The sequence below is a fragment of the Enhygromyxa salina genome (genome assembly GCF_000737335.2).
Taxonomy (GTDB): Bacteria; Myxococcota_A; Polyangia; order Nannocystales; family Nannocystaceae; genus Plesiocystis; species Plesiocystis salina_C.
Genome location: NZ_JMCC02000016.1, coordinates 1 through 57,671 on the forward strand (window position 1 = coordinate 1; position 57,671 = coordinate 57,671).

General features: G+C 66.9%; 40 protein-coding genes (1 of these 40 running past the window's edge). 26 read left to right on the forward strand and 14 right to left on the reverse strand.

Going from position 1 to position 57,671, the window contains the following annotated elements; translation table 11 throughout:
• Positions 1–1,064: serine/threonine-protein kinase (locus DB30_RS08150; protein WP_146658283.1), on the reverse strand; the 1,064-nt coding region annotated here is incomplete at its 3' end.
• A 210-nt stretch (positions 1,065–1,274) separates the two neighbouring features.
• Between DB30_RS08150 and DB30_RS43045 the strand changes: the two genes are divergently transcribed.
• Entirely contained in the window at positions 1,275–1,556 is a 282-nt protein-coding gene (locus DB30_RS43045) for a helix-turn-helix domain-containing protein (RefSeq protein ID WP_052547506.1), read from the forward strand.
• A gap of 72 nt (positions 1,557–1,628) precedes the next feature.
• On the opposite strand, the gene DB30_RS08160 is transcribed toward DB30_RS43045, so the two are convergent.
• A complete protein-coding gene (locus tag DB30_RS08160) occupies positions 1,629–2,255 on the reverse strand; it encodes a sigma-70 family RNA polymerase sigma factor (protein ID WP_052547508.1) in 627 nt (208 codons plus the stop codon).
• 244 nt (positions 2,256–2,499) lie between these two features.
• On the opposite strand from DB30_RS08160, the gene DB30_RS08165 reads away from it, so the two are divergent.
• Together DB30_RS08165 and DB30_RS42180 are read left to right on the forward strand one after the other, a co-directional pair.
• Positions 2,500–3,537 carry a serine/threonine-protein kinase gene (locus DB30_RS08165; RefSeq protein WP_052547511.1) on the forward strand — a complete coding sequence of 346 codons (1,038 nt, stop codon included), beginning with the start codon at positions 2,500–2,502 and terminating at the stop codon, positions 3,535–3,537.
• A 29-nt stretch (positions 3,538–3,566) separates the two neighbouring features.
• Positions 3,567–4,289 (forward strand): helix-turn-helix domain-containing protein, encoded by a 723-nt coding sequence (locus DB30_RS42180; RefSeq protein ID WP_052547513.1) that lies wholly within the window; start codon positions 3,567–3,569, stop codon positions 4,287–4,289.
• Between the two features lie 101 nt (positions 4,290–4,390).
• On the opposite strand, the gene DB30_RS08180 is transcribed toward DB30_RS42180, so the two are convergent.
• A complete protein-coding gene (locus DB30_RS08180; RefSeq protein WP_146658284.1) occupies positions 4,391–5,365 on the reverse strand; it encodes a hypothetical protein in 975 nt (324 codons plus the stop codon).
• Between the two features lie 533 nt (positions 5,366–5,898).
• Here DB30_RS08180 and DB30_RS08185 point away from each other — a divergent pair.
• The 7 genes from DB30_RS08185 to DB30_RS08215 all read left to right on the forward strand — a co-directional run bounded on the left by DB30_RS08185 (position 5,899) and on the right by DB30_RS08215 (position 12,608).
• On the forward strand, positions 5,899–7,212 hold the full coding sequence (locus DB30_RS08185; RefSeq protein WP_146658285.1) for a hypothetical protein: 1,314 nt from the start codon (positions 5,899–5,901) through the stop codon (positions 7,210–7,212).
• A gap of 2 nt (positions 7,213–7,214) precedes the next feature.
• Complete coding sequence (locus DB30_RS08190) at positions 7,215–7,958, forward strand: helix-turn-helix transcriptional regulator (RefSeq protein ID WP_146658286.1); 744 nt, start codon at positions 7,215–7,217, stop codon at positions 7,956–7,958.
• Positions 7,959–7,993: 35 nt separating this feature from the next.
• Positions 7,994–8,350 (forward strand): J domain-containing protein, encoded by a 357-nt coding sequence (locus DB30_RS08195; RefSeq protein WP_052547522.1) that lies wholly within the window; start codon positions 7,994–7,996, stop codon positions 8,348–8,350.
• An 89-nt stretch (positions 8,351–8,439) separates the two neighbouring features.
• A complete protein-coding gene (locus DB30_RS08200) occupies positions 8,440–9,015 on the forward strand; it encodes a hypothetical protein (protein WP_052547524.1) in 576 nt (191 codons plus the stop codon).
• Between the two features lie 493 nt (positions 9,016–9,508).
• Positions 9,509–10,015 carry an RNA polymerase sigma factor gene (locus tag DB30_RS43050; protein ID WP_420870646.1) on the forward strand — a complete coding sequence of 169 codons (507 nt, stop codon included), beginning with the start codon at positions 9,509–9,511 and terminating at the stop codon, positions 10,013–10,015.
• A 12-nt stretch (positions 10,016–10,027) separates the two neighbouring features.
• Complete coding sequence (locus DB30_RS08210) at positions 10,028–11,194, forward strand: serine/threonine-protein kinase (protein WP_146658288.1); 1,167 nt, start codon at positions 10,028–10,030, stop codon at positions 11,192–11,194.
• Positions 11,195–11,327: 133 nt separating this feature from the next.
• Entirely contained in the window at positions 11,328–12,608 is a 1,281-nt protein-coding gene (locus DB30_RS08215) for a tyrosine-type recombinase/integrase (protein WP_052547527.1), read from the forward strand.
• A gap of 399 nt (positions 12,609–13,007) precedes the next feature.
• Here the strand turns inward: DB30_RS08215 and DB30_RS08220 are convergent, their stop codons facing one another.
• A complete protein-coding gene (locus tag DB30_RS08220) occupies positions 13,008–14,132 on the reverse strand; it encodes a GNAT family N-acetyltransferase (protein WP_052547530.1) in 1,125 nt (374 codons plus the stop codon).
• Positions 14,119–16,722, reverse strand: coding sequence for a S9 family peptidase (locus DB30_RS08225; RefSeq protein ID WP_146658289.1), 2,604 nt, complete (start codon positions 16,720–16,722; stop codon positions 14,119–14,121). Before DB30_RS08225 ends, DB30_RS08220 begins: the two co-directional genes overlap by 14 nt.
• Positions 16,723–16,782: 60 nt before the next feature.
• Between DB30_RS08225 and DB30_RS08230 the strand changes: the two genes are divergently transcribed.
• Positions 16,783–17,406: a DUF2378 family protein gene (locus tag DB30_RS08230; RefSeq protein WP_052547534.1), complete on the forward strand. Its 624-nt coding sequence runs from the start codon at positions 16,783–16,785 to the stop codon at positions 17,404–17,406.
• Between the two features lie 103 nt (positions 17,407–17,509).
• Here the strand turns inward: DB30_RS08230 and DB30_RS08235 are convergent, their stop codons facing one another.
• The gene (locus tag DB30_RS08235; RefSeq protein WP_052547535.1) at positions 17,510–17,905 is read right to left on the reverse strand and encodes a thioredoxin family protein; all 396 of its coding nucleotides are present in this window, start codon (positions 17,903–17,905) and stop codon (positions 17,510–17,512) included.
• An 88-nt stretch (positions 17,906–17,993) separates the two neighbouring features.
• Between DB30_RS08235 and DB30_RS08240 the strand changes: the two genes are divergently transcribed.
• The gene (locus DB30_RS08240) at positions 17,994–19,733 is read left to right on the forward strand and encodes a S10 family peptidase (protein WP_165703669.1); all 1,740 of its coding nucleotides are present in this window, start codon (positions 17,994–17,996) and stop codon (positions 19,731–19,733) included.
• On the opposite strand, the gene DB30_RS08245 is transcribed toward DB30_RS08240, so the two are convergent.
• The 3 genes from DB30_RS08245 to DB30_RS08255 form a co-directional block, all read right to left on the reverse strand.
• Entirely contained in the window at positions 19,679–20,449 is a 771-nt protein-coding gene (locus DB30_RS08245; protein WP_052547539.1) for a hypothetical protein, read from the reverse strand. The genes DB30_RS08240 and DB30_RS08245 overlap by 55 nt on opposite strands.
• Before the next feature lie 89 nt (positions 20,450–20,538).
• On the reverse strand, positions 20,539–24,456 hold the full coding sequence (locus DB30_RS08250) for a serine/threonine-protein kinase (protein ID WP_052547542.1): 3,918 nt from the start codon (positions 24,454–24,456) through the stop codon (positions 20,539–20,541).
• 37 nt (positions 24,457–24,493) lie between these two features.
• Positions 24,494–25,369 carry a 5'-3' exonuclease gene (locus DB30_RS08255; protein ID WP_052547544.1) on the reverse strand — a complete coding sequence of 292 codons (876 nt, stop codon included), beginning with the start codon at positions 25,367–25,369 and terminating at the stop codon, positions 24,494–24,496.
• 55 nt (positions 25,370–25,424) lie between these two features.
• Here DB30_RS08255 and DB30_RS08260 point away from each other — a divergent pair, with 55 nt between their 5' ends.
• The 9 genes from DB30_RS08260 (at position 25,425) to DB30_RS42720 (ending at position 39,651) form a co-directional block, all read left to right on the forward strand.
• The gene (locus DB30_RS08260; protein WP_052547545.1) at positions 25,425–27,728 is read left to right on the forward strand and encodes a hypothetical protein; all 2,304 of its coding nucleotides are present in this window, start codon (positions 25,425–25,427) and stop codon (positions 27,726–27,728) included.
• Between the two features lie 91 nt (positions 27,729–27,819).
• On the forward strand, positions 27,820–28,962 hold the full coding sequence (locus tag DB30_RS08265) for a ThuA domain-containing protein (RefSeq protein ID WP_052547547.1): 1,143 nt from the start codon (positions 27,820–27,822) through the stop codon (positions 28,960–28,962).
• Between the two features lie 143 nt (positions 28,963–29,105).
• Positions 29,106–30,698: a hypothetical protein gene (locus DB30_RS08270; RefSeq protein WP_146658291.1), complete on the forward strand. Its 1,593-nt coding sequence runs from the start codon at positions 29,106–29,108 to the stop codon at positions 30,696–30,698.
• Between the two features lie 562 nt (positions 30,699–31,260).
• Entirely contained in the window at positions 31,261–32,910 is a 1,650-nt protein-coding gene (locus DB30_RS08275) for a hypothetical protein (RefSeq protein WP_146658292.1), read from the forward strand.
• A 152-nt stretch (positions 32,911–33,062) separates the two neighbouring features.
• Entirely contained in the window at positions 33,063–35,741 is a 2,679-nt protein-coding gene (gene pepN, locus DB30_RS08280; protein WP_052547554.1) for an aminopeptidase N, read from the forward strand.
• 193 nt (positions 35,742–35,934) lie between these two features.
• On the forward strand, positions 35,935–36,879 hold the full coding sequence (locus DB30_RS08285; RefSeq protein ID WP_052547556.1) for a TIGR02996 domain-containing protein: 945 nt from the start codon (positions 35,935–35,937) through the stop codon (positions 36,877–36,879).
• A complete protein-coding gene (locus DB30_RS08290; RefSeq protein ID WP_052547558.1) occupies positions 36,876–38,906 on the forward strand; it encodes a hypothetical protein in 2,031 nt (676 codons plus the stop codon). The genes DB30_RS08285 and DB30_RS08290 overlap by 4 nt, the downstream gene beginning before the upstream one ends.
• 2 nt (positions 38,907–38,908) lie before the next feature.
• On the forward strand, positions 38,909–39,520 hold the full coding sequence (locus tag DB30_RS08295) for an SOS response-associated peptidase (protein WP_052547560.1): 612 nt from the start codon (positions 38,909–38,911) through the stop codon (positions 39,518–39,520).
• Entirely contained in the window at positions 39,517–39,651 is a 135-nt protein-coding gene (locus DB30_RS42720) for a hypothetical protein (protein ID WP_276204342.1), read from the forward strand. Before DB30_RS08295 ends, DB30_RS42720 begins: the two co-directional genes overlap by 4 nt.
• Positions 39,652–39,743: 92 nt before the next feature.
• Here the strand turns inward: DB30_RS42720 and DB30_RS08300 are convergent, their stop codons facing one another.
• The gene (locus DB30_RS08300) at positions 39,744–40,220 is read right to left on the reverse strand and encodes a GNAT family N-acetyltransferase (protein ID WP_052547562.1); all 477 of its coding nucleotides are present in this window, start codon (positions 40,218–40,220) and stop codon (positions 39,744–39,746) included.
• 282 nt (positions 40,221–40,502) lie between these two features.
• On the opposite strand from DB30_RS08300, the gene DB30_RS08305 reads away from it, so the two are divergent.
• From DB30_RS08305 to DB30_RS08315, 3 genes are all read left to right on the forward strand, one after another.
• Complete coding sequence (locus DB30_RS08305) at positions 40,503–46,133, forward strand: protein kinase domain-containing protein (RefSeq protein WP_165703670.1); 5,631 nt, start codon at positions 40,503–40,505, stop codon at positions 46,131–46,133.
• Between the two features lie 364 nt (positions 46,134–46,497).
• On the forward strand, positions 46,498–47,814 hold the full coding sequence (locus DB30_RS08310; protein ID WP_052547566.1) for a cytochrome c peroxidase: 1,317 nt from the start codon (positions 46,498–46,500) through the stop codon (positions 47,812–47,814).
• A 1,026-nt stretch (positions 47,815–48,840) separates the two neighbouring features.
• Positions 48,841–50,142 carry a hypothetical protein gene (locus tag DB30_RS08315; RefSeq protein ID WP_052547570.1) on the forward strand — a complete coding sequence of 434 codons (1,302 nt, stop codon included), beginning with the start codon at positions 48,841–48,843 and terminating at the stop codon, positions 50,140–50,142.
• A 238-nt stretch (positions 50,143–50,380) separates the two neighbouring features.
• Here DB30_RS08315 and DB30_RS08320 read toward each other — a convergent pair whose 3' ends face one another.
• On the reverse strand, positions 50,381–50,935 hold the full coding sequence (locus DB30_RS08320; RefSeq protein ID WP_146658294.1) for a hypothetical protein: 555 nt from the start codon (positions 50,933–50,935) through the stop codon (positions 50,381–50,383).
• 313 nt (positions 50,936–51,248) lie between these two features.
• On the reverse strand, positions 51,249–51,389 hold the full coding sequence (locus DB30_RS08325) for a hypothetical protein (RefSeq protein ID WP_153258255.1): 141 nt from the start codon (positions 51,387–51,389) through the stop codon (positions 51,249–51,251).
• A 413-nt stretch (positions 51,390–51,802) separates the two neighbouring features.
• Between DB30_RS08325 and DB30_RS08330 the strand changes: the two genes are divergently transcribed.
• Entirely contained in the window at positions 51,803–53,194 is a 1,392-nt protein-coding gene (locus DB30_RS08330; protein ID WP_146658295.1) for a Kelch repeat-containing protein, read from the forward strand.
• Positions 53,195–53,390: 196 nt separating this feature from the next.
• Here the strand turns inward: DB30_RS08330 and DB30_RS08335 are convergent, their stop codons facing one another.
• Both DB30_RS08335 and polX read right to left on the reverse strand, forming a co-directional pair.
• Positions 53,391–54,989, reverse strand: coding sequence for a zinc metalloprotease (locus DB30_RS08335; protein ID WP_052547576.1), 1,599 nt, complete (start codon positions 54,987–54,989; stop codon positions 53,391–53,393).
• Between the two features lie 7 nt (positions 54,990–54,996).
• Positions 54,997–57,162, reverse strand: coding sequence for a DNA polymerase/3'-5' exonuclease PolX (polX, locus tag DB30_RS08340; protein ID WP_052547580.1), 2,166 nt, complete (start codon positions 57,160–57,162; stop codon positions 54,997–54,999).
• A gap of 102 nt (positions 57,163–57,264) precedes the next feature.
• Here polX and DB30_RS08345 point away from each other — a divergent pair, with 102 nt between their 5' ends.
• On the forward strand, positions 57,265–57,671 hold the beginning of the coding sequence (locus DB30_RS08345; RefSeq protein WP_052547584.1) for an RAD55 family ATPase. It continues 712 nt past the right edge of the window; the window shows 407 of its 1,119 coding nt (coding positions 1–407); it begins with the start codon at positions 57,265–57,267; its stop codon lies off the right edge, out of view.

The window sequence follows — 57,671 nt, forward strand, 5'->3', positions numbered from 1 at the left end:
AACGCGCCCCGCAGCTCGGCCCGGCGCTCGTCGTTCCAGATCGACTCGAGCTCACTCATGACTTCCTCGCACGCGTCGGCGTGGGCCGGCTGCGCCGACACCAAGAACCCAACCGCCACCGACGCAGCGATCGCCGCGCCACCAACAGCCGCCGCCCACGGCCAGCCCCGCCGCGTCGGCTGGTGCTCGATCTCCAACGCACCCAGCAGTGCCGCCATGTTCGGCCAGCGCTTGCCAGCGTCGGGCGCCAGGCCCCGGGCGAGGATCTTGTCGATCGAGCGCGGCACCCTGTCGGCGCGGTTCGGCTTCGACACCCGCCCACGCTCGCGGTCCGCCATACTGGCGAACGGCGAGTGGCCGTGAAACATCTCGTAGACGATCATGCAGTACGCATACAGATCATCGCGGACATCCAAAAATCCGCGGTCGATCACCGCGGGCGCCATGTACTCCCTGGTGCCCACGCGATCGCCCATGCCCAGCGAGTCGTTGACCAAACAGGCGAGCCCGAGATCGGCCACAAACGGCCGCCCATCGGCATCAAACAGGATGTTGTTGGGCTTGAGGTCACGATGCAGGATCCCCGCGTCATGGATCGCCGCCAGCCCGCGGCCGATCTGCAGCGCCACATCCAACGTGTCCTCCCACGGCCCCAAAAACTCGCGCTCTTCCAGCGTACCGCCCGGCATGTAGGGCATCACGAGCGCGATGAAGTGCAGTTGAAACAGCCCCACGTCGATTACGGAGATGACGTTGGGGTGCTCGACCAGCGCGAGCAACCGGGCCTCACGCAGTGGCGTGTACCTGCGGCCCGCCGCTGCGGCCTCGCAGAGGTCTTCTCGCGCGCTGTCGGTGATCCCCAGCGCTTCGAGCATCTCGGGATTCATCGTGTCGAGCGCCGACAAGTCGAGCGACACTTTGCACGCGACCCGGCGCTGGAGCTGGCGGTCCCATGCCTGCATCACCGTCGCGTGACCCCCGGAACCGATGCCGCCGATCACGAAAAAGCGCTCCTCCGAGAGCCGAGGAAGGTCGTCGAATGACTCCGTCGATGCATCAACCATGCTCCTCCGATGGTAGCAGCCCCGCAAATGTATCGTCTCGGGAGAATTCACCACCGGCCCGCTGCCCGCTTTGGGTGAGCTGCGGTTCCGGGCAGCGGGCCGGCGACCAGGCAGCAAAAGTCTGAGATTTTTCGTCACAAGTATGTGGGGCACCTGACATCGCGGATCGAGGTGGCGCGACCCAGTTCAAGCAAGTTCCGACAGCCAGTCGTGGGGCAGCGTTTGCGCGAGCTTCGGGAGCAGCGCAAGCTGACGCGGGCGGAGCTGTCGGAACTGACAGGGGTGGCGACGAGCGCGATCGTTCGACTCGAGCGGGGCCAGGATGTGCGTCTATCCACGTACTTGCCGGTCCTCGACTATTTCATCACTCGAGCGCCGCAGGGATGGATGATCGGGGAACGCTTCGCGCTTTCGTCCGCGTCGCGCCGTCGCAGGTTGCTCGCGGCGCTCGACCACCTCGGACCAGAAGGTGGTGATCATGACGGGGCGTGAGCATGGTTTGGTGTTGGCTGTGCTCGGACAGCGACCTTTGCTCGAGGGTGAGGGGCGGACAACGGGCACCTGTTATCGAGTCGCGGTCGCTGAGGAGATCGAGCTCGAGGGATCGGATCGAGGTGGCAGTTGACGATGCCGGTCGAGTGTCGCTTGGACAGCCTTTCGGCGCAGACCTTCTCGGTGTCGTTGGGACTCGAGCTGCGCAACGAGCTTCTTGCGGAGACGGGAGACCGAAGCGCGCACGGCCGCGGGCCCGAGATTCAACTCGTCGGCGATCTCTCGATAGGTGTACCCGTACGCTCGCGCTTCGATGATCCGGCGCGCGCTCGCGTCACAGACCTCGAGCAACGCGTCGACCCGCTGCAGCTCGTCACGGGCACGAACCCGCTCGCTCGGGCCCACGGCGCTCAGGCAATGCCGCGCCGACTCGCAGCCAACGACCCTGTTGTTGCGGACGCGCGTCAACTCGCGACGCACGGCGTTGTTGGTGCAGGAGAGCACCCAGAAGAACATGCGCTCAGGCTCGGGTATGTTGCCCGCGCGCAGCTTGGCGAGCATCTCGATCATCGCCGACTGAATGACCCCGTCGAGTTGGCTTCGCTTGCGGAAGAACCTGCGCGCCCATTGGCGGGCGACCCTGACAAAGTGGGACGTCGCCGACGGGTCCCCGTCGAGCAGCTTCTGATGGTCCAGCATCGTGCGGAAGATATCAGCGACTCCCGAGGACCCCTGGCCTTTGGGACAAGTGCGAAACTGACCCGATCAGAGAAACACGCGCGTGCAGCATCCCGTGACGGGGTTGAGGCGATGCTCGAAGTCGCTGATTTCCGTCTACGATCAATTTCCGTCCGGGGCAGCGCCGACGAGAGCCGCCACAGCGCGTGTGAGTGGGCAACGGACGTGCAGCGTAGGGAGTCCCCGCTGTAGGACGCGGTGTTCCATGAACGACGCGGTGGAGGATCGGCGACAGGAGTTTCCGCGAGGCGTGCCGCCGTGGCGATCGTGCCAGGAGCTGTGGTTGATCGGCCCGCCCCGGTCGTGGGGACCGGTGTTCACGGATGCGCGCCGGTTGTGGTCGCCCAAGGTCATGTCGGTCGTCGCTAGCAGGGTGGGTGCTCCGATCACCGACGTCGCAGGCAAGCTGCTCGCGGACAAGGCGAGCGCGCGCGGTCGATACCTGTTGCTCGGCACGATCGCTCGGACGCGAGGCTGCACCGTGTTCGCTGCGGTGGATCAGCTGCTCGCGCGCGAGGTCGCGCTGAAGGTGCATCACGACAGCGACGACGAGACCACGTGGCGGCTGCTGGCGGAGGTTCAGGCGATGACGCGCTTCGACCACCCCAACATTCTGCGTGTGCATGACGTGGGTGATCATGACGGATGGTTGTACTCGGTCATGGATCTGTGTGACTGCGATCTCCTGGCATGGAAGGGTGGCGAGGCGTGGTCGGAGGTGCTTGATCGGTTGCTCGAAGTCGGCCGTGGGTTGTCGCTCGTTCATGCAGCCGGGCTCGTGCACGGCGACGTGAAGCCGGCGAACGTGTTGGTCAAAGATGGGGTCGCCAAGCTCGGCGACTTTGGCCTGGTGACGACGCCCGGGTGGTCCGGGCGCGTGGTTGGGACGCCGGGCTTCATCGCGCCAGAGGTGGCCGATGGGCGGCGTGGGCATGAGGGCGACCTGTTTGCGTTCGCGTGCTGTGCGTGGACTTGCCTGTTCGGGGGTCCGCCGTTTGGCGAGCCGCCACCTGGCGCCGATGTTTCGGCCGCGACCATGGTGCTGGTCGAGCGCGCCCGCGAGGGCCAGTTCAACGAGGGCGAGGCCCCGTCGTCCGTGTCGCCGACCGTGACTGCCACATTGCGGCCGGCGCTGCGATCGGATCCAGCAGAGCGACCGACGCTTGATCAACTGCTCGGACAGCTCTCCGCGCTGCGATCTGCACGCGTGCCCACGCGCTGGCGTTGGTGGCCTCGACGATGACATCCGATCGAACTCGCTTTGGTAAGCACGTGCGTTCGCTTCGAAGGGCGCGGGGCTTCACGCAAGAGATCCTCGCGGAGCGCAGCGGTCTGTCGCCTGACACCGTCCGTCGACTCGAGAATGGTGGACTCTCCCCGAGTCTCGACACGCTGGACAAGCTCGCGCGCGGGTTGAGGCTGCAGATGAGCACGCTGTTTGTCGAGTACGAGCTGGGCGTGCGAGACGTCAGGCGAGAGCTCCTCGACCTCGTGGCGGGCCGGCCTGAATGCGACCACGAGCTGGCCATGCAGCTGCTCGAGATCTTGTTCGAAACGCTCGAGGCTCTATGGACCGACGCCACCAGCGACGAGGGGATGGCAACAACAATGGACAAAGCCGACAATTCGAGTTCGTTCGGGGCTCACGTCAAACGCCTACGCGAGGTTCGGCGCATGACACAAGAGGAGCTGGCCGCTCGGAGCGGGCTCGCGGCCGACACGATCCGACGGCTCGAGCATCAGGACTTCTCGCCGTCGTTGCGGACGCTACGCAAGGTCTGCAAGGGGTTGGGTCTCTCCGTCGCGGCGATGTTCGTTACCTTCGAACTCGAGGGCGTACCCGAGGATGTCGCCCGCATCACGGGTTTGCTGATCGGGCGCTCCGCCGTGGAGTTGGGGCTGCTGGAGCGCGTGCTTGCTGCTCTGATCGAGGAACTCGAGCACCGGGGGTCGAGCGCCCGCGCAGACGAGTCACCATCAGCCAATCCTCGGTAGGCTAGGCTGGAATTTCAACGACTGGCACGCGGCGTCGCAGGTCCGCGTGTCTACCTGTTTGGTTTCGCCGCGACGTTCTCGACGTAAATCGTGGAGCGAGGCTAATCGCAAAATCGAAACGAACCGGAAATGACCGGTGCGTCTGCGCCGATTGTGGCCATGATCGCTGCACTCACGGCCGGAAATTGAGTGTTCACGTCCTCAGGGAGCAACGAGACCCCGGGGGAGTCATCGATGGGCGAGCAGCCAGCAGCGATCTCGCGCAGCTGCGGCGGCGGCTCCAGCTTGCTCGATCCGTCCGGCCAAGCCCGCGGCTCGACGCAGACCCTCCGCGACCGGCTGCGGTCCATGAGCGACATGCGACGAACCGGCGGTAGCCACAGCAGCGCGCCTTCGCTCAGCGGCTCGAGCTGTCCGGCGTTCCACTCGCCTCGGCTGAGCATCTCTCGATACGCGGCCTGGGCCTCGAGGTTGGCCGCGAGCTTGCGCGCGCGCGCCTCGGCCTTGTGAGTCGGCCAGCCCTTGCGGGCGGCGGCATCGAGCGCGGCCTCGTGCAGGACGCTCGAGACGATCCCAGCCTCGCCCACGAGCTCGTCCGCCGCCCGCACGCGATAGAAGTAGCCAGGCGTTGGTATGTCGCAGGTGAAGGCCGTCAGATCCGGCGACATGGCCCGCTCGGTGGCGACCTTGGGGGCGCTTGCGGGCATGGTGGCCGCTGGTCGCGCCTCTGCTCGGGCCTCGTCGACGAGGCCCCGGATGATCTCGGCCAGCTGCCAATGCGACGGGTGCTCGCCAGGCTGATCCACGGTTGGATACGGCGTGCCGCGCCAATGCCAGAGCCAGACCAAGCGACGGTGATCCTCGATGTTCGGCGCCAGGCGAACGAACGCGCGTACGGTCAATCGAAGGTCATCAAACTCTTCGGGCGTCTGCGGCAACCAGACCCCGCGACTCACCGGCTCCTGGATGGGACTTGCCGGCTCCTCGGTCAGGGCCGGCGCTGGGGCTTCTTCTTGGTCCAGCTTGCCGGCGCGCCACCGATACAGCGCGAACGCGCCGACGCCCAAGCCGACCATGACCGCGAGCGCTGTGATCGCTGAGCGGCGACGCGACCCGGGCGTCCCCGTGAGAGGCGCTGACGCCGTCCTCGAACGCATGAAGATCTCGGGCATGGGCGGCAATTTCAGCTGCCAGGCTTTCCACGCCTCGGAGCCCACCGGGGCGATCCCCTCCTCCATGTCCGGACTGGGCGAGGTCGTCACAGCTCACCCCCACCGGTGCCGCCCATGGGCGGCACCGCGAACAGCAGCGACAGGTTCTTTGTTGCGCTTCGCATGAAGTCTTCTCGGTGCCCGACTCTGGATAGGTGGGCGGCTCACGTCAGCCCGTTTAGGGGTTCTCGCCGCGACCTTCTCGACGCCGTGAAACTTGAAATAGCACCGGCAATTCGCGGATCGAGGCTAAATGCAAAGTCGAAACGAATCCGAAATTGTCGTGAGTTCGCCGAGAACCCGACCCATGAATGCTGCATTCATCGCTTGCCGGCAGCGAAGACTGCCGGTATTCGAAGATTCACGCCCTCACGAGGGAATGAGAACGGCTGGTATTCATGGACTGGGAAACTCCGACCCCTTCGCTGCCTGATCTTCTCGACGCGGACGTGCCCGCCGAGTTGATCGACGGGCTCGAGCGCTTGGCGAGCGACGCGAAGCTGCTCGCAATCCGGTTTCGCTGGCGGCCGCACGAGACCGCAGCCACGGGATTCCTAACCAAGAACCGTCTGCGGGGTCTCGAGGGCCACAGCAACGTCGAGATCGCCCGCGCGGTCACGGCCTACGCCACGCACCTGCACGACGGCGGCACCTGCGAGAGCAAGTTCGAGGCCCAGGTTCGCCGCGAACTCGACGAGCCGGACGCGGACGGGCCCAAACGCGAGTACCGCTCGATCACCTTCTACTTGAACACCGACACGGCCGCGGCGGACGACATGAGCGCAGCATTCAACGACAACGACCACCACGACTTCGGCGAGCATGACTACAAGCCCAGCTGGCAACCGCCGCCGCCCTCCGCAGTCCCACCCGCGCCGACTGGCTACGACGACTACGCCGGATACGTGGAGCTGTCGCGGTCGGATCCGACGGCGTTCGCCATGCTCGTGGTCCAGCAATCCAATGATCGCGTGGTCACGATCCTCGAGCGCTTGCTGTTCTCCTCGGTGGGCCGACTCGACGCCGTGTTGGCCAGGCAGCTCTCGGGCTCGCGCTACCTCAACGAGGCGCTAAAGACCCTCACAAAGGGCGCGGGCGACATCGCGGGGCTCGGGGTCACTCTGTTTCATCAGGGCCTCGAGGGCCAAGCCAAGTTCGCCAGCGTGGAGCAGACGGCCGAGCTCGGGAAGGAGCGGACCGAGCTCATGCGCGACGGGATCAAGCAAGGGTCACTGCTGATCCAGGCGGTGCTCATGGCCAACGCGGCCAAGCACCGCGAGGCATCGGCTGCGTCTCGTCCGCGCGACGAGCCGCCGTCGGCTGCGACGGGAGCGCGAGCGCGGCCGCACCCGAGCGCGGACGACAGCGCCGCGAACTCGCCACCGCCACCGCCACCGCCACCACCGCCCGCAGAGCCTGAGGACGACATGAGCGAGGCGGATCGAGACATCGTGGAGCGGGCCCGGCGACTGCTCGGCTTGGTCGGCCCCGACGTTCGGGACCAGCTGCGGAGCGTCACGCCCACGCTCGGCGCCGTGTTCGACGAGCTCGAGGATCGGCCGCTGACCGCGAAGCTCATCCGCGAGGTGATCATGGGCGCGCAGAACAGCGTCGACCGCGACGAACTCGAGAAGGCTGCGGAGCTGTTCGACGGGGGGATTGCTGACGCGTTCGCCGGGTTGGTCATGCGCGTCTACTCGGAGGCCATGTGACCGTGCACTGCAGTCACGAGATCGAAGCCGGCGCTGAGCTCGAACCCGATGCCGAGGCCTGCGGTCGGCAAGCCGATGCCGACCTCGAACGCGTGACCGGGGTCTGCGACCACCAAGCTGGCTCTGAGCTCGAACGGATGACCGAGGAACCCAGCCAGGAGACCGACGGCGCTCGGCTCGAACGCGTGGCCGTGGACTGCAGCCACGAGACCGAAGCCGGCGCCGAGCTCGAGCGCGTCGACTTTCGCGTCGCTAGCGACGAGTCGGCCCGGCGGATCGAGGCCGTGCTCGGTGCGCTTGGGTTCGAACCCGTGCGGGATCTGGCGCAGATCGAGGGCGACCTGTTCGAGGAGATCGCCGACGTCGTCGCCCGCCGCTACCGGCTGTCGAGCCGCGAGCACCAAGCGCTCACGCTGTTGCTGCGTGGGATCTCGCGCGAGCAGATCGCGGTCGAGCTGCGGGTCAGCAAGCCCACGCTGAAGTGGTACCTGTACAACGTCTATCAAAAGCTCGACGTGCACAGCTCCGAAGAGGCGCTGCGCCTCGCGCTGCGGATCGACGGCGACCCACGCTGGCTACGGGATCCTCGGCGGCAACGCGAGGCCCTCGAGCTGCTCGAGACCGCGAGCGTCGAGCTGTTGGCCGCTACCCGCGGACACAGCCGTGAGCGGATCGAGATCGCCAGCGCGCGGTTCGACGAGGTCCTGCGTCGCGCTCGGGCGCTCGTTCACGACACCACTACCTGATCAACCGACGACACCCACGAAGCGAGGAGAGCCCCATGAGCTGCGCCGACCACTACGAGACCCTCGGGATCCACCCAGACGCGACCGCCGACGAGATCCGCCGCGCCTATAAAAAGAAGATCCGCGACGCCCACCCCGACAAGCCTGGCGGCGACACCGAGCAGGCCCGGTTGCTCGATGAAGCTCGACGCACCTTGCTCGACCCGATCGCCCGCGCCGAGTTCGACGCTCGCCGACTTAGCGGGGATCTGATCGATGACGCGATCGGTGCACTCGCGGATGTCGGCGAGCGCGCTGTCGAGCGGCTCGGAGTGACGCTTCAGGCCCGCGGACGCGATCTTGTCGGCATTCTGCGCGGCAAGGCGAGCGACGCGATTCGCCGCCGCAAGTGACGACATCTCTCCAGGCACCCCGCGACTGTCCACGCAACGCTGACGCAGCGCTTGGCATCTGTCCACGAATGAGGCAAGGAACACCACCAATGAGCATCGTTGTTCAATACACCAACACCCTCGATCAACAGCGAGCAGCGGCGCTTCGTGCTGTCGTCGCCGCCAACCCCTCGACGACAGCGGCGCAGCTGAAGGCCCTCGTGGTCGAGTTTCCCGCGCTCGGAGGGGTCGTTCTACGCGACGTGCTGCCCGAGCAGACCGGCGCGGCGAAACCCGCGAAGCAGCGCAAGTCGGCGCGCAAGGTCGGCCGTCCCGCGAAAGCGACGACGGCCGGCCCGCCCGCGAAAGCGACGACGGCCGGCCGGCCCGCGAAAGCGACGAAGCCGGCAGCCGTCGAGCCGGTGGCGACTCCGGCGGCGCCAGCAAAGGCCGCCGGTCGGTCGCGCGCCTGGAACGTGAGGACCGACGAGGGCCGCGCCGAGTTGGACGCGGCCGTGCTCGAGGGGCTGGCCGCGCTCGGGGGCAAGGACGTCCGCGCGGAGGGCCTGCGCAAGCGGCTGGGCGCGACGCCCCACCAACTCCGCACCGCGCTCAACCGTCATATCGGCTCTGGGGCCGTGACCTACACCGGCCAGGCTCGCGGGACTCGCTACTCCCTCGTGTGACCCTGGCCGAGCGGCTGTCGGGTACGGCCTGAGCACGCGAGAGTGCTCGGGCCGCACCAATTTTGGCCACCATCGCGGCCGCAGCTACATGCAGAGCGGGGAGACCAGCACACGCACGACGTTCGAGATGTTTCCACATGGATTGCAAACCGGCCGCTCGCCCGAGGGGCTGCTCGATAGCGCGTCCGAACCGCACGCAACGGATACAGTCCCACTGGCACCCACGACCGCAGGTTCACTCGTCGCCGGGACAGTTGGCCAGAGCCTCAAACGCCTCGGCCCTCGGCGCGTGTGGCTGCGGCCGGATCGCGGCTGCTCCGGCGACTACTGGCTCACTCTTGCAAACCGGCCGGTCGGAATTCGAGTGTGTACGTGGGTAAATTTTCAACACAAGGTGGCAACATTCCACAATGTGGATATGGCAATCTGAGTACCGCGATTCGCTGGGGTGTAGTAGTTGACTCTCTCGACCTCTGCCCTGACACTTCGCCGCGTGACACGAGATGACATCGCCCTGTACCGGTCTTGGGTTGAACAAGGGGATACATCAGCAGGAACTGAGCTCATCGACCGCCATCATCGAACCCTGCTTCGATGGATAGCGACTCGGGTGGAGTCATTGCATACAGCATACGACATTTCGCATGACGTGTGGGTCAGGGTGATGGGGGGCGGGTACTTGGGGCGCGGTGAATTCGCGGGTTGGCTCACTCGGGTGGCTCGCACGGAGGTCGGTCGCCACTATCGAAGGCGGACGCGACGACCCGAGTTGACGCCGGCGGCGAGGACGTCTCCTACGGCACAAGTCAGTCGGCTCGAGGTCCGGCGGGCGCTCGATGAGTTGAGCAACTCGGATCAGCGAGAAGCGATGCGACTACGATATCTCCATGAACTCTCGGCCGCGGAGGTCGCTGAGCAGGTAGGGGCTCGAGAGAAGACGGTTCGCTCTCGAATTCGGCTAGCGACGTCCAAGCTGCGGGCGCGACTGTACCTTCACTAAATAGGATTGAACATGACCAACGAGATGGACGAGATCTTCGTCGCCGTCTCTCGCCACGTCGCGCTTCGACGCTTGGGTGCTCCATCGGAACCCCCAGTGCTTCGCGGTCGATATCAGCTTCATGCCGTCGTCGGCAGTGGCAGTTTCGGTGTTGTGTATCGCGCGTGGGATCGCGTGCTCGAGCGCTTCGTCGCGCTCAAGCGGACCCGCGCGATCGACCTTGGCGAAGCTCGCGCGCTCGCAGCGATCAGGCATCCCAACGTCGTCACCGTCTTCGATGTCTACCAGGAGGAAGATGTGGTCGAGGTGGTGATGGAGTATCTGGACGGGATCAAGCTGCGTCGGTGGGTTCGTCTAAAACGGGACGACAGCAGGGCTCTGCTGTCGCTCCTGGCCAAAACGGCGGATGGCCTGGCCGCGATCCACGACGCCAAGCTGGTTCACGCCGACGTCAAGCCCTCGAACATCATGGTCGTCGGTGGAGAGCCGGTCATCATCGATCTCGGGCTGGCGAGGGCAGGCCGAGGGGGCGCGACGAAATACCTCGCGCCGGAGATCCGCGCTGGGTTGCCACCCGACGCCAAGACAGACCAGTACAGCTTTTGTCTCGTGGCAAAGGAGGTGGTGGGATCCAGGATGGGTCGCCGCGTCGCCCGGGTGCTTCGCCGCGGCCTCGCTGGTGATCCCAGCGAGCGGTGGCAGGACATGCACGAGTTGGCTACGGCACTTCACGCGATCTCGCGTCCACGACGGCGATGGGTCGTGGCGGCGCTTCCGATCGCTGCGTTGCTGCTCTTCTCTCGCGGCCAGATCTCGCGCCCGAGGCCGGACGGGGCGTTCCCCGTGCGCTTCGCCAACATTGGGCGCATCGCGGTCGCTAGTGGGGAGGTTGTCGAACACGCCAGGCATGGAGACGAACGTGCAGTACTCACAGCATGGGAGCGCGGATCCTACGAACTGCAACATTTCCCGCGTATCGCCGGAATGTGGTCTGAACTACTCGCAAGCCATCTGGCCCATGCCCATGGCTCATCTGGGGAAGTCACGACATCGATATTGACCAGTGCCGCCGGGAGCTATGAACGTGCGGGTGTTTTGCGCGGAGCTGCGCGAGCACGAGCAAAGGCTGCGCGAGTACTACAGCAGAATAGCGATGACATCGGTGCATTGCATCAGTAAGCCTGCATGCGAGCAAATCTAGTAGGGAAGTTGTGCAAATAGGGAACAAGACCCGTGGATTGTGCGTGTGGGGTCCGATTGTCTCACCTCATGGAACCCGCGACCCGGAGTGGGTGCGCGGCCACTACAGATCATGGCAACTAACAAACGACGAAACTCCCGAACCAAGAACGGAATCAAGATCAGCGAGGTCGGCAGCCGCCGACGCCTCGAGGTCGACTTCACGGTCAGCGTGGCGGGCGAGCGGGTTCGCTTTCGCCGCTTCTCTCCGTTTGACACCCGCGCCCGCACCCAACAGTGGGCGGAGGCCGAGCGCGCCGCGATACTCGAGCGCGCAGGTGAACCCAAGTCGAGCTCGCCTCGCGTAAATCCAACGGCCCCACGGATCTTCAAGTACTGGGCTGCCCGCTGGCTAGAGGACGCCTCGAACCCCGCCCGGCGGAACGGCGCCAACCGCCGACAGTCGATCGAGAGCAAGGAGGCGGTCTCGCGTGTGCACCTCGTCCCGTTCTTCGGGCGCCGCGCGATCACGAAGGTCAACGAGGACAGCATCGACGAGTACGTGCACAAGAAGATGGTCGACGACGGACTCGCCGAGACCACCGTCGCGCTTCACCTCCGCTACGTGCGGGGGATCCTGAAGTTCGCCAAGCGCAAGGGCAGCGCAGTCGAGCGCGCGCTGCCGCTGCCACCCAACCTCACCCGACCTCGCGTCGAACGTGTCCGGGTCCCTGCTGCTCTGAGCGAGGCCCAGACCGAGACGCTGCTGCTCAGTGTGAGGCCGCGGATCGTGCTCTACGCCTTTTTCACAATTCTTTTTCGCCAGGGCTGTCGCGTTGGCGAGGTCCAAGCGTTGCGCTGGTCGGACATCGACTTCGAGAACGGAACGATCAACATCGCACGCAACTGGGACGGCCAGGAGTTCGGCCCGACCAAGAGCGGCCGACCTCGGCGCGGTCCGCTGCACCCGGAGGTGCGCGAGGCGGTCAGCCGGTTGCCTACCTCCGATGCTTGGGGGCTGCTGTTCCCCTCGTTGAGGGATTCGCAGCGGCCAGCGGACGGCCAGTCACTGCTTCGCAAGCTCCGCGAGCAGGCGAAGAGCCTCGAGCTGCGGGACGAGACCGGCGAGCGGATCCATCTCACCACGAAGGTCGGGCGCCACAGCCTCGGGCGGCAGTGGGCCGAGCGCGGGCTGCCGCTGCGTTCCCTGCAGGATCTGCTTGGGCACGCGAGCTTGGACATGACCGAGATCTACATGCACTGGAGCAGCGCTGAGACCGCCCAGCACCTTCATCAGATCGGCAGCGGCCGCCGCCCACAGGTCGACGAGATCATCCGGCGTCTTCGCGGCGAGGGTGTGGATGACTTCCTTCTCAGGCGCGCAGGTCTGCTAGACTCCGGCGACGAGCAGTGATCGAACCCGCACGTTGCGCCCCGCGGACATGGCAAATCCGGGGGCCAGTGGGCGGTTGGCAGAAACGTGGTTGAAATTGGAGAGGACGCGGAACCGTGGTCAAGGTACGCTCAGAAGTGCCGAATTCGTGGGATAAACATACCAAGTAGGAGTATGCCGGATACAGCTTCGGCCTCCCTCCTAGGCAGGAACGGCCCCAGACGCACCTGACGACGCGACTCCAAACTGATCGGCGCTCTAGCAGCCCGTGGTGCAATGCCTCGCGCCGCCTCGCTTGGCCTTTTCGCCGAGGGCTTTGTCGCCAAAACTTGCAGTGGGCCCACCACAGCGGCGTTTTGGCTTCGCGCCCTCGACGAAAATTCCGGCGCGAGGCGACACGATGCACTACACCACGGGCTGCTACCCAAGCTCGAGCTCGTAGGCGCGATAGGTCATGTAGATCCGCCCGCCAAGCCGCTCGAGCGCCCCTCGCATGCGGCGATTGTTGGCCAGCACCAACGACGCGTCCGCGCCCCGATACCCCCGCCGCACCGCCTCTTCCCAGGTCCGCTTGTACATGGGCGCCCCGATCCCCAGGTGTTGGTATTTTTGCTTGACGCCCAGCACCAGCACCCGCATCGCGGTGATCCGGCTCGCTCCGCGCCACGCGTGCCACCAGCCAAACGGGAACAGCCGACCGTTCATGGGCTTGGTCACCGGGTTGGTGTCTGGCAGGGCGATCGAGGCGGCCACGCACTCGTCGCCAATGTACGCGTAAAAGCACAGCCCAGGATCCAGCAACGGCTTGAGCCGCTTTCCCAGAAACTCGAACTCGGCCTTCGACATGGGCACATGCCCCCAATTGTGGTCCCACGCGTCGTTGAAGATCTCGCGGAACAGCTGCACGCCCCGCTCGTAGTCGGCGGCGTCCATGGTCTCGATCCGCAGCTCGGGGCAGCGCGACATGACCCGCTGGGCCAGGCGATCGATCAGCGGCGGAACCGGCCCGGTCTCGAGCCAATACGCATACCAATCCATGACCCCGCGCAGGCCCAATGCCTCATAGTGCTTGGCGTAGTAGTCGCGATTGTGCGAGTTGGCGACGCTGGGATCCACGTCGAAGCCGTCGACGAGCAGGCCAAAGTCGTGGTTCTGGTTGAAGTTGAACGGCCCGCGGGCGCAGGTCATGCCCTGCTCGCGCAGCCACTTGGTCGCGGCCAAGAACAGCGCGCGGGCGACCTCGAGCTCGTCTACGAACTCGAAGAACCCAAACAGGCCCACACCTGGCTCGCGCAGCTGCAGCTCGGCGTCAACCGTCGCGGCGATGGTTCCAACCGGGGTTCGCCCGCGATAGGCCATGAAGCACTGGACCTTGGCCGTGCGAAAGAACGGGTTCTTGCCCGGATCCAAGAAGGTCTTGCGCTCGGAGATCAGCGGCGGGACCCAGTGCGGATCCCCCCGATAGATCGGCCACCACGCCTTGACGAACCGGCCCGCGTCGCGCGGGAGCTCGATCGCTACAATCGTGAGATCAGCCTGGCTCATTCGCGCGATCCTCCTGCGGGTGCTTCACGTACAGGTCGAACCAGCGAAATGACTCGTAGAGCGTGTGCAGCACCGACTCGCGGGCCCGGTAGCCGTGGGCCTCGTGCGGCAGGATCACCATTCGCGCCACGCCGCCCAAGCCCTGCAGCGCGTGAAACAGGCGCTGGGTCTGGATCGGGTAGGTCCCGGAGTTGTCGTCGATCTCGCCGTGGATCATGAGGATCGGCTCGTTCAGGGTTGCCGCCGAGAACAGCGGAGACACGCGCACGTAGGCATCGGTCGCCTCCCACAAGTCGCGGCGCTCGCTCTGAAACCCAAACGGCGTCAGGCTGCGGTTGTAGGCGCCCGAACGGGCGATCCCGGCCTTGAACAGATCCGTGTGCGCGAGCAAGTTGGCGACCATGAACGCGCCGTAGCTGTGGCCGCCAATCCCAACCCGATCACGATCGGCCACGCCCTGCGCGACCGCGGCATCGATCGCGGCTTTGGCCGAGAGCTCGAGCTGCTCGAGCAAGGTGTCGTTCATGGTCTCGGGGTCGCCCACGACCGGCATCGCCGCGAACAGCACCGCGTAGCCTTGGGTCAAGAACATCGTCGCCGAGACCCCGCCAAGCCGCGTGAACCGGGTTGGCGCGGCCCGGACCTGCCCGGCCGTGTCGGCGTCGACGTACTCGACCGGGTAGGCCCAGATCACCAAGGGCAGGCGCTCGCCGGCCTCGGGGTCGTAGCCTGGTGGCAGGTAGAGCGTGGCCGACAGCGGCACACCATCGGCCCGCCGATAGTCGAGCAGCTGCTTGTGGATCCCGTCGAGCCCAGGGTGCGGGTGGGGCAGCTTGGTCAGCGCCAGCGCCTCGCCGCCAGCGAGCGGCTCTCGAAACCAATCTGGGGGATCGCCGGGGCCCTCGCGCCGCAAGACCGCGGTCGAGGTGTCGCCCGCGAACCCAACAAAGCTTGCCCAGCTGTCGCTCGGCGACTGAAACAGGCGCTCGGGCTTGCTGTCGGGCGCGAGCGCCAGGCGATCCAGGAACGGCCGATCACCTTGGGGGGTCGCCCCCGCGCCGTCCAGGAACATGACGGCTGCCTCGCCCTCGCCCTCGACGCGCACGACCCAGGTGTCGTCGGGCAGGTTGATGCGTACGGGATCCCCCGGGTTGGCGTAGCTGTCGTGGACCGAGCGGTCGAACAACACCCGACCGGGGCTGGCGGGTTCGCCCTCGCGGGGGAGCTCGCGCAGGTGCGTGGTCAGCCACTTGCGATCTCGATCGTACTCATTGACCAGGTACCGGCCCGGCTGCTGCAGCCACGAGGTGCCCGCGTAGCGGTGCGTGAGCCGGGTGAACTCCGTGGCATCGCTGACCGTCTTGCCCGCGAACGGGCCGACCAAGCGCATCAGCCGATCGCGGTGCTCGGCTTTGGCCCGCGGATCGCCGCCATCGAGGGCCTCGACGAAGGTCAGGCTCGCGCCCTCGAGCGGCTGCCACGAGAACCCACGCGGACCGGTCGGCACGCCTTGGATCGGGACCTCTTCCGCAGCAGGTTGGGCGTCCAGCACGATCGGCGCGGCGCCAGGATCGACAAGCGACCACAGCTCGACGCGGTGACCAAACCGGTAGTACGGGACGACCCGCGAGTAGGGCGGGACCAGGCGCTCGACCAGCAGCCAGCGCCCGTCGGGTGAGGGATCGCAGTCGGTGAACACACCTAGCGCATCGTCGCCGCTGCCCAGCTTGGTCACGGCGCCGTCGAGGGTCACGATCGCCAGCTCGCGGCTGAAGTAGTGGGTGAACAACGCGTCGTCGAGCGCGCTCGTCAGCAGATCTTGGTAGGTGCGATTGGTCGCCGCGCGGCCCGAGGTCTCCTCGACCCAAGGACCCTGGGCAACGCTGCCGCCGATCGGCGCGGGGCCGCGCGCTGTCGCTACCAGCGAGACCAACAGACGCTCGCTGCCCGACAGCCAGACCAGGCCGTCGTCCAAGCTGGCGTTGAGCGGCGCGTCTGTCAGCCGCCGGGCCTTGGCGGTGCCCACGTCGGCGACCCACAGCTCGACGTGATCCTGGGCGGTGTGGGTAAACGCGACGTGCTTGGCGTCGGGGGACCAGTCCACGCCGCTCAGCTGCGGCCGATCCGGCAGCCCGGTGACCTCGCGGTGCTCGCCCGTTGCGACGTCGACGAAGCGCAGATGGTTGTAAAAGTTGGTGCGGCGCCGCTCGTTCGTGCGTGGGTTGATGCGCTCACCCGCGAGCGCGAGCATCGGCTCGGCGAGGACTTCGATGCCCGGCTGCGCGGGGTAGTCCGCGAGCATCATCGTGCGGCCATCGCTCGCCAAGCTGACGCTGGGCGTTGGCGCGGCATCGATGATCCTTTGGACATCGGCGTCGGGTTGTTGGTAGCGGACGGCCGGCGCGACGAGGGGCCCAGGCTCGGGCGCGGGGTCGGGCCCGACCTCGGGGGGCGGCGACACGACAGCACGAGCCGAGTTGGATGGGCCTGGGTCTGCGCTTGGGGCTTGGCAACCAAGCACCAACGCCGCGGCGACCACGATCGACCGCCCCGCCATTGCCGCGCGCGGACACTCGTGGAGAGAAGACATGCCCGACCTTAGCGCAACACGCCGCTATCCGGCGGTCGGCGGGCATGCGAAACTGCGTCCATGTTGATCGCCCTCGAGGGGGAACAACCGTTCGTCAAGCCGCGCGCGCACTTCGAGCTGGACCTCGAGGACATCACCGCCCGGATCGTCGGCGTGCCCACGATCAAGGGCATGTTCTTCAACCGCACGCTCGAGCTGGTGGCCGAGCGCGCCGACGAGCGCGACATCATCTGCGCCGCCGGGCTCGACGACGACCGCTTCGTTCCGTTTCGCGACTACCCGTGGGTGAATTTCCTGCGCCTCAACTGCGCCGTCTCCGACGTCATCTACGACGGCAGCCGCAGCGCCGGGCTCCGCCACATTGGCCGCACGCTCTACGCCACCTTCGCCGACAGCTTGCCCGGGCGCGTGACCTTTGGGGTGCTGCGCCACAACGCCGATCGCGTGATGCGACTGGGCGCGAAGGCGTGGAACATGTCGGGCAACCCGGGCGAGGTGTTCGCGGAGTCGGTGGGCGATCGCCACTATCGCTACCACTTCGCGCGAAGCCCCTCCGAGGTCACCGAGACGCTCGGCGTTGGCGTGCTCGAAGGGGCGCTGGCCGAGTGCAATGAGGTCCCGCGCGTGCTGTTTGGCTACGCAGACCCCATGCACACGGTGCTGGACATACGCTGGGGCGACTAGCCGACAGGCGAGCGAAGGGGGCTCCGCCGCCGAAGCGAGGGGGCTTTTTGAGAGCCCCCTCGAAGACATGTGTGGTTCACGAATGTCGCGTCGGTGCGCCGCATTAGCCAAACAAGCGCCCGAGCAGCCCCTTGCTGCGTCGGCGCTTCTTGTTGAGCAGCCACTCTGCCCGGCTGCCCAGGCGCTTGGCGTCCATGCGCCCGACCACGGCGTCGACCACTTCACCGTCGAGCACGAACAAGATCGTGGGCACCGACTGGATCCGAAACGGCGCGGCCAGGAACCCGTGGGTGGCCGTGTTGACCTTGCAAAACCGGACCTCGTCGCTGTCGAACTGCCCGGCGACGGCCGTGAAGTCGTTGGCCATGGCCATGCAGGGGCCGCAGGTGGGGGACCAAAAGTCGATGATGGCTGCGCCACCCTCGTCGCTCATGATCGCCTCGACCTGCTCTTCGGCGTCGAGATCTTCGTACGGCTTGTCGCTTGCGGCCTCGCCCATCGGACGCGGATTCTAGTCGCTGACGTGGCCCCGGCCAAGTCTCGCTAGGGTTGGTCCGGAGATCCTTCGAGGCGCTAGCATGGAGGCGATGGATGTGGTGATCCGAGCATGCGCGCTGGGAACCGTGCTGGTCGTCGGCGCATGCGCGCAACCGTCGGCGACCGACGCCAGCGTGGGCGAGGACTCGAGCGAGTCCGGGACGGACGCCACCGCGACCGGGGCGCTGTCCGATCTTCCAGGCGAGACCGAGACCGAGACCGAGACCGAGACCGGAGCCGACTGCCCGCCACCCCCGTGTGCAGCATGCACCTGCGAAAACGGCGAGCTCAGCTGCGCGTGCCTCGAGCCCGCGGCGGGCTTCATCGAGCTCGAGGGCGTCGACTACGTGCTCGGCCAGGGCCCCAACGCGCTGGCGCTGAGCTCGACGGACTCCCGGCAATTCTGGGCGTTTCAACCCGCGCAGGATCAGCGCCAGCCCGCCCCACTGTTCGTGTTCTTCAACGGCGGGCCGGGGGTCTCGAGCGGCATGCTGTTGGGCCTGAGTACCGGCGAGCGCAGCTTCGATCCCAAGCTGACCGGGCCCGACGCGGCGGTCGTCGACAACCCGCACAGCTGGACCAGCTTCGCCAACCTGCTGTGGATCGACGCCCGTCAGACCGGCTTTTCCTATGGGCTGCTGAGCGATCCAAGCGACGCCTCCGCCCGCGCGCAGGCGATGGACGTGGCCAGCTTCAACAGCTACCGCGACGCGGCGGACTTCGTGCGGACCCTGCTGCGCTTCTTGGCCGCGCACCCAAGCCTGCGCGCCACCGAGGTCGTGCTGGTGGCGGAGAGCTACGGCGGGATCCGAGCCCAGATCATGCTCGACATGCTGCTGTGGGCGAACGCCTACGAGGACGGCACCCGCAAGCTCAGCGACGCAGCCCTGGTCGATGAGATCCAGACCCACCACCTCGAGGTTCACGCCAGCACCGCGGCGGCCGACGTGTCTGCCCAGTTCGGGCGCCAGGTCCTGATTCAACCGGCGCTCACGGGCAGCGTCCAGCAATTCACGGCCGGGGCGATGTTCGAGCAGCCCGACTCGGTGATCGAACAATTCGCGCTCGAGCTCGGGGTCGACTATCCCAGCTGCGCCGAGAAGGGCGGGCCGTGTGATGCGTACGGCAACGCGATCAGCTTCATCGGCAATCAAGGCCGCAGCGCCTACGACTACCGAGCGCCCGCGTCGTGGCTCAATGACGTGTTCAACCTGGTCGCCGCCCGCCTCAACGACGTCGACGCCACGCAGGCGCTGCTGGGGGTCGAGATCACCAACATCGCCGGCATCGCGGCCCGCGATCGACCCCAGGGGTGGCGCTTCGTCAGCGCAGACCCGTACCCAGCCGACGCGGATCTGGGTAATTGGCCCGACCACGGCGGCGCGCTGCAAGCCTGGGATCGCTATTTTCTCAGCTTCAACGCCGAGGCCCTCGGGCAATTTCGCAGCTACGAGGCCCGCTTGCTGAACGTCGATCCGGCCGACGGTCACTTTGGTGAGCTGTTCGTGTCAAACCTGGTGTTTGTCGACACGCTGATCACCGACGCGGCCTACGACGTCGTCATCTATACCCCTGCGATTCCAGCCGCGCTCGAGAGCTACACGGGTCTGGTCGCGGGCGTGATCGTGGATCCCGACGCGCGCGAGTGGACGATCGAGTACCAAGACGGTGTGCTCGGCGATCCGGGGGCGCGGGTCGTCAGCGTGCCAAGCTACGCGGCCTCGCACGCGGTCAGCTACGACGCGCCGGGCAAGCTCCACGCCGACGTCTCGGCGTGGCTGGGGGGCTGAGGGTCGTCCGCGTCGGCCTCGCTGGGGTCCACCGGCGTAGCTGGGCTGCGCGGGCCCCAGACGCTTGGCAGCAGGTCCTCCTCGTCTTCATCCTCGATGCTCGGCAGGCCGTCGAGGCTTGGCTTGACGACGACGCTTGGCGCCGGGACGGGCTCGACGACGACGGCGGGCTTGGGCTGCGCGGGCGCGGCCGGCTTTGCCTGCGCGGGCGCGGCCGGCTTCGGCTGCGCGGTCGAGGTCGAGGTCGGCTGGCGCGGCTCGGGCTCGGACTCGGGCTCGGGCTCCATTTCGTCGGCGAGCAGCGGCGGCGCGGGGGGAGCGTCGAAGATCTGGCGGTCCGGCGAGTCGACGGCGGCACCCAAGGCCGCAACCAGCGTGGTGGTCTCGCGTAGCTCCTGCGCGTCGGCGGCGGGCTCGGGTGCCGGCGCCGCGCTGGCATCCGGCGCCGCGGCCACCTCGAGAAACGCCGTGTCCGGCAGCTCCAGCCGGTTGTCGGGCGATTCGGACCCGGCGCCGACATTCAGCGACAACACGACTCCCGCGGTCACCAGGCCACAGATCGCGGCGCCAAACAGCAGCCACTTGCGCTCACCGGAGTCGCTGCTGCGCTCCCTGATCGGCGGCTCATCATCGAATTCGATGTCACCGCCGGTCCAGCCCGGCTCAATCTCGTGTTCGTGTTCAAACGCGTCGTGGGACACGGCGGAGTCCTCCAAGCCTCGACGCTAGCGTGGGACCCCGGTCGAACCAAAAATTTGGCCTTCCACACCGAGCCCAGTGGACTGGTTCACCGAGGGCAGCGAGCTCACTTGCTCGGTATTCGGTGGGCTGGCGCGAGCAGATCCAGGAAGCGCGCGCGGTTGGGGATGCCCTGCTCGCGCAGGTACGCGTCGCCTAGCGCCTCGAGCTCGGCCGACTCGCGGCCTTTGGTGTGGGCGGCGAGCCGCAGTCGCGCAGCCGCCAGCATCGCGCCCATACCGTTGTCTTCGAAGTGGCTCTGCGCGTCGCGCCAGGATCGGCGCATGCCCTCGCGGTCGCCCAGGATCGAGCACAGCGCGGCCTCGTTGAGCCGGGCCTCGCCGAGCAGCAGGGGATCTTTGATCTTGCGGTGCAGCTTGCATCCGCGCGCGACCTGCCGACGCAGCTCGAGGTCGTTCGGGTTGCGCACGGCCGACCAGATCACCACGCGCGCGCGCGCTTGCTGGATCAACACCGAGATCAACGGCAGCCGACCCATGCCCGAGTCCCGCGCGCTCGCGGCCGCCATCGCGACCTCGGCCAGCGCGCCCTCGGCGTTGCCGCCGTACAGCATGACGTTGGCCGCCGACAGATCCAGGGTCAAGTCCGGGACGGTGTAGCGCGAGGCGTCCCAGCACTCGCGGCCCGCGTCGAGGTGGCGCTTGGCACCGTCGAGATCATCGTAATAGAGCGACACCGTCGCCCCCACACCACACAGCGAAGCGAGCTCGTGCAGGTTGCCGTGCTCGCGGGCGGTGGTGATCCAGCGCGGCAGCTCGCGGCGCAGCTCGCCGAGCTGTCCGCTGTACATGCAGGTCTCGGCGTAGCGGATCGCCGCATACGCGCGGATCCAGTCGGCGCCCGGCGAGGCCTCGATCCGGCGCAGCAAGTGGGCCAAGCGCAGGCGGGCCTTGGGCATGCGCCCGCCGAACCAGTCGATCATCGCCTCCGACAGATCGATCGCGCGATCGAGCTCGACGTCGTCGACCCGCGTTGCGAGCTCGCGGCAATCGATCATCATGCGCCGCGCGGCCTCGCTGCGACCAAGCGCGGCCTGGGCCACGAACTCGTAGGACAACACGATCCCGAGCCGCCGGGGCTCGCCAGCCTCGCGGGCCAGCACCAGCGCCCGCGCGTGCAGGGCCTGCGTCAAGATGATCTCTTGCAGCGACAGCCCGGTCGCAACACTCGAGATCACATCGAGTCGCGTCAGCAGCTGCGCGGGGACCTCGGCCTCGGTTCGCAGCTCGCGGGCGCCGAACAGCGCCCGCCAGCGCAGCCGAGCCCGCTCGCGCACGATCATCCACACCGCCCCCCAAAACCCCCGCGGCATCGGCTCGCCGAGCTCTGTGAACAGCGTGCGGCTGAGGTCCAGCCCCTCGTCGAGGCGGCCCGCGCGAAGCAGCTGCTCGGCCGCGCGCTGGCGCAGCGATCGAGCCTCGTCGGGCTTGGAGACGACCGCGAGCTCCAGCAGGATGTCCGAGGCCGCCGCCCCTCGACCCAGGTTGATCAGCTGGTGGGCCAGGGCCAGGCGCAGGCTCCGACGCTTCGCCGCTGGCGCGGTCGCAGGCAGCAGCTCGAGGGTTCGTTCGTACAGCTCGGCGGCCCGGGCAAACGCCAGCGCCTGGGCGGCCTGGACCGCCGCGCGCTCGCTGTACGCGGCGGCGCGCTCGACCGCGCCGCCACGAGCAAACTGCTCGGCCAGGGTGTCGAGATCGCCGCCGTGCTGCTCGAGCAGCTCCGCGAGCTGGACATGAACCGCGCGCAGCTCGGCCGGCTCGAGCTCGCCAAGCACCACTTCGCGGATCCGACCGTGGGCCGTCTCGACCGCCCAAGTCGAGCGATCGGGGGCCGTGCCCAGCTCCTCGTCGCTGGCGTGGGTCCGCGGACGGGTGAGCAACCCCAGCGCGCACAGCTCGTCGAGGACCGCGTCGAGCGTGGCATTGAGCGCCAGCTGATCGAGCGCGACCACGGGTATCGGCCCACCCGCCGCGGCGACCAACGCCAGCAGCGTGCGCCGATCAGGATCGAGATCGACGATCCGCCGCGCGACGATCTCGTCGAGGTCGAGCTCGCCGGCCCCCTCCCCTTTCGCGTGACCGCCCAGCACGATCTGGCTGAGAAAGAACGGGTTGGCCCCCGCCCGCTCCACGTGGCTGCGCGCGAGCGCGGGGTCGGCCGCCTCGCCCATCAGCTTCATGGTCAGCTCCACCGCGTCTTGCTGCGCGAGCGGCCCAAGCTGCAGGTCACGCACGTCGCGGCCCTCGAGCGCGCTGGCGCCAGTCAGCTCCGCGATCGCTTCGCGCGAGCCGGGCCCGAGCTCGAGGTCGTTGCGAAACCCGAGGAGCACCAACATCGCCGGGGCGTCCGGGGGCCGGATCAACGCGTTGAGCAGCCGCACGCTGTCGATGTCGGCCCACTGAAAGTCGTCGATGCACACGACCAAGGGCCGGCGATCACTGAGCCGCTGCACCAACTCGCGCAACGCCCCGAGCCCCTGCCGACGCAGCTCGGTCGCCTCGCCGGGACCCGAGTACGCGGGCTTGGGCCACACATCGCCGAGCACCGGAAAGATCCGCGTGAGGGGCCCGAGCGCGCGCGGTTGCAAGGCCGCGACCTCGACCTCGGGCATCCGCCGCAGCTGAACCGAGAGCGCGTCGATGATCGCGTCGACGCCCTTGTAGGGCACCGACTCGCGCTCGAGGCAGCGACCGCTCAAGACCAAGGCTTCGTGCTTGCGCCGGACCCGGCCCAAGAACCGATTCAGCAGCGCTGACTTGCCGAACCCGCTCGCGCCAAACACATGGACGGTGACCGCGGCGTTGATCTCTTCGACGTCGCGCAGCGCCGCGCTGAGCTGGCCAAGCTCGCGCTTGCGACCCATGAACGGCGCGCGCGTGCCCAAGCGCAGGTCGCCGCCGACCATCGAGCCCGAGCTGAGCGAGGTGCTGGCGAACACCCCCGAGGCGCCGGCCCCTGCGAGCAGGCTTGCGGCGCCGCCCCGCGGCCCCGACGAGCTGCTAGACGAGCTGCTGCCCGATCCGTGGTCGAGGCCGAGGTCGAGCGCCTCGAAGGTCGTGATCAGCTCGGACCCGGTTGGGCGGCTCTCGGGGTCGCGCGCCAGCAAGCGCATGCACAGCGCGCGCAGGTCGGGCGACAGCTCCGCGACCTTGGTGCGCGGATCGGGGATCTCACCCTCCTGCTTGTGCATCATGACCTCGATCGCCGAGCCGCGAAACGGCAGCTCACCCGTGAGGCACTCGAACAACATCACGCCGATCGCATACAGATCCGAGGCCGGCGTGGTCTTGCCTGCGACCGCCTGCTCGGGCGCCATGTAGGCCGGGGTCCCGAGCGGCGCCCCGTCGCGGGTCACGCCAACGTCGATCCCCGCGAGCTCCGAGACCAGGCCAAAGTCGAGGACGACCACCCTGCCCCCGCGGCTGACGAGCACGTTGGAAGGCTTGACGTCGCGATGCAGGCACTGCGCGAGGTGCAAGTGGTGGATGCCGAAGATCAGCTGGCCCAGCGACCGACCGAGGCGCACGAGGTTGGGCAGCTGGCCGGCCGGCGTGTGACCGCGGACGTACTCCGTGAACGGCACCCCATCGACGAGCTCCATCGTGAAAAATGGCGGGTGCTCGCGGGCGATCACCAGCTCGTGCAGCGTGATCAGGTTGGGGTGGGTGACGTCGGCCAGAGCCCGGAACTCGCGCTTGAACCGGTACAGCGCCGTCGAGCCGGCCTGGGCCAGCACCTTCAACGCGACGCGCTCGCCGGTCGCGAGCGAGCGGGCGGCGAACACCTCACCCATGCCGCCAGCGCCGAGCCGCCGCTCGATCTCGTAGTCGCCCAGGCGGTCGCCAACCCTCACCTCGGCGCCGCGGCGCGACGCGAACACGCTGCCGCTCTCGCCAGCGTCGCCGGTCGAGCCCAAGATGCCCGGCTGCGTCTCCTCGCCGCCAAGCTGTTCATCGAAGGCCACGCCCGGCGGAGTATATCGCCTGTGCGCGGCCGGACGCTCAGATCCAGGCGGGCACGCGCGCGAGCGCGGCGACGTCACCGATCTGCTCGCAGATCTGCGTGAGCGCGTCTTTGTTGGCGCCACGCCAGCGCAGATCATCGAGCTCGCTCTGCTCGAGCGGCACGTCGGTGCGCAAGGTCGTGAGGACTCGAAACAGATTCGCGTCTTCTCGCTGCTCGCGGAGGCTCTTGGCCAGCCCCTTGGCCCCGCGGATCTTGATGCTCCACGCGAGGTCGTGATCTGGGATCGCGCTGACGTGGCCGTAGACCTGCAGCACCGCGGCGGTTGACTTCATGCCCCAGCGCGGGATCCCGGGGATGCCGTCCGCGCTGTCCCCAACGAGCGCGAGCAGGTCGGGGATCGAAGCCGGGGGCACCCCGAACTTCGCTTCGATCCCCGCGGCGTTGTAGATTTCCTTGCGGCGCCGATCGAAGAGCACGACCCGGTCACCGCGAACGCACTGGCCCAGGTCCTTGTCAGGTGAACACAAGAGCACCTGCTCGACCCCCTGCGCATCAGCCCAGCGGGCCGCCGCGGTTGCGAGGGCGTCGTCGGCCTCGAACTCGACCATTGGCCACACGACCAGACCCAGGGCGTCGCACAATTGCTCGGCCAGGGGAAACTGCGCCCACAAGGCCGGGTCCATGCCTTCGCCGGTCTTGTAGCCCGCGTAGAGCTGGTTACGGAACGACTCGATCACGTGATCGAAGGCGATCGCGACGTGGGTCGTGTCTGGCTCGCGGAGCAACGCGAGCATCGATCGCAGCAGCCCTCGGCACGCGCCGACCTCCTGGCCGTCGCGGCCAGTCGCGGGTGGTGCGCCGTAGAAGCTGCGAAACAACTCGTAGGTACCGTCGATCAAGTGCACACGCACCCCGCGACTGTGCCACACACGACGGCCGCACAACCGGTACAATCTGGGTGACCTCGTGGCGAAGCCCGACGACCAGAAACCCTCGAACGTCGATCCCGAGCGGGACGACGGCCACTCGGTATCGGGCGCGAGCGCAGACAAGCCACCGACGCTGCCCGAATTCTCGAGCGACGGTCCGCAGCCGAAGACCTTGCACGGCGTACCCGCGGCCGACCTGCTCGGCGCCGACGCTGGGCTCGACGATCTGTTCGATGTGCCCACGCTCGGCACCAGCGCGAAGTCAGGACCCAAGGTTAAGTCGGCCGGGCCACCGCCGCTGCCGCCGCTGGTGGCTCGCAAGGGGGCGCCTCGACCACCCACGACTGGGCCGCTGCCGGTGATCCCGCCGATCGGCGAGAACAACTCGCAGCGGGGGAGCAGCGCGAGCGCGCCGAGCAAGCCAAGCTCGCCGAACAAGCCGATCTCGCCGATCAAGCCGATCTCGCCGATCAAGCCAGCCGTGAGCGCCAGCTCGTCAACGGCCAGCAGCGCGTTGCCCTCGGCGAACTCGTTGATCGAGAAGATTCGGTTGGCCGCGCAGCGCAAGGCCGAGGCCGAGCAGGGCGACGCAGACGAGCCGAAAGAACCGAAGCTGGCGAAGGCCAGGCCCAAGCTCGCCGCGAAGGTGGCAGCGGTCGCGCCCGCCAGCGACGAGCCCGAGCCCGAGTTCAAGCCCGCGGCTGCGCTCGCGTCCGATCCGGCGGACACGCCGATCGAGGAAGAGGAGGAGGGCGACGAGGAAGACCTCGAAGTCGACGTCGAGGAGGCCGAACTCGTTGATCGGAGCGGCGCCTCGGAGCCCGAGATCGCTGACGAAGTCACCGTCGTTGCCAAGCCAAAGCCCGGCCCTCAGGCCAAGCTCGCGGACGATCCCGACCTCGCCGACGATCCCGACCGCGGCGACGAAGTCACGGTTGTCGCCAAGCCAAAGCCGAAGCTGGCTGACGAAGCCAAGCTCGCCGAACAAGCCAAGCTCGCCGAACAAGCCCAGCTCGCCGAACAAGCCAAGCTCGCTGAACAAGCCGAGCTCGCTGAACAAGCCCAGCTCGCTGAACAAGCCCAGCTCGCTGAACAAGCCGAGCTCGCTGAACAAGCCGAGCTCGCCGAACAAGCCAAGCTCGCCGAACAAGCCAAGCTCGCCGAACAAGCCAAGCTCGCTGACCAGGCCGTCGCCGTCACCCAGCAGTCGACCCGCACCGGGTTGCCGGTCGCGCCGCAAACTGGGTCAGGACCCAAGCGGGCTCCGCCGCCGCCGCAGACCACGTCGACGGTCTCCGACGCACAGCCGCAGATCGGGGTGCCCTACGAGCCGCCAGCGGTGATCCTACGCCCTGAAGAGGGTGCCTGGGATCCCACCCATCCGGCGGAGGCGGCCGCGACCCACCCCGACGAACCGCGCGGGCTCCCGCGGCCAGGTCGCTTGCCGCGGCCCAGGGCACGGCCCACGCCTAGCGATCTCGCCCCGGCCGCGGCGGCGCTCGTCGAGCAGCCCGCACCCGAGCAAGCTCCGCCACAAGGTCCTGCAGGCGCACCTCAACCCGTTCGGCCGCAGGACACCGCCTCGCTCGTCGACGGCCTGGCCAGCGAGATCATCGCCGAGGCCGAGGCCGAGACGGCCCCCACGGTCCACGTTGCGATCGCTGACCTGGATCTCGAACAGCCGCTGTCCGACCAAAAGCGAAAGCGCAAGATCGCGCTGTACATGTTGGCCGGCGCCGCCGCGCTCTCGCTGATCGTGGCGCTGCTCCCCTCGAAACAGCAGACCAAGGACCAGGCCAAGGCGCCCGACACCACGGCGCAGGTCGAAGACCCAGTCAAACCAGCGGAGCCAGAGCCCGTGCAGCTCGCCCAGGCCGACTCCACTACAACCTCCGACACCGCGGCGGATCCGATCCCCAGTGACGAGGATCCAGAGCCGGTCGAGCCAGAGCCAGAGCCAGAGCCAGAGCCCAAGCCCAAGTCCGAGCCCAAGCCCAAGCCCCAGAAAAAGGCCGAGCCAGAGCCCAAGCCCAAGCCCAAGCCCAAGCCCGAACCCAAGCCCGTCGCCAAGCCCACTCCGCCAGCGGTGGACAACCGCGACGACCAACAGCTCTACGCCGCGGCCCAGTCGGCCTACAACAAAGGCAGCGCAGCCGAGGCCTACAAGCTCGCCGCCGCCAGCTACAAGAAGAAGGGCAAGTCCAAGACGGCGGAGCTGATGACCTTGTCGGCCTGCAAGATGAAAAACGGGGGCAAGGCCAAGTCGTCGCTCAACAAGGTCACCCTGATCCGTCGCGGGGCGATGAAGAAGGAGTGCAAGGCGATGGGCGTGTCGCTCTAGCCTGACTCGTCGCACGGACCCAGCTCGGGCTCGGCGTTTCGTAGATGACCTCGACCATTGTTGGCCCGGAGGTCCGTGGTATAGGCGGGCCATGTTGGTCTCGCCGTTTCGCTGCGCCGTTCCCGTGCTTCTGACTGTCGTCGTCGGCTGCTCTGACGACCCCGACGCCCGCGAATTGACCGCGGGCGGGAGCTTTTCCACTGGCGCCACGACGATGGGCGAGACGGCCACGAACGGCTCGGAGAGCGCCTCGGACACCGACGAGACCACCGGTGGCATGGACACCGACTCGAGCGACTCGAGCGACTCGACCGACGACGGGACGACCGGCGAGCCGCTGCCGCCCGACGTGATCTGCGAGCCCTGGGCGATGCCGAGCGACGCCCACGACCAGTCTGTCGTCCCCGTCGAGGTCGAGCCGCAGGACCCCAACGCAACCAAGATCGTCTTGGTCGCCGGGGCGCCGAGCGTGATGCAACCACAGGGCGCGCACGAGTTCTTCGCCGGAACTGCGATCCTGGCAAAGTTGCTGTGCCAGACGCCCGGCGTCGTCCCGGTGATCGTCAAGAATGGTTGGCCAACGGACGAGTCGATCTTCACGGGCGCCGACGCGATCGTGTTCTACCTCGACGGGGCCGAGAAACACCCGCTCACCGATCCCAACAAGCTGGCGGTCCTCGCGGAGCACATCGACGCTGGCGCAGGCTTCGTGAACCTCCACTACGCGGTCGACTATGCGCCAGCGCTCGGCGCCCAGATCCTCCCCTGGCTGGGCGGATATTACGAAGCAGGGTATTCGGTAAACCCGATCTGGACGGCCACTTTCGACGAGTTCCCAGCGCACCCGGTGACGACCGGCGTCACTGCGCTGACGATCGACGAGGAGTGGTACTACAACATGCGTTGGGTCGAAGGCGAGATCGGGATTACGCGGATCCTCGAGGACGTCCCGCCCGAAGAAACCCGAACGACCCCCGACACGCAGGCTCACCCAGGTCGCTCCGAGGTCACCGCGTGGACGTACGATCGCCCTGATGGCGGCCGCGGCTTCGGCTTCACCGGTGGCCACTGGTACGGCAACTGGATCGACCAGCCCGAGACCCCACATGCGCCGATGCTCCGCCGCGTCGTCGTTCAGGGGATCCTGTGGAGCGCCAAGCATCCGATCCCACCGGGCGGGGCGCCCGTGGACCTCGACCCGGCGGACAACGGCAACTATATCGATACGAAGTAGCTTTGCCAGCGGCAGCGTCCGCGCGCGCCGTCCACGGGAACGACCGCCGGGCGGGGTCGTCCGTGCGCCCGAGAAAAACCGACGACACCCGCGTCATCGCGCTCGACCTCGTCGCCAATGACTTGGCGAAGGCGACACAAACGATGACGACCCACCACGAGACCACCCGTATCTTGGTTGCGAGCCTGCTCGCGCTGCCCTTGTTGACGACCGCCTGCGAGGCTGAGTTTGACGAGGCCGGCTTCGACGATGACGCGCTCTTCGACGACGCGAGCGACGAGGACGACTCACAGTTCCGAGCTGGCCAATGGACACCCCACCCGATCAACCCGCAGCTGTGTGAAAACCCCGAGGGTGAGCCCTCGCGCCCGCCCGTGGCCGGCAAGTGCGAGATTGACGTGCGGCTGATCCAGACCAAGTTCGTGACCGGTCAAGGCGTGTCCGAGGGCCGCGCAGAGATGTCGACGAAGGTGACCGCGACCGCGCCCAACGGCACCCAGACCGTCGCGAGCGTGCCCGAGCTCGTCTACAACGTGGGCCAGAAGCAACGCCACAACATGTCGCTTGGGACCTACATGGTCAACGCTGGCGCGAGCAAGAACATCTCCGTGTGCGCCGAGTTCACCGAGCACGACAACGGCGGCGTCAACGGTGGCGACGACATCGGCAACGCGTGCACCAACGTGCTGCTCGAGTGCGACCCGGTCAACGGCCAGCCAACCTTCACGAAGGTCGTTGGGGCGGCGCCGCTGTGCGGGGACAATCAGTGCAACGGCAGCGCTTCGGCCAAGGTCGAGGTCATGCGCGCCGACGCTGACTATGACGGCGTGGAGAACGAGGACGACTTCACCCCCGAGCCTTGCGACGAGGTCGACAAGGGTAAGGAGGGCGTCGCCCTGCTGCTCTACTTCCACTACGACGACGACAATTTCACCACGCTCGCGCAGTCGCTTGGCACCAACCTGTCCAAGCACTACGCGTCCTACGACTACGTCGCCCTGGTCATGGACAACGACACCTCGAACGCCAACAACACCAGCGCCCAGGCGTTCAAGCAGGCCGACGCCGTATTCGAGCCAAGCCGCGACGGCATCCTGGACGCCATGCGCCACCTGACCGCGCTTGGCTACCGCTTCGACGTCAAGACCCACGCCCACGGCTACAAAAGCGGCCTCAGCGACTCGTCGTTCGAGACCCTGGTTGGCAGCAACATCACCGGCGACTGGCTGGAGACCGCGACCGCCCCCAACCTCATCGGCACCGCGCGCGGCGGGGTCCCGATCGTCGCGCTGTGGGGCACGACCTGCTACCAGGGCCGGCAGATCGACTCGTGGGAGACGGTTGGTGCGATCGTGGCCTCGGGCGCCGTCGACGTCAATTTCTACCCCAACGCGTGGATCAACTACTGGGACGCGTGGGTCGCCGGCACGCCCTACCGCACGTCCGTGGACGACAGCGTCACGCCGCTGGTGGTTGGCGCTTCGCAGACCCTGATCGCGGCCGACGGCGCGGTCGCTCCGTTTTGGTGTGTCTCACCCAACACCGTGCTTGGCCTCAACATCTGCGCCGAGGACTACTTCAACAACGACGTTGGGCCCAACGAGGCGGGGTACAACATCCAGGCGGTCTACGACCACGGCCAGTCGGGGGCGGCCAACATGGCCAATGCCTCGGTGCGAATGTTCACTGGCGCGCAGCTGGCGACCTTTGGCGGCGGCGCGGCGGTGTGGCCGTAGCGGCGCGGTTTCTGCTTCGGGCTCCGATGGATCGCAAGAGCTCCGCGTGGACGACCTGGGGGACGAGGTAGTTTCGCCGCGACTGTATCGTCGATCAGTGCCGACCCGACGCAGCGTGCGTCGTAGTCAGCTCGCGCGGTCGAGCAGCACCGCGCGGGCCTCGTCGAGCGTTCGCGCTCGGCCGGGTTCGGCCCCAGGCGTCCCGGCTCTCGCTTGCTAGTACGCGCTCTCACAACAGCGAGAGCGCGAGGATGCAGCCCTTCGTGATGAGCGTGGCGGCAGACGGGTCCGCGAATTGGGGCACATCGTGGGGGGGGCGTCTCGAGCACGTCAACGTGAGCATCCGCTAGTGCCGCACACCCTAAGTTCGTTCCGGGTTAGGTGCGGAGCTGAGGCCCAAGGGCGAGGAGCGGCGACGACGCTGTACCGGGCGTACTGCTAGGAGCTGCGACACTGCCATTGGGCCTCAGTGCCGCACCTAACCCGGATCGAACTTAGGGTGTGCGGCACTAGGTTGCACTTCATCCTGATCGATCCAGCCGCTGGATGGCACGAAGCATCCATGACCCTCTGTCGTCCAGCAACAGCCTTGGTCGCCCTCACCTGGCTGAGCCTCGCGGCCTGTCAGCTCCCGTCTGGCGACGAAGCCGGCGGCGAGACCGGTGACGAGACCGGCGACGAGACCGGCGACGAGACCGGCGACGAGCCACCGGTCGAGGAGGTCCCCGGCGAAGGCCTCGATCACGCCAGTTGGTGTCCAGACATCGAAGCGCCACCGCTTCAGCGCTACTTGGGCGGCGAGCTGAGGAGTTTCGGTCCGTGCGGCGACGCGCTGATCCTCCGACGCGGCGAGGTCCAGCTGCTGCGCATCGACGGCGACGCCGACAGCCTCAGCCCCGCCGCAGATGTGTGGGAGTACGCGCTCAGTCCGCGTGGCCGCTTGCTGAGCCGCAACGGGTCCACGGCGATGACGCTGCGAAACCTCGACACGGAGGTCGAGTACACCTTCGACCCCGTGCCCCTCTCAACGACTGGGTTCGTGCCCAGCAAGTTTCAACCTGGCGCGCGGCTGTGGCGGTGCGGGGATCAGACCCTCGAGGTCGCGATCGGCGACCAACTCCACGAGCTGGCCACGCAGGTCAACTGCGACACCGTCGCTACCTCGCCAATGCAGAGCCAGCTGGTGTTCGCCAACCTCGCCAACCAGGTGTTCCGGGCCGACACGGACACGCTCGAAGTCAGCCTCACCAGCGTCGTGGGCTTCCAAAACGAGCCGGGCGACGACCTCGGCCTGCGCAAGGATCGCCTTCGCATTAACGGTGTCGGTGACTGGGTGTTTCAGCAGGTCTACGAGATTCAAGACAGCGACGGCTTCAACGCTGAACAGTTCGTCGAGAGCGTGCTGTTCGACCTCGGTCCGCAGGGCGAGCTGCTGCGAGACAGCTGGCTCCAAATTTTCCAAGCCGAGGCGTTTGGCGCCCCGTTGTTCGTGATCCGCGACGATGAGCTGTTCGGCGTCCGTGAGGCGGGCGGACTGTCCATTGCGACTGGCGCCAAGACGCCGCGCCCAACCGCCGACGGGGCTGTGACGATCGTCGAGGCCGACGGCGAGGTCGCGCGCTACTCGGGCCCAGACTTCGAGCTTCGCGAGGTCCTGCACCCGGCCGCAGACGGGAACACCACGGTCACGCTCGCGCCCTCTGGTGACCGCGGGTCCGTCAGCGGCCTGACCGAGACGTGCGCCGCGCCTGGGTGTGAAGCGCAGCTCGGCGCCATGCGGTGGTTCGACGCTGAAGGACCCGCGGGCGAGCTGCTGGCCGTTGGTTGGCCCCGAGCCTTGCACCTCTACGACGACGGCACGATGTTCGTCGAGGCCGCGCGCGTCGAGGGACCGGTCGAGGATCCGGCAGCGATCCCGCCGGTCGACTTGCTGCTGCTCGACGCGAGCGGTCAGGAGCTCGCCACCTGGAGCTTCGACCCCAAGCTGTACGTGGGTACGCCCGCCATCCTTCACGATGGCCGGCTGCTCGTCGTTCTCCACAGCCTCAAGGTTGACGAGCTGCTCGCCGTCGACCCGCTCGCAGGTACGATCGAACCCTACGCCGCCCACGACGCCGCGACGCTCGGGGCCCACCACCTCGAGGTCGACGCGCTCGGTCGGCGAGTGGTGTTCGAATATTACGATGGCATCGCGTGGGGCGAGGCTATTTGACACTCTCGTCATCAGGCCATTACCGCGGCGATGTCGAGTTCGGACCCAAGCAGCAGCCCCGTCACGTAAGCTCAGAACACGCCACAGCTCCCGCGCCGGCAAAAACAGCTCGCGCGTCCCGCGGTAGCGCAGCAATGCGGTAGCTTCACCGCATGAAGGACCCGCAGCCGACCCCGGTGCGCCGCTTGGACTACGCCCCGCCCTCGCATCTCGTCGACACCGTCGACTTGGTGTTCGAGCTGGCCGAGGCGCACACCTTGGTCACCGCCCGCTTGGGCTGTCGTCGCAACCCGGAAGCTCGCGAGCCCGCCGAGGCCCTGCGCCTCGACGGTGAGCTGCTCGAGCTGCTCGAGATCGAGCTCGACGGCAAGCCGCTTGGCCCCAACGCCTACACGCTGACCAAGGACTACCTCGAGATCTCCGGGCCCCTCCCCGAGCAATTTGAGCTCCAGACCCGCGTGCGTATCAAGCCGCAAGAGAACACGGCCTTTAGTGGCCTGTATCGATCCTCGAGCACCTTTTGCACCCAGTGCGAGGCGCAGGGCTTTCGCCGCATTACCTATATGCTCGATCGTCCCGACGTGATGTCGCGCTATACGACCCAGATCATCGCCGACGCGACGCGCTATCCGGTGCTGCTCTCCAACGGCAACCGCGTCGCCAGCGAGGCCCTCGAAGACGGCCGCCACAGCGTGCGCTGGGAAGACCCCTTCCCCAAGCCCACCTATTTGTTTGCCCTCGTCGGCGGTGACTTGCGCGCTCACGCTGCCTCGTTCACCACTCGCAGCGGCCGCGAGGTTCGACTCGAGATCTGGGTCGAGCCGCACGAGATCGACAAGTGCGACCACGCGCTTCAAAGCCTCGCTAACGCGATGCGCTGGGACGAAGAGGTGTTCGGACTCGAGTACGACTTGGACATCTACATGATCCTGGCCGTGCACGACTTCAACATGGGCGCGATGGAGAACAAGGGTCTCAACATCTTCAACTCCAAGTACGTGCTCGCGGCGCTCGAGACCGCCACCGACGACGACTACGAGGGTGTCGAAGCTGTCGTCGGTCACGAGTACTTTCACAACTGGACCGGCAACCGCGTGACCTGCCGTGACTGGTTTCAGCTGACCCTCAAAGAGGGACTCACCGTCTTTCGCGACCAACAATTCACGGCGGACATGACCTCCGCCGCGGTCAAGCGAATCGACGATGTCCGCGGACTGCGGATCGTTCAGTTCGCCGAGGATCGCGGCCCGATGGCGCACCCGATCCGCCCGGACGCCTACGTCGAGATGAACAACTTCTACACCTCGACTGTGTACAACAAGGGCGCCGAGGTCATCCGCATGTACCACACCCTGCTCGGCGCCGAAGGCTTCCGACGCGGCATGGACCTCTACTTTGAGCGCCACGACGGTCAAGCGGTCACCTGCGACGACTTTCGCGCGGCGATGGCCGACGCCAACCAAGCGGACCTCGAGCAATTCGAGCGCTGGTATGTCCAAGCCGGCACGCCGCAGCTGCACGCCTTGGGGACCTGGGCCGACGGTCGCTATACCCTCACCCTGACCCAGTCAGGCCCGCCCTCCCTTGGCGAACAAAGCTACCTGGTGCGTCACATGCCGGTCAGCGTGGGGCTGCTTGGCCCCGATGGCAACGACCTTCCGCTGCGGCTCGAAGGCGAAGACCAGGCCGCCGCCGTCAGCGGCACACGCGTGCTCGAGCTACGCGAGAGCGAGCAACAGTTCGTGTTCGTTGACCTGCCCGCCAAGCCGGTTGTGTCCGTCTTGCGCGGCTTCTCGGCCCCCGTCGAGCTGCACATCGAGCGCAGCCGCGAAGAGCTGGCGTTCTTGATGGCGAACGACAGCGACGCCTTCAACCGCTGGGATGCCGGCCAACGCTTCGCAACCGACACCTTGCTGGCCATGGTCGGCGCGATCGAGGCCGGCGCAGCTGCGGTTCTCGACCCGCTGTTCGTAGACAGCTGGGGCGCCATCGCTGCTGACGATGCGCTCGATGGGTCGCTCAAGGCCCTCGCCTTGGACCTGCCCGACGAGCGCGTGCTCGGTCAGGCGATGTCGGTCGTCGCCGTTGATGCGATCCACCACGCGCGGGCTCAGGCCATGGCCAGCTTGGGCCGCGCCCACCACGACCTGCTCTTGGCTGCGCACCAGAGCAATGTTGGCCAGGCCTATGACGCGAGCCGAGAGTCGATCGCGCGACGTCGCCTGGCCAATACCGCCCTGGCCTTCCTGTGCGCCAGCGATCCCAAACAAGGCGGCTCGCTCGCGCGTCAGCAGTTCGACTCGGCCGACAACATGACCGATCGCCAAGCCGCGCTCGCCTGCCTCGTCGAGCTGCCCGGAGAGGCCCGCGACCATGGCGTCCTGGCCTTTCACGAGCAGTGGCGAAGCGACCCGCTGGTGCTCGACAAGTGGTTTGCGGTTCAAGCTCGAGCCGGGGTCGCGGACACCCTCGAGCGCGTGCTCGCCCTGCGAGATCACGCCGACTTCGATCGCCGCAACCCCAATCGTGCCCGCGCTTTGCTCGGCACCTTCGCCCAGCGCAATCAGGCCCACTTCCACGCCGCCGACGGCCGTGGCTATCGCTTGTTGGCAGACGAGGTCATCGCCATCGACCAACTCAACCCCCAGGTCGCCGCTCGCCTCGTCTCTGCCTTCAACAGCTGGCGCCGCTTCGATAGCGAACGCCAAGCGCTGCTGCGCGAGCAGCTCGAGCGCATCGCCGCCTCCCCAACCTTGTCAAAGGACGTCGGCGAGATCGTTGGGCGGGCGCTGGCAGTGAGCCACAGCGGTGACATAGACTTGCCTGGTTGAGCGCACCATCTGCGTGCGACAGCCGACAATCCCGCCTACGAAGTGATTTATGTGCTGACTCAAACTCCTCCCTGTCCTGATGCTGCGCTGATCGGGTATGAGGAGGTCGGGGTCTGTATCGCGGGGTGACCCAATATTGCCGTTGGATCGCCCTCTATTCTGGTAGCATGAGCTGGTTGGGCCAGGATTCCCCGTGGGCACACTCAACACCCATCACGCACTCGCGGCCTCCGTCCGCCAAGATCTCGATGACTGGGATCGCTGGCTCGTCTACGCCGACTGGCTGTCCGAGCAAGGCGACGCACGCGGGCGTCTGATCAGCCTCGAACATCAGCGCTCGCGTGTGTTCGAGGCTTCCGAGATACGGGCGATCCAGTCCGAGATCAACGACCTGGTCAACGTCCACCAGGGGTCGTGGCAGGTCGGGGAGCTGCCCGAGGGCTGCGAGCTCGAGTGGCGACATGGGTTCGTCGTCGGCGCAACCTTCATCCTCCACGACACCTCGCTCGACCCGCTTTGCGCGCTGATCGAGCATCCAAGCGCGCCGTTGCTCGCACAACTGTGCCTCCGCCTCGCGCCTCCCAGCGACGACGACGAGGAGGAGTACGTCGAGGACTACGCAGACTACACGCCGCCCCCCGTCCCGCTCGAGCTGCTCCGCGCGCTGCTCGAGCTCGATCTCGGCCGGATCCGCTCGTTCGCGCTCCAGTACAGCCCGCTCGAGGATCAGGGCGCCCAGGCCCTGGCCGCGTGCCCCGGACTCGCGCAGCTGACCGCGCTCGACCTTCGCTACACCCACCTCAGCGACGCCGCCGTCGAAGCCCTCACCCAGTCGGCGCACCTGACCGGGCTCACCGCCTTGCACCTGCAGCGCAACCGGATCGGCGAAGCGGGGGCGAAGGCCCTCGCCGCCGCGCCGCACCTGCGCCAGCTCGCCTTCCTCGATCTGCGTGACAACCAGATCGGCGCAGCAGGGGCGCAGGCTCTCGCCAGCTCACAGCAGCTCCCGCGGCTGTGCGCGCTGCAGCTCTATCGCGCCGACGTGGGGCAAGAAGGCGCGCTAGCGATCGCACGCTCCGAACAGCTCCCGTCCAACATTCGCCGCTACTTCGCGGCCCTATCGAGCGCCAGCCCATGACCGCAGCCGCTTCGCCAACCGACACCATTGTCACGCCCCCCACCAACGAGCTGCTGCTGGCGCGCGGCCTCGAGCTGCGCGACCGCTTCTTCGCGCTCTCGGCCAGCGCCGCCAGCGAGGACGACAAGCAACGCTTTCGCGACCGGGTCAACGCGATCGAGGTCGAGCCGGTGCTCGAGCACAACGGCCTGTCGATGTCTCATCACCCCAGCGCGCGCTTCAAGGCCGTGCGCTTCTTGCCCGCGCAGCACATTCCCGACGACATCCGGCACTTGTTCGCGCGTCCATCCGCGCGGCTGCCAGAGCTCGCCGCCGTGTTCGTCGACCCTGAAGAATTCTCATTTCGCACCTTCGAGAACATCGTGCCGCTCGACCGTTGGTTCGAGTCCCTCGAGCTCGCGCTCGCGGATCGGCGCCCGCTCGGTCCCCCCCGCGCGCCGCGGGCCTACACCTTCACGCTCCTCGCGTCCCCCGACACCCGCGAGCTGCTCACCGGCCTCGACTCACTCAACCTCCAGGTTCGCCCGCTCAACGCAGCATCGCGCGGCGGCCAGCGCTTCATCTTCCACGCCGCGCGCCTGAGCGAAGTGTTGACCCAAGCGGTCCAACAGGCCATGCCCAAGCGCTGGATGCAGGGCTTCTCCCACGTCAACCCGGTGTTTCGCTGCAACCGCTTCGAGCCCGGCGATGGCAAATTCAGCCGCCACATCGACACGCCCTATTACGACGCGGCCCGCAAGCACGTCTCGCGCTACACACTGCTGATCTACCTCACCGGTGGTCGTGCCGAGCCAGCGCTGCAGATCGGTGACGACATCGCGCTTTGCGACATCCAGCCCTTCACCTGCGTCATCTTCCCCCAGGACGAGGCCCACGAGGGCGCCCCATACGAGCAGGGGCGCAAGCTGTTCTTGCGGACAGAGCTGATCTTCGAGCACGCCGACGTGTCCCACGATCCCGACATCGCGCAGATGTTCGCCAAGGCCTGCTACCTCACCGGCGAGAGCGTGTTCTTGCCGGACCTCGCTCGCGACGCTCACCTGCTCTACGACCGCGCCGCCGCGGCCCACTGGGGCCGAGCCGATCAGACCCCCGCACCGAGCGAGCCCTTCATTCACAAGCACTATCGCGGCGTCGACTTCGTCACCAACGGCTACGACTACTGGTTCCCGACCCGCGGCATCTCCATCCCCGAGTGCGCCGCGATCGCGGTCCTCGACCTGCTCAACTGCAAGATCGGCAGCCACGCGTTCCGCAAGCTATGCACGAGCGTGGTCTTGGACCCACCGAGCAGCTCGAACATGGACGCGTCCCCGAGCACGTCCCCGAACAACTGGATCGGTGAGTTCCTCGAGTCGCGCGCGTGTGAGCGCACCGAGCCGGTGTTTCCCAGCCTCGACATCTCCACATTGTTCCCGCCGCCCGAGCACGTCGACGCCAGCATCTGCTGCGCTTTTCATTGCTTCGCCAACTGGGACGCGAGCCGCAGCGTCGAGACGGTCGACCTCTACGATCGGGCCCAACGCTGGGCCAAATCACGCATCGCTAGCGCGCCAATCACGATCATGGGTCAAGAGATCTTCTTGAACCTCGACAAGATCGTGGTCGCCAACGGCAAGATCTACGTCGGCTCCGAAGAGCCGCTCGCGCCAGTCAATTTCGCCGCCTGCTGGAATGATGAGACCACCCCCGCCAACTACCTCGATGTCGAGGTCGTCGTGCAGGCTCCGTACTTGCTGGTCCCCCCGATCTTGTTTGCCGAGTCAGCGCGCAGCCGCCACCTCATGGTCGACTTGTTCCGCAACTCGTGGGCTGTCCGCCATCGGCCACGCGCGATCCCGGTTCCCAAGATCCTCGAGCTCACCGAGGCACACTACGAGTCTGACACCGGGCAGGCCACGCCGTGGCTGGATGCTGCTGCGCTCGAGGCTGATCCGGATCACGCCGCCGACTCTGCGGGCGCGTGGTGGTCGGATGAAGACTTCGTCTGCGAGCTCTACGCCGACGGCCCGGAAGCTGAGGCCTGAGCATGTGTGGTCGCTTCGTAACCGGCTCCGACGAGCACAGCTGGCGCAGCTGGAGCTCGATCTTGCGATTGACCACCGAGGGCGTCCCCACGCTCTCGGGCGAGCCCTTTGTTCCTACCGCGAGCGTCCCGATCATTCGTCACATCGTTGACGCCAAGCCCGACGCGCCCGCAGCCAGCGAGCTCGTGTGGGCCCGGTGGGGGCTGGCGCCGAGCTGGATGAAGCGCCCGCTGCAACAGCGACCGCAATACAACGTCCGCTCCGAGACCGCGCCAAGCAAGTTCAAGAAGTACTTCACCACCCGTCGCTGCCTCCTCCCGGCCTCTGGCTTTTGGATTCGCCGCAGCCCCAAGGGGGAGTACGCCTACGTCAGCGTCCCAAACAGTCCACTGTTCGGCCTCGCCGGCCTCTGGACCGAGCGCGAGCTGGACGGCGAGACCTTGCGCTCGTGCACGATCCTCACGACGCAGGCCGCCCCCGAGCTCGCCGATCTTCACGAGCGGAGCCCGGTGATCTTGCTCGCCGATCAGGCCACCCGCTGGCTCGCCCCAGACTGCTCCCTCACCGAGCTCTCGACCCTGTGTGCGGGCCACGTTCCACTCTCGGTCGCGTGACGGTGTACGGACTGCCGCGAGCCCTCCTCGCCGCGTCTGCGCTGTGTGTAGCGAGCGTCCTCGTCCTCGCCAGCTACGCCGCGCACGCAGGCAACGACCAAGGCCCGCCCACGGTCGTCTCCGGGTGGTGAACCCGTCTATTGGATCGGTGATCACTACCGCTGCCGCTAGTGATGAGTTGGATCGCTCGTCCCGCGAACTGCGGCCCGCGACGCGAAGCCGGTCACAACAGCTTGGACATGTAGCTCGAGTTTGGATCATTGGTGTAGGCCCCAAACGGGCCGCACGCGATGTAGCCGAACGAGGTGTAGAGCTTGCGGGCCGGCTCGAACGCGGGTTGCGAGCCGGTTTCGAGCGAGAGTCGGGTGAGCCCGCGGTCGCGTGCAGCGGCTTCGATGTGGGCGAGCAGCTTCGCGGCGATGCCATGGCCACGCCAGGCCGCGAGCACGTGCATGCTCTTGATCTCGCCCGTCGTGGGCGTGAGCTGTTTGAGCGCGCCGCATCCGACCACCGCGGCACCGATCCAGGCCGACCAAAACCGAACGTCGGCCCCGCGCAGGTGGTCGACGTCGAGTGCGTGCACGCTGCAGGCCGGTGATTGCGAGCGCATCTGGGCCAAATGCGTGGCGATCAGCTCGCGCACTGGCGCCGACGTGAGCGGGTCGAGCTCGAAGCGGAGATGATCGACTGCGACGTTCATGGTCATGGGTGGATCAGCGCGGCGTGTGCCTCTTGCCCAACGTGGGCGCGACCGGAAGGAGCGCGAAGACGAGGGTAACCTCAGCGCGCTCGCTTCGAACGCCTCGACCCTCCACCCTCCACCCTCCGTCGGCCGGCGTGAACGAGCCCTTGGCAAATATGTCCCGGAGCACATCTCGCGGCCTCGCAGACAGGATGGGGGAGCGGGCTTCTCGCGCCCCTCATTTGTTCGTTGTCCGCGCACAAACTTCAGACGCCGTCGTCTATGATGTCGCGTGATCCCATGGTGCTCGCTCTCGCCGACTATCGGGTAACCGGACCACTCCATGGGTCGGGGCGCTCGCGTCTGCTCTGTGCCGTATCCGAGCGGGACGGCAGCGAGGTCATCGCCAAGGTATTCGACATCGCTGACGAGACCGTAGAAGCCCGGGTTCAGCACGAGTTCGAGCTCATCCGCGGCCTCGACGTGGAAGGCATCGTCCGGGCCGAGTCACTGCAGCGCGTGGGTGATCAGCTCGTGCTGATCCTCGAGCGGGCTCCGGGCGTGGATCTGCGCGTGCTCGCGGCAGGGCAACCGCTGCCGCTCGAGCTGTTCGGGCAGATCGCCATACAGATCGCCGAGATCCTGGCCCAGACCCACGCACAGCGGATCATTCACCGCGACATCAAGCCGGCCAACCTGTTGTTTGACGCCAAGAGCGGTCGTGCTCACCTGGCCGACTTCGGGATCTCCGTGTTGCTCGAGAGCGAGCGACGCCACATCTACGACGACCAGATCCTCAGCGGCACGCTGCCCTACATCTCGCCTGAGCAGACCGGTCGCACCAACCGCAGTGTCGACTTTCGCAGTGATCTGTACTCGCTGGGTGTGACCTTCTACGAGCTGCTGACGGGCCAGCGGCCGTTCGAGGATACGTCCCCGCTCGAGCTGATCCATGCCCACCTCGCTCGCACCCCGCGGGCCCCCCACGAGCTGGTGCCCGAGCTGCCGATCGGTATCTCGCGCTTGGTCATGAAGCTGCTGGCCAAGGCCCCCGAACACCGCTACCAAACGGCGACCGGGCTCGCGGCCGATCTACGCGAGCTGCTCGGCCTCCACGAGCGCGGCCAGCCCGACGCCAGCTACGAGCTCGGTCGCGCAGATCGCTCGACCTCGCTGCAGCTCCCCCACCAGCTCTACGGGCGCGAGCACGAGCACCGCGAGCTGCGTGAAGCCTTCGAACAGCTGATCGCGTCCAAGGCTCGCCAGACCGCCCTGCTCGCCGGCCCGCCTGGTGTCGGCAAGTCCGCGCTGCTCGATGAGCTCGAGGTCGCCGCAATCGGCCACGGTGGGCATGTCCTGCGTGGCAAGTATGGCGCCTATCACGAGCTGCCTTACGCCGCGATCGTCCAGGCGTTCACCGGCATGTTCGAGCTGCTGCTGACCGAGACCGACGCCGGCCTGCTGCGCTGGCGTCGGCGCCTCGTCACGGGGCTCGGGGGTCTGGTCAACGTCGTGTGCGAGCTGGTCCCGGCGCTCACTCTGATCGTTGGTGAGCAACCAAAGCTGGCGGAGCTCGGCCCGATCGAGGGCCGCAACCGGCTGCATGTAGCGATCGAGCGCTTGGTCTCGACCCTGTGCGAGCACGGCCCGCTGGTGCTGATGCTCGACGATCTACACGCGGCCGACCACGGCAGCATCGCGCTGCTCGAGACCCTGATCCGTGGCGTGACGGGCCCACTGCTGATCACCGGGACCCTGCGCCCAGGTCAGATCCCAGCGGGTCATCCGCTGCAGGCGCTGATCGACGAAGTCGAGGCCCAGCGTCTACCCCGAGCTGGCGTGATCAACGTCGCCCCCCTCTCGAGCCAGGCGATCGAGGCGCTGCTACACGACGCCCTGGGCGGGGCGTCGGACCAACTCCACACGCTCGCGGCGATCGTCAAACGCAAGACCGGCGGCGTCCCGCTCTTCATCGGCCAATTCATGTCGCAGCTGGTCACCAACGAGCTGCTGCTGCTCGACGCCGACGGCTGGCGCTGGGACCAGTCAAAGGTCGAGGCCGCGCAGATCCCCGACGACGCGGTCGAGATGATGAGCAACAGACTGCGGCTGCTGCCCGCGCCCGCCCGCCTGCTCCTCGGGCGCGCGGCCTGCTTGGGCATCCGCTTCGGGCTCGCCGAGCTGGCGCTGGTCAGCGACTGTCCCCCCGGCGAGCTGGTCGGCAACTCCTTCGAGCTCATCGAAGCCGGCCTATTGGTTGGTATCGGCCACGAGTACGGCTTTACCCACGACAGCATCCAGCACGCGGCGCGACGGCAGCTGCCGCCCGACGAGACCCGGCGGGTGCACTGGAAGATCGCCCGCCACCTGCTCGAGACGCTCGAGGGATCGGCGCTCGACGAGCAACTCTTCGAGATCGTCGAGCACCTCGACGCGGGGATCCCAGAGCAGCTCGAACCTGCGCAGCGTGTCGAGGTCGCCACGCTCAACTTGCGCGCAGGTCAGCGCGCGCTCGACTCGGCCGCCTACGATCTCGCGCTGCGCTATTTCGGTCATGGGCTCGAGCAGCTCGAGCATGCTCCCAGCAATCCCAGCCTTCCAAGTGATGCGGCCTCGGGTGAACACGACAAGCTCGTGTTCGGCCTATGGTTTGGCCACGCGCAGACGCTGGCCCTCGCCAGTCAACACGAGCGCGCCAACGCGGCGTTCGACACCCTGCTCGCGCGCCCGCTCAGCCCCTACCAGTACGGGCTGGTGATCTCGCGGCGAATCCGGCTGCTGCAGCTCGACAATCGGCAGCCCGAGGCCATCGCGCTCGGGCGTGACGCCTTGGCGCAGCTCGGGGCTCCGCTGCCGCGCAAGGTCGGTCTTGGCCGCGCGCTGCTCAGCCTGACACGCGCGTGGCTCATGATCCGCGGCTTCAACCTCGACACGGCGATGGCGCTCCCGGCCTGCGAAGATCCGCGCGGCGCGGCCTTGTTCGAGATCGTCTCGCAGCTCAAGTACCCGGCCTTTATCGTCGACCTCAACCTGTTCATGTACCTCAGCGGCGTCCACGTCCTGTTGCTGGGTACCCACGGGTTTCACGAGACCACGCCGATCGCCATGGCGGATCTCTCGATCAACGTCGGCGGGGGCTTCAACAAGCCGCACGAGGCCCAACGCACCATCGATCTCGCTCAGCAGCTGTGCGCGCGCACCGACAAGCCCGACGTCCCCCGCTCCAACATCGTCGCGATCGCCGGCTCGCTCTGTTACCACCGGACGCGCCCCTACGCCGACTTCCTCCATGAGTTCGAGCTCGCCTATCTGCTCGCCCTCGAGCTCGGCGAGTTCGATCACGCGGCGTTCATCGCTGCGTTTGGGCTCGACATGCAGCTCGAGGTTGGCACCCATCTCGCGGTGTTGGATCGCCGCGCGCTCGAGATCGAGTACGAGCTTGGGTGCCGCGGCGCCAAGCAAATGCAGAGCGTGAGCTGGGTCGCCGTCAACTGCTGCGCGGAGCTGCTCGGTGAGCGCGCCCTCGAGGTCGACGGGCAGCCCCGCGGGATCGCCCAGCTCACACCCGAGGCGCTGCTGGCCCGCGGCGGCGTCCCGACCAACGACTACGCGGCGCTGGCCGACATCGCGCTCGTGCAGGTGGTCCTCGGTGACTACGCCGCCGCGCTCGAGACCGGCATCCGGGCTGCGCCCAAGATCGCGGTTGTGCTCTTCAACAGCTGGTTGGTCCCTCGCTCGTACCTGGCGCTGTGCGTGGCCGTGAGCGCCCAACGTCTCGCCGGGCAAGCGCTGCCGCCCAACGCCCAGTCGCTCGCAAACAAGGGCCTGAGCCTGCTGCGCGCGTGGGCCAAGGCCTGCCCCAGCAACTATGGGCACTACCTCGAGCTCGCGCTGGGCCTGCGCGAGGCCGTCCGCAGCCATGCCAAGCGGGCCAGGTTAGTTCGAGCCATCGCCCACCTGGATCGTGCTTGGATTCAGGCTCGGACCCGGGGCTGCCGCTGGGTCGAGGGCATCGCCGCCCAGTTCGTCGCCGAGCTGCTCGAGCGTCACGGCGGCGGTGTGCTCGTCGAGGGCGCGTGGCGCAGGGCATGGGACGCGTACTCGGCCTGGGGCGCAGAGGCCAAGCTCGAACGTCTGCGCGCCCGCAAGCCCACGCTGTTCGCCGAGCCCGAGCGCAGGCGCGGCAGCCCGACCACGGGTCCAGCCACGGGCCCCAGCTCTGGCTCCTCCAACACCAGCTTGGATCTCGAGGGCGTGCTGCGCAGCGTCGGCGTCATCACCGAGGATCTGCATCTCGACGAGGTCATCACCCGGGTGCTCGACGCGGCGCTGACCTGCGCCGGGGCAGGCCACGGACAGCTGTTGCTCGAGCGCGGTGGTGAGCTGACCTTGGTCGCCGAAGCTCGCGGCGCCGACCACAGGGCCAGCGTGCTCCGCAAGCCCCGGCGCTTGCGCGACGTCGGCGACCAAGCACCCCGTACGATCATCAATTTCGTGGTGCGTACCGGTAAGTCATTGGTGCTCGACGACGCCGGCAGCGATCCACGCTTCGCCAGTGATCCCTACCTCGCGCGCCACGAAGTCCACTCGCTGATCGCCATGCCGATCGTGAGGAACGCGCTGATCGGCGTGCTCGTGCTCGAGAACCGGCTGCGCACCCACGGGTTCACGCCCGCGAGCATCGAGACCCTGCGCCTGATCACCGACCAAGCCGCGAGCACGCTCGACAACGCCCGGCTCTACGCGGCGCTGGGCCGCAGCGAAGCCCGCTGGCGCTCGTTGGTCGATGGCGCCCCCGACATGATCGCGTTGCTCGACGAGCGTGGCAGGTTCGCGTTCGTCAATCGCAGCCTCGATGCCGAGTCCGATTTCATCGTCGCAATGACCCCGGAGTCACGCGAGAAGTGGTACGCAGCGGTCGAGCTGGCCCTTGCCAACGGCGAGCAGCGCGAGCTCGAGGTCGAGCTGCCGGGGCCGTCCACGTCGCGTTGGTACGCGGTCCGCATCGCTGCGATTGCGCTCGATGGTGAGCTCGACGGTGAGGCCAATGGTGAGCTCGATCATGAGCTCGATCGTGAGGGGCCCGAGGCGATCGACGGGCGGTCCGGCAGGCGCCGGCGCAACGCGATCGCCGTCGCCACCGACATCACCGATCGCAAGCACGCCGAGGCCGAGCGCGAGCAGCTCGCGGCCCAGGTCCGCCAGCAGCAGCGCCTCGAGTCGCTTGGGACCCTCGCTAGCGGCGTCGCCCACGAGATCAACAACCCCATGCAGGGCATCATGAACTACGCCGAGCTGATCGCGGACAACCCGGACGACCGCAACACCGTGCTGGAATTCGCTGGCGAGATCACCCACGAGACCGAGCGGGTCTCCGCGATCGTCCGCAACCTGCTGACATTCTCGCGTCAGGAGCATGAGCAGGATTTCGAGCAGGTCCAGGTCCGCGCGCTGATCGATGGCACGCTCTCGCTGATCAACGCGATCCTACGACGAGACCAGATCACGATGAAAATTGACGTCCCGCCGCTGCTGGTCCGCTGCCGAAGCCAGCAGATCCAGCAGATCATCATGAACTTGGTGACCAACGCACGCGACGCCCTCAACGAGCACCACCCCGGCCGCCACGCCCGCAAGCACATCCAGATCCGGGCGCACGCGCTCGAGGGCGTCGATCGTGTGCGGATCAGCGTCGAAGACAACGGCGGCGGTATCCCAGAAGCGATTCGCACCAAGATATTCGACCCCTTCTTCACCACCAAAGACCGCGACCATGGCACTGGCTTGGGTCTCTCGGTCTCCCACGGGATCGCGCACGAGCACGACGGCGAGCTCTCGGTCGAGACCCACATCGGCAAGGGCACCTGCTTTCATCTGGACCTGCCCGCCGGGTCGGCCTCGGGCGACGGGCCGTCCAGTCTGCCCCCATGAAAGCGCGCCGCGTCGCCAACGCGACGCGAAGCGGGAGCGTGGGTCGCTCGCCCTCCCCCCCGCATCCAGCCGACGCTATGATGCATAGTAGCCAGATTTGGACATTGTCGGGGTTCCCGTCACATCGAGCGATGAAACCCCTACACTTTGACGTGCCATCATGTACAGTTGAATGAGGCAGCGTCGCCCGGTGTCACATGGGGCCGATGTAGGGAGAGTGACTTCAATGCAACGAACCTCGTCCACTTATCTCATTTACGCTGGCCTATTGTCGATATCGGCTTGTACAGAGCCCCCCAATACCGATAGTTCAACCCTGCTGCGCTCCAAGTCGAGCGTCGGTGAGAAAAAGTTCGAGACCGCGTTGTCTGGCACCAATGGCCGCGCCTGCGGTGACTGTCATGTCGCGGACGAGCACCGGGGGCTGCCTCCCGAGCACGTCCAAGACCTGCTCGAGAACGATCCGGACAACCCCTTGTTCGCGGATATAGACGCCGACGTACGCGGCACGGACAATCCAACCTTCAACAACCTCTCGCACGGCCTTGCGCGAATCCTGATCCCACTGCCGGACAACATGGACGTGATCGACTTCGCGGGCAATGTCGTCACGCCCCCCGACCGAATCGTCGAGGTCTGGCGGGCGGTCCCTTCGATCATCAACACATCATTTACAGGCCCGTACCTGTACGACGGCCGCGCGGACACCCTCGAGGCCCAGGCGCTCGGGGCCATCGAGCATCACAGCGAGAGTTCCCACGCGACCGGCAATGGCCTGCTCAAGCGAATCGCCGACTTCGAACGCACACAATTCTCCTCGGATCGCGCACGATTCGTGCACGAGCAGCTCGAAGCGGGGATCCCTGCCGCGGACATTCCGATCCCAGAGGACGATCCCGCGTTCCTGGCCACGCTGACCCCTGAACAGCTTCACGGTAAAGAAGTCTATGACTTCGCGTGTATGGGCTGCCACGGCGGTGCGCGTGATGACATCATCGTCGATCGCCAGATCCACGACGCGCTGTGTTTCGCCCCGCGGCCCGACGGCAACCTCAACCGCGACTTCACCGATCTCAACGACAACGGCGTCTTCGATATCGCGCTCGAGGGTCTCACGCTGGTGTTCGAGGCCCCTGAAGAGGGTTGCGGCGAGTTCCCCTTCATTGGGATCACCGCCGCCACGGTGCTCGGTCAGATCGGGCTCGCGTTTGAACCGATCCCCTACAACATCACGGCGAACTTCCCGGCCTACCGCTTTCGCTTCTACCGGGACAACGCGCGGACGGAGCACTGGACAGACCTGCCGCCGCTGCCCTTGTTCAATGAGCAGGGCCTTCCAGCTGTCGACGAGCGCGGCGTCCCAATCGCCGGTCCATCCGGCGGGCCGATCCCGTTCACGACCGACCCTGGCCGGGCGCTGATCACCGGTAACCCATCGGACTTCGAGGGCTTCGACGTCCCCCAACTACGCGGCATCGCAAACACCGCGCCCTACTTTCACGACAACAATGTGCTGACCCTCGAGGAGGTCGTTGAACTGTACAGTCGCGCTATCCTGCCAGCGATCCCCGGGGGCCCGTTCCCGCCGATCCACGTCACGCCGCAGCCCTCGTTCTTCCCGGGTGAGTCGCTGTCTCCTGCAGAAAAGGCCGACCTCGTCGCATTCCTCGAGGTGTTCTGAATTGAGCGACAGGCAACCCCTGGCACCTGCGCCAACCCCAGCGCGCCGACTCCTCGCTGCGGTCGGGTAGACCCAGGGCGCCGCTACAACTTTCGGCGCGCGTGGAAGCACGGTGTGCACGCCGTCTCGAGCAGGGCGCCAGCCTTGTCGAGCCGCCCAGAACCGGCATGGCGTCCAGGAACTGGCCGTCGAAGCGGATGAGGGCGACCCGCTCGGGAGCTGCTTCCAGAAGCCGTGGCGACGTAGGGTGGCCGCAGGATTCTCGGAATCCCGCGCTCGCCGGTCAGTTGGGCGGGCGACATGACGACCCACCCCGCCACTCTCGATCCCGCCACTCGTCGCCAGAGCTGGTCTCGCGGCTTCGCGGCCGCATCGATCGTAGCAGTCTGGGGACTCGCGTACTGGACCCACGTTCTTGTACAGAGCGCCGGCAGCTCCCACATGCGCGGCTTCGGGATGGTGCCCGTGGGCCTCGGGATCGTCGGCTCCGTTTTTTCCCTGCAGGCCTGCGACGACCTCGCCTGGAGGCTCCGCCAGAACGCTCGCCGCGTCTTGGTTGTTTTGGTCGCCAGCACGGCAGCCGCCCTGTGGGCGCCCGTGGGCCTCGGGGTCATGCTCTCTCTCCTCGGCCGCTGAGGAACTGAGCACCTCGTCGAACGGGGCCCGTGAGCTCAAACTCCACCCGCTCGCCGGCCATTGGATAGGCATGAGCGTCGGCATCGTCAGCGTGCACGCGGCGACCAGCAATGCGAGCGAGCTGGACAGAGCGATGGTCAAACCGCCGCCGCCGGTCGGAAGAAAACGGACGAGGCCACATCGGCGGGGGGGGGGGCGCCACGAACTGAGCGATGCCCGCAAGGCCCAGGTTTTGGACCCAGGTTTCGGACACAATACGAGACAACTTCAACGGCGCCAGACTTGTGTCTGTACACTGCGCCTGTGTCGCACCGAACAGTCTCGCTCATCCTCATTCTTGGCCTCGGAGCCGTGATTCCCGTTATCTCCCCCGCACCGAGCCGAGCGGGAGTGAAGTCCACGACGCCCGCGCCCGCGCAGGGGCTGGAGCTCCGCGCGGAGGCCCACTCGATCCACGGCGCGCTCCACACGGCCGAGGGTGGCGCCGTCAGCTTCGACGCCGCCGTACTCAGCGACCACGTCGTCCAGGTCGATCTCCACACGAGCACCGTCTCGACCAGCTTCCGCGCCGACTACGAGCAAGGCGAGCTGTTCATCGAGGGCAACCACGGGGAGCTCACGCCGCAGGACTGGCGCGCCGTCAGCGAGGCCTACAGCGCGATCTCGGCGCTCGAGCGCGACGACATCGACCCGATCGCCGTGCTCTACACTTACCGCGCGCTCGGGATGATGGGCGAGTCACTGCCCGGATTCGTGTGGGACTCGTGGGACGCCAAGCTCCCCGTGCTCGACGCATCCGCGCCGAGCTTCCTCGATGAGGGCCACGCCTATGCCCAGGTCGACGCAGAGCCCGTCGCGTGGGCCGACGCGGAGCCCGATGAGAACTCGGAGATGCTGCAGGAGCTCCGACGCTTCGACTCGAGCGACGACACCTCTACGCTCGGGCACGACCCCTCGCTGCTGGGCTTTGGCCCCACCGATCTCGTCGACGAGGCCGCAGAGCTGCCCTACTTCTCGAGTATCCCAACCATCTCGAGCTGCAGCAGCTTCTTGGACGACGCCCGCGACGGGAACATCGAGTGCGTCGAGTACGGCAAGTATTACTGCATCAGCTTCGACGTGTTCATGTCCAAGTCAGTCGCCATCGAGACGATCTCGCCCTCGGTCCCAGGCTGGTGGTCGCGGGCCAAGGCCGCACAGATGACGATTCCCGGCCCCAAGGCGCTCGACGGTGTCTACGAGTGCAACGGCCGCTGCGGACCTGGCTGCGACGCCCCGCCCGCGATGATCGGGGGCGGCGGCGGTTGGGGCGTGGGTTGTCTGATCCATGACCACTGCGTCTACCAGTCGACGGGGGGGAAGGACGTCAGCAGCCTGTGGGAGTCGGCCAAGCACAACATCCAGCTCAACCCCAGCTGTGGTGACGAGATGCGCGCCGCGGCCGACGACCACTTCATGCCGCCGAGCCTGTGCCCTGGCTCGAAGACCGTCGGCGGCTCGGGCAAGTGGTACCGCTACGCGCCGCCGCGCACGAGTCCCCTGATGTGGAAGAAGTTCGACAATAAGGCGTCGAGCAAACAGACCACGTCTGTGGGCAGCTTCGACGTGGAGAAGCCGTCGAAGACCACCAAGTCGAGCAAGGCCTGCAAGATCGACCCAACCATGCCCGGCTGCGACGACTATATGAAGTAAAGTGGTCGCGGGCAGCGATCGCTGCCCTGCTGCCCATGACCCAAGTTCACACCCTCGATCAGATCCGCTCGGCCGTGGGCTGAGGAGCGAAGCTCCGAGTACGGCGGCCGAGCGCCTCGAAGGTGTGGAATCATCGGGCGATGGGCATCGAGCACTCGCTCGGTCTCGTCGGCGTTGGCTCGGTGCTCAGCCTCGGCCGTTGTGGTGGCGATGACCCTTGCGAGGGGCTGCGCGGCCGTCAGTAGCAGGTGAGTCCGGGGTTCGTGTAGAAATGCTCGCGGGTCCGAGTGAGGGCATTGAACACCATGACCTGGCGCCCCCAATAGTGACTTTCGACGCAGAAGGACGCCTGTATGACGTTCCCCACTCCCGGAGCCGCTTGCGCCCAGACCCCGGGGGTCCAGCGGAGAGCGTCGCCAATGTGGTACTGGCCGTCGTAGGTCACCACACGGGATGTAACAGCTCCACATCGTGAGGCCCCGCCCCCGGGCTCTGGGTCGAACTTGATCCAAGCATAGCCCGTCGGATAGTTGCCGTAGAACAGATGAAACCGGCAGTAGTCCGGTCCAATTGGGTCAAACACGAAGGTATGGATGACGTTGTGAGCGTATATGTTTCCCCAAACGTTGGTGTCGTCTTCAGCAGCGAGGACAGGGAGCTCTGAGGTGTTCTCGCCGACTGGCTCAACCTCTTCGACCTCGAACTCTAGCATCGCTTCTTCTAGTTCCTCGAGGACCTGTTCATCACCCAACTCGAACGCCTCGTCGTCGCACGCTGTCACCAGCATCGACACGAGGACAAGGGGAAGTGTTCGCCATTGGGAGGACTGGGAGGGAGCTGGGCGGGGGTTGTTTTCCATCTCGTTGCTCCATGTCTCCCACCACCATTTGCTTCAGATTATCTCTGCCCGCTCCGCGGTTACCGCCGACGCAGGCGATCCAGCGGCCGGGTCCGAGCTGGCGCGCGTCGACCGAGCCGACGCAGATACGCTTGTTGTTCGACGGCGAAGCGACCGAGCCCGAGGTGCTCGCCAAGTAACCCACTCGCCACACTTGTGCCTGGCTGCTTCAGATGGTGTTCGCGGTCGACATCATGACTTGCCCGCGCTACCGAGGTGCGATGCGCTTGATCAAGACAGGCAACAAGCCAGACGACATCGCGCGGTCGTCGCTGACGGCGTAGCGGATCAGCTCATCGAGCTTCGCCGCGTGGGTCGCGTCGCCATGCTCGAGGCAAAGCAATGTCAACTTTCGATGATCGTTTCTCGGGGGCCCAGAACTACCCCAGCGAGCCACGAGGACGGCAACGACGCCTCCTCCACTGCGCTCGGTAACTCGAAACGACATCATCATGAACGCCATCGCCCCCAGCCCCGCCACCTCCCTCCTCGTTCGTTCGCTGCTCGGCGAGCTCAGGCCCAAGCCCTCGGTCTGCGTCCGTCAGTCGGCTCAGGGCGCGCAGCTGCAAAGTTGTTTGTAGGCACGGGTATGACGAGCGGCACAAAGCGTCGGCAAGAGAGCGGAAGTCGCGGTGAGAGGGAGTTTCGAGATTGTCATCACATTGGTTGTTCCTTTTCAGCGTTGGGACATGGAGGAGAGCTCCCTGTCGACCCAAAACACCCCCCCCAACGGGGCTCTGGGGCAGATGTTACTTCGCGCCGGTGGCTCGCAACGGGCTGCGCGCCCGTGCTCTGTCGCCCCTCGGGCGCGACGCTGGGAGGCATGCGCGCCTCGACAGCCCGTCGCCAATTCTCGCGTGCCAGCGAAACTATCCGAACGCAAGCGCCGTGTTGAATGCGACCGCAGCGGCCGTGGTGGCCGGCGGCAGAAATGGGAAAATCATGCGTAGCAATTTCACGATGAACGCGCTCGCTATCCTCTCACTCGCAAGCATCACCGTCGGCTGCGACGCTGTCGAGATCGATGGTGTCGAATACCAGGCGGACGACGAGGCATTGGAGGACGACGAGCCTTTGGAGGACGACGAGCCTTTGGAGGCCGAGTCGACGGCAACGCCCACCACGACCGACGATCTCAGTGTAGATACCGTCAGTGGAGACGCCACAACCCTAGCGCTGAGCGGTAGCTGGACGCTCACGGGGTCGACGGTGGTGGACCACTGGGGAGGTCAGGCGGCGGTGACGCTCCCCACGGGCAAGATTTTCGCTCTGAGCAACAGTTCCAACAATCCCAAAGTCGCGGAGATCTATGACCCGGCCACTGGCACGTGGTCGCTTGCGGCGCCGTCCAACGATGACCACACCAGGGGCCTCGTCGTTCGGTTGTCAAACGGCAAGGTTCTAGCGATCGGCGGATACTCTTCCACCACGTTCACCTACGCCGGCACCGAACGCTACGATCCTGCGACGAATACGTGGACGAGCGTTAGCGGCGGACCGACGATCGCCGACAATGGCGTGGCCCAGGCCGTCACGCTCTCGAACGGTAAAGTGCTGGTGGCCGGTGACGGCGACAACTGGACCCTTTCACGCTCGGCAAAGATCTACGACCCTACCTCGAACAAGTGGACGAACACAGGCAATATGATCGACTATCGCGCCCAGTTCGGCATGGTGGCGCTGGCGAACGGGAAGGTGCTCGCCGCCGGCGGCTCCTATATCTGGACCGGCACTCCGGGTTCGCACAAGGCGGAGCTGTACGACCCGGGTACCGGCACGTGGTCTGCCACGGGCGACCTGAACAACTTTCACACAAACGCGACGGCGACGCTGCTGGCGAACGGGAAGGTCCTGCTTGTCGGCGCCAGCACGCCGGAGCTCTACGATCCGGGTACCGGCACCTGGTCGCTCACAGGGAGCACTCACAACGCGTTCAATGACCATTCCGCGATTCGCCTGGGGTCCGGCAAGGTGCTGATCGCCGGTGGCGCGGGTAAAAAGGCGGAGACCTATGACCCCTCGACGGGCGCCTGGACCGTGGCAAACGACATGAACGTTTCGCGGTGGTTCCGGCCTGCGATGTCGACCCTGCCGGGTGGCCTGGTCCTCCTCAGTAGCGCGGCTGGGAAGCAGACCGAAATCTACACACCGTAATCGCCGGGGCGCTGTCGCGCCGAGGATCTGAATGTGAGTCGCCCGGCGGGCGACCCACGGCCTCGTTCGGATTGATCTGAGTCGCCACAGACGCGGGGCGCTTCCCCGCACTGTCCGACCTTCAGGCTTCAGAGCGCGCACGTGAGCACGTCGAGGCGCTCGAGCCTCGCGTGCGCTGGTCCGCCGCGAAGCGGGGCTAGCCCCGTACGTTGAACTCCAGCGCGCGTGCGTCGCGAATCTCCCCCGCGTCCACCTCGAGCGTCAGCCCCCCGTGCACCGCCTGCACGTCGATCCCGACAACATCCTCGAACGCCACCCCATCAACGAGCGGAACCTGCACGAGCCGCCCCTCCGGGACATCGGGCAGCAACCGCGTGTCGGTGGCCAGCTCGATCTCCCCCGCCCCGGTCCGCACGCTCACCCGCAGCTCCCCGCCAAGCTTCGCTACTGGCGGCATCGGGTTCGCGTTGACCCACCACTGACTCTCGCCCCCGGCCTGAACGATCCCGGTGAGCACCGACCCGGTGTACCCATCGGGCAGCGCCACGCTCGGTCCGGGCATGTCGGCGCCGGCCCACGCGGTCAACATCCTCTGCACGTTGTAGCTCTTCGTGAACCGGTAGTCCGAGATCCAGTACGGCCGGCAGTAGCTCATGAAGTCGGTGTATGCCTCTGGCGCGTAAAACTGAGCCGTGAGCGGATCGAGCCCGCGGGCCCCAAGCGTCGCGTTGGGGTGGGGATACAGCGGATCCGGTCCAGCAGCACCGCCACACGGCGCGTGCAGGGCCCCCTGCGCATGGCCGACCTCGTGAACGGCAGTATTGACCGACTCGCGGATGTCATTTGGATTCCACAGCCCCGCGCCATAGCGCATCGAAGCCTCACCCAACACCGGCGGATCACTGTTGACCGGCGCGACCCCCAAGATCCCGTCGGGGACCACGCTGCAGTCGTCCAGCAAGATCAAGAAGAACGCGTCGGGAATGTCGGCATATTCGGCGCGGATCGGCCCCACGACCCCAAGCAGCGAGAGCACATCGGTCTGCGTGCCAATGTCGACGCTCAGCGAGGTGTCGATCGTCACGCTGTTGGTCTCGATCCCGCTCCAGACCTCGAAGCCGGAGCGAATCGCCTCGATCTCGGCCTCGGGCAGCACGCTGGTGTCCGTGGAGCAGCCCGGGACGTCATAGTGGACACCAACAATGTACAGATTGAGCGCCGCCGGATCACCCGATACGGGCAACGCCGTGTTCTTGTCGCGCGGCCACCGGGTCTTGCCCGTGGTCTTGGGAATGTCGAACGCCGGCTCGGGCTCGACCACGGTCACGCTGTAGCGCATGCCGGGGACCACGTCCTCCGCGGCCAGGCGCCAGTAAAATCCCGACAGCAGATCATCGGCGGTGGACTTGCCAACCACGATCGGCGAGCTGCCTTTTTGGGTCTCACGATCGGGGATGACCTGCTCGCTGCCGTCGGGGTACTCGACGTGGAGACGAGCGATCAACGGGCGGGGGGTCCACTCCAATGGCGGATCCCACAGGGCCCGCACCCACATGTGACGGTTGGGCACCAGCGGGACCCCGTAGGTCGTTGGGTCGACGACCGTGCCGTCCACGTAGATCGGCTGGACGACCGACTGCGAGACTTCGATCCCGGTGATCTCCAGCTCCCCGCGGGCCGGGCCGTAGCCTTCGGTCTCACCGGTCTCTTGACCCTCGTCGTCGAGCGCTTCGTCGTCGGAGCAGCCGGCGACGATGAAGAGCAGGGCCAAGCCAGATGCCACGGCGACGCGCATGGCGGCATCATAACGGCTTGCTGAGCAGATCGAAGCCGACCTGCAGCGGGTTCTCGCCGATCTCGCCCAGCGCGCGCTCGAGGGTGGGATCCGCGGCCGCAGACATCAGCCACGCGCTCAGGCGCTCGCGTAGTTGCTCGCTGAGGGGCCCCTGCGTGAGCGCGGCCCGCAGCGCGCCGACGTCCTCGACCGGGTCCGCGGCCGCGACGGGCTCGGCCGGCGTGTGGTCGACCGGCGTGTGCGCAGTCTCGATCGGGATCTCGAGCGGGTCGAGATCGATCCACGCGTGGTCTTCGCTGCCGGACGGCTCCGCGCGAAGCTCATCGGGATCGGGGTCGGGATCGGGATCGGCATCCTCATCCGCGCCCTCGCTGTCCGGCGCCGCGCCACCGGGGACCTGAACCTGAACCGGCACCGCTCGCCAGCTCGAGTCCCCATGGTCCCGCAGCCGCCGGGCCCGACGCTCGGCGATGACCTCCCACGGCTGAGCGTTGAGCACGTGCTCGCGCTCGAGCCAGCCCCGCCGCGCCATCGCCAGCGCAAACTCCGGCCGACCCAGGTGACGCGGCGCGTGAGCGTCGGTGTTGAGCACCACCGCCACGCCCCGCTCGCGGCACTTTCGACAGTCGACATCACCCAGGTCCATGCGATTGGGCCCGCCGTTGCACTCGAGCGCGACCTGATGCTGCCGCGCGGCGGCCAGCACCGCCTCGAGATTCAGCGGATACGCGTCGCGCTTGCCCGGCCGGCGCCCGGTTGGGTGGCCAATGCAATCCACGACCCCGCTCTCGATCGCCCGGATCACCCGCTTGGTCATTGTTGCTTCGTCTTGGTCCGTCCACCGATGCACGCTCGCCACGACCCAGTCGAGCTGCGCGAGCAGGGCCGGGTCGAGATCGAGCTCACCGTTGGCCAGGATGTCGACCTCGATCCCCGATCGCAGCTGCAGGTCATCGAGCTGGGCGTCGAGCCGGCGGATCCGCTGCAGCTGCGCGGCCAGGCGCGGCTCGTCGAGGCCGTTGGCGATCCGCAGGGCCTTCGAGTGATCGGTGATCGCAATGTAGCGATGCCCAAGCTCGCGCGCCCGCTCGCTCATCTCGCGCAGCGTGCCAGCCCCGTCGCTGTCGGTCGTGTGCATGTGCAGATCACCGAGCAAGTCGCCAGCTTCGATCAGCTTTGGCAGCCGCTTGCGATCCGCGGCCTCGACCTCGCCTTGGTTCTCGCGCAGCTCGGGGGGGATCCACGGCAGGCCCAGGTGGCGAAACACGTCGGCCTCTTCTGGGCAGGGATCGATCAGCTGCTCGTCACGGGTGAACACGCCCTTGTCGCTGACCTTGAGCCCCAGCCGACCCGCCCGCAGTCGCAGCTCGATGTTGTGCAGCTTCGACCCCGTGAAGTAGTGCAGCCCGGCGCCAAAATTCTGGGGCGGGAGCACGCGCAGATCCGCCTGTTGTTGGTTGCGCAGCCGCACCGAGCAGCGCGAGTCCCCGCGCAGCAGCACCTCTTCGACGTCGGGCAGGCTCTGAAACCGCGAGGACACCGGGCCTGGATCACTCGAAGCCACCAGCACATCCAGATCACCGATCGCCGCCTTGCCCCGGCGCACGCTCCCGGCCAGCTCGATCCGCGCGACCTCGGGCAGCGACGAGAGCGACGCGAGGATCCGCCGACCGACCCGCTGGGCCTCGATCAGCGGGACCTTGCCCCGCCGCTTGCGATAGGCTTCGACGCCCGCGAGGATCTTGTGGACCATCGCCGTGCCCATCCGCGGCATCGACTCGATCCCGCCTGCCTGGGCCGCGTACTCGAGCTGATCGATGGTCTCGACGCCAAGTCGATTGTGGATGTTGCGGACGGTTGTGGGGCCGAGGCCCTTGATCTTCAGCATCTCGCGCAGCCCGGGGCCGATCTTGCGGCGCAGCTGATCGAGGTCGTCGCAGCTGTGGCGCCGCAACATCTGCTTGACCCGATGCACCGTCCCCGAGCCGATCCCCCGGACGCTGTCGAGCTCGCCCCGGTTGAGCAGCTCCTCCGCCGGGCGCGGCAGGCCCTCGATGATCCGCGCCGCCCGACGAAACGCAGCGATCCGGTGACGGTCGCCGCCGTCGATCTGCAGTAGGTCGGCCATCTCGCCAAATAGCGCGGCGATCTCCGAGTTTTCGAGGCGGGCCATGCGGACGGCGCGGCCGGGGTGTTATGGTCCGGCCCCCCGGCCCGGCACCAGTCTAGCCGGCGGGCTTCGTTCGAGCACCCACCGAGCAAACGAGCAACCGACATGGCCAACGACGACCAGAACCAGCAACAGCCACAACAGCCTGGGATGCCCGGGATGCCCGGGATGCCAGGCATGATGCCCGGCCAAGGCATGCCCGGCCAAGGCATGCCCGGCATGAACCCCATGATGGGCGGCATGAACCCCATGATGATGCAGATGATGCAGATGATGGGGCAGATGGCCGGCGGGATGGGCATGGCCCCCCAGTTCGACGCCTCGGCCGCCCCCTTCCAAGGTGAGCTCAGCAAAGACGAAGACTCGGGCCTCGACGCGGACATCATCCGCCCCGCCACCTTCGACGATCTGATCCGCAAGCAAGAGCCCCTGCCAACTGGCACCGTGCTCGACCACCTGTGCCTCACCGAAGACGGCAAGCACTCGCTGGGCGGCCTGCCCAAGGGCTGCAC

What these genes read in the sequence shown, in the direction of transcription:
- DB30_RS08290 (WP_052547558.1), top strand. Translation starts at nt 36,876, where the DNA reads ATGACCGCAGCCGCTTCGCCAACCGACACCATTGTCACGCCCCCCACC.
- DB30_RS08295 (WP_052547560.1), top strand. Translation starts at nt 38,909, where the DNA reads ATGTGTGGTCGCTTCGTAACCGGCTCCGACGAGCACAGCTGGCGCAGC.
- DB30_RS08230 (WP_052547534.1), top strand. Translation starts at nt 16,783, where the DNA reads ATGTTGATCGCCCTCGAGGGGGAACAACCGTTCGTCAAGCCGCGCGCG.
- DB30_RS08195 (WP_052547522.1), top strand. Translation starts at nt 7,994, where the DNA reads ATGAGCTGCGCCGACCACTACGAGACCCTCGGGATCCACCCAGACGCG.
- DB30_RS08240 (WP_165703669.1), top strand. Translation starts at nt 17,994, where the DNA reads ATGGATGTGGTGATCCGAGCATGCGCGCTGGGAACCGTGCTGGTCGTC.
- DB30_RS08220 (WP_052547530.1), bottom strand. Translation starts at nt 14,132, where the DNA reads ATGAGCCAGGCTGATCTCACGATTGTAGCGATCGAGCTCCCGCGCGAC.
- DB30_RS08275 (WP_146658292.1), top strand. Translation starts at nt 31,261, where the DNA reads ATGACCCTCTGTCGTCCAGCAACAGCCTTGGTCGCCCTCACCTGGCTG.
- DB30_RS08265 (WP_052547547.1), top strand. Translation starts at nt 27,820, where the DNA reads ATGTTGGTCTCGCCGTTTCGCTGCGCCGTTCCCGTGCTTCTGACTGTC.
- DB30_RS08165 (WP_052547511.1), top strand. Translation starts at nt 2,500, where the DNA reads ATGAACGACGCGGTGGAGGATCGGCGACAGGAGTTTCCGCGAGGCGTG.
- DB30_RS08270 (WP_146658291.1), top strand. Translation starts at nt 29,106, where the DNA reads ATGACGACCCACCACGAGACCACCCGTATCTTGGTTGCGAGCCTGCTC.
- pepN (WP_052547554.1), top strand. Translation starts at nt 33,063, where the DNA reads ATGAAGGACCCGCAGCCGACCCCGGTGCGCCGCTTGGACTACGCCCCG.
- DB30_RS08160 (WP_052547508.1), bottom strand. Translation starts at nt 2,255, where the DNA reads ATGCTGGACCATCAGAAGCTGCTCGACGGGGACCCGTCGGCGACGTCC.
- DB30_RS08210 (WP_146658288.1), top strand. Translation starts at nt 10,028, where the DNA reads ATGACCAACGAGATGGACGAGATCTTCGTCGCCGTCTCTCGCCACGTC.
- DB30_RS08180 (WP_146658284.1), bottom strand. Translation starts at nt 5,365, where the DNA reads ATGGTCGGCTTGGGCGTCGGCGCGTTCGCGCTGTATCGGTGGCGCGCC.
- DB30_RS08335 (WP_052547576.1), bottom strand. Translation starts at nt 54,989, where the DNA reads ATGCGCGTCGCCGTGGCATCTGGCTTGGCCCTGCTCTTCATCGTCGCC.
- DB30_RS08235 (WP_052547535.1), bottom strand. Translation starts at nt 17,905, where the DNA reads ATGGGCGAGGCCGCAAGCGACAAGCCGTACGAAGATCTCGACGCCGAA.
- DB30_RS08225 (WP_146658289.1), bottom strand. Translation starts at nt 16,722, where the DNA reads ATGTCTTCTCTCCACGAGTGTCCGCGCGCGGCAATGGCGGGGCGGTCG.
- DB30_RS08300 (WP_052547562.1), bottom strand. Translation starts at nt 40,220, where the DNA reads ATGAACGTCGCAGTCGATCATCTCCGCTTCGAGCTCGACCCGCTCACG.
- DB30_RS08215 (WP_052547527.1), top strand. Translation starts at nt 11,328, where the DNA reads ATGGCAACTAACAAACGACGAAACTCCCGAACCAAGAACGGAATCAAG.
- DB30_RS08200 (WP_052547524.1), top strand. Translation starts at nt 8,440, where the DNA reads ATGAGCATCGTTGTTCAATACACCAACACCCTCGATCAACAGCGAGCA.
- DB30_RS08305 (WP_165703670.1), top strand. Translation starts at nt 40,503, where the DNA reads ATGGTGCTCGCTCTCGCCGACTATCGGGTAACCGGACCACTCCATGGG.
- DB30_RS08185 (WP_146658285.1), top strand. Translation starts at nt 5,899, where the DNA reads ATGGACTGGGAAACTCCGACCCCTTCGCTGCCTGATCTTCTCGACGCG.
- polX (WP_052547580.1), bottom strand. Translation starts at nt 57,162, where the DNA reads ATGGCCCGCCTCGAAAACTCGGAGATCGCCGCGCTATTTGGCGAGATG.